Origin of the sequence: Nonomuraea antimicrobica (genome assembly GCF_039536965.1) — a bacterium.
In the GTDB taxonomy this organism is placed as follows: Bacteria; Actinomycetota; Actinomycetes; order Streptosporangiales; family Streptosporangiaceae; genus Nonomuraea; species Nonomuraea antimicrobica.
In genome coordinates this window covers 208,964-254,983 of the sequence record NZ_BAAAZP010000238.1, presented here as the reverse complement: position 1 = coordinate 254,983, position 46,020 = coordinate 208,964, and the positions used below count along the sequence as shown (strand labels likewise).

General features: G+C 71.4%; 41 protein-coding genes. 21 read left to right on the top strand and 20 right to left on the bottom strand.

Annotated elements, in window-relative coordinates; genetic code table 11:
• Both ABD844_RS51135 and eccB read left to right on the top strand, forming a co-directional pair.
• Positions 1 to 4,363, top strand: a 4,363-nt coding sequence (locus ABD844_RS51135) for an FtsK/SpoIIIE domain-containing protein (RefSeq protein WP_344896909.1), incomplete at its 5' end; no start/stop codon positions are given.
• Positions 4,364 to 4,435: 72 nt separating this feature from the next.
• Positions 4,436 to 5,848, top strand: a complete 1,413-nt coding sequence (gene eccB / locus ABD844_RS51130) for a type VII secretion protein EccB (RefSeq protein ID WP_344896906.1) — start codon at positions 4,436 to 4,438, stop codon at positions 5,846 to 5,848.
• A 61-nt stretch (positions 5,849 to 5,909) separates the two neighbouring features.
• Here eccB and ABD844_RS51125 read toward each other — a convergent pair whose 3' ends face one another.
• Both ABD844_RS51125 and ABD844_RS51120 read right to left on the bottom strand, forming a co-directional pair.
• Positions 5,910 to 6,698: a hypothetical protein gene (locus ABD844_RS51125; RefSeq protein ID WP_344896903.1), complete on the bottom strand. Its 789-nt coding sequence runs from the start codon at positions 6,696 to 6,698 to the stop codon at positions 5,910 to 5,912.
• An 18-nt stretch (positions 6,699 to 6,716) separates the two neighbouring features.
• Entirely contained in the window at positions 6,717 to 7,736 is a 1,020-nt protein-coding gene (locus ABD844_RS51120) for a hypothetical protein (protein ID WP_344896900.1), read from the bottom strand.
• A gap of 189 nt (positions 7,737 to 7,925) precedes the next feature.
• Between ABD844_RS51120 and ABD844_RS51115 the strand changes: the two genes are divergently transcribed.
• A complete protein-coding gene (locus ABD844_RS51115) occupies positions 7,926 to 8,864 on the top strand; it encodes a M23 family metallopeptidase (RefSeq protein ID WP_344896896.1) in 939 nt (312 codons plus the stop codon).
• Positions 8,865 to 8,866: 2 nt separating this feature from the next.
• Here ABD844_RS51115 and ABD844_RS51110 read toward each other — a convergent pair whose 3' ends face one another.
• The 9 genes from ABD844_RS51110 to ABD844_RS51070 all read right to left on the bottom strand — a co-directional run bounded on the left by ABD844_RS51110 (position 8,867) and on the right by ABD844_RS51070 (position 15,277).
• A complete protein-coding gene (locus ABD844_RS51110) occupies positions 8,867 to 10,159 on the bottom strand; it encodes a hypothetical protein (RefSeq protein WP_344896892.1) in 1,293 nt (430 codons plus the stop codon).
• Positions 10,160 to 10,172: 13 nt separating this feature from the next.
• Complete coding sequence (locus ABD844_RS51105) at positions 10,173 to 10,640, bottom strand: hypothetical protein (protein ID WP_344896889.1); 468 nt, start codon at positions 10,638 to 10,640, stop codon at positions 10,173 to 10,175.
• 9 nt (positions 10,641 to 10,649) lie between these two features.
• Complete coding sequence (locus ABD844_RS51100) at positions 10,650 to 12,041, bottom strand: MSCRAMM family adhesin (RefSeq protein ID WP_344896886.1); 1,392 nt, start codon at positions 12,039 to 12,041, stop codon at positions 10,650 to 10,652.
• 6 nt (positions 12,042 to 12,047) lie between these two features.
• Positions 12,048 to 12,467 carry a hypothetical protein gene (locus ABD844_RS51095; RefSeq protein WP_344896883.1) on the bottom strand — a complete coding sequence of 140 codons (420 nt, stop codon included), beginning with the start codon at positions 12,465 to 12,467 and terminating at the stop codon, positions 12,048 to 12,050.
• Positions 12,468 to 12,537: 70 nt separating this feature from the next.
• Positions 12,538 to 12,852, bottom strand: coding sequence for a WXG100 family type VII secretion target (locus tag ABD844_RS51090; RefSeq protein WP_344896880.1), 315 nt, complete (start codon positions 12,850 to 12,852; stop codon positions 12,538 to 12,540).
• Between the two features lie 12 nt (positions 12,853 to 12,864).
• Complete coding sequence (locus ABD844_RS51085) at positions 12,865 to 13,182, bottom strand: WXG100 family type VII secretion target (RefSeq protein ID WP_344896933.1); 318 nt, start codon at positions 13,180 to 13,182, stop codon at positions 12,865 to 12,867.
• Between the two features lie 140 nt (positions 13,183 to 13,322).
• The gene (locus ABD844_RS51080) at positions 13,323 to 13,766 is read right to left on the bottom strand and encodes a YbaB/EbfC family nucleoid-associated protein (RefSeq protein WP_344896877.1); all 444 of its coding nucleotides are present in this window, start codon (positions 13,764 to 13,766) and stop codon (positions 13,323 to 13,325) included.
• 114 nt (positions 13,767 to 13,880) lie between these two features.
• The gene (locus ABD844_RS51075) at positions 13,881 to 15,026 is read right to left on the bottom strand and encodes a LysM peptidoglycan-binding domain-containing protein (protein ID WP_344896873.1); all 1,146 of its coding nucleotides are present in this window, start codon (positions 15,024 to 15,026) and stop codon (positions 13,881 to 13,883) included.
• The gene (locus tag ABD844_RS51070; RefSeq protein ID WP_344896869.1) at positions 15,023 to 15,277 is read right to left on the bottom strand and encodes a hypothetical protein; all 255 of its coding nucleotides are present in this window, start codon (positions 15,275 to 15,277) and stop codon (positions 15,023 to 15,025) included. Before ABD844_RS51070 ends, ABD844_RS51075 begins: the two co-directional genes overlap by 4 nt.
• A gap of 185 nt (positions 15,278 to 15,462) precedes the next feature.
• Between ABD844_RS51070 and ABD844_RS51065 the strand changes: the two genes are divergently transcribed.
• Positions 15,463 to 15,891 (top strand): YbaB/EbfC family nucleoid-associated protein, encoded by a 429-nt coding sequence (locus ABD844_RS51065; RefSeq protein WP_344896866.1) that lies wholly within the window; start codon positions 15,463 to 15,465, stop codon positions 15,889 to 15,891.
• A gap of 27 nt (positions 15,892 to 15,918) precedes the next feature.
• On the opposite strand, the gene eccD is transcribed toward ABD844_RS51065, so the two are convergent.
• On the bottom strand, positions 15,919 to 17,412 hold the full coding sequence (eccD, locus tag ABD844_RS51060) for a type VII secretion integral membrane protein EccD (protein ID WP_344896863.1): 1,494 nt from the start codon (positions 17,410 to 17,412) through the stop codon (positions 15,919 to 15,921).
• A gap of 45 nt (positions 17,413 to 17,457) precedes the next feature.
• Between eccD and eccCa the strand changes: the two genes are divergently transcribed.
• The 3 genes from eccCa to ABD844_RS51045 are packed head-to-tail and all read left to right on the top strand — an operon-like array spanning position 17,458 to position 22,855.
• Positions 17,458 to 21,441, top strand: a complete 3,984-nt coding sequence (eccCa, locus tag ABD844_RS51055; RefSeq protein ID WP_344896860.1) for a type VII secretion protein EccCa — start codon at positions 17,458 to 17,460, stop codon at positions 21,439 to 21,441.
• A gap of 53 nt (positions 21,442 to 21,494) precedes the next feature.
• Positions 21,495 to 21,779: a hypothetical protein gene (locus ABD844_RS51050; protein WP_344896857.1), complete on the top strand. Its 285-nt coding sequence runs from the start codon at positions 21,495 to 21,497 to the stop codon at positions 21,777 to 21,779.
• The gene (locus ABD844_RS51045; protein ID WP_344896854.1) at positions 21,776 to 22,855 is read left to right on the top strand and encodes a transglycosylase SLT domain-containing protein; all 1,080 of its coding nucleotides are present in this window, start codon (positions 21,776 to 21,778) and stop codon (positions 22,853 to 22,855) included. The genes ABD844_RS51050 and ABD844_RS51045 overlap by 4 nt, the downstream gene beginning before the upstream one ends.
• A gap of 81 nt (positions 22,856 to 22,936) precedes the next feature.
• Here ABD844_RS51045 and ABD844_RS51040 read toward each other — a convergent pair whose 3' ends face one another.
• The 3 genes from ABD844_RS51040 to ABD844_RS51030 all read right to left on the bottom strand — a co-directional run bounded on the left by ABD844_RS51040 (position 22,937) and on the right by ABD844_RS51030 (position 27,101).
• Positions 22,937 to 25,420, bottom strand: coding sequence for a protein kinase domain-containing protein (locus ABD844_RS51040; protein WP_344896851.1), 2,484 nt, complete (start codon positions 25,418 to 25,420; stop codon positions 22,937 to 22,939).
• A gap of 98 nt (positions 25,421 to 25,518) precedes the next feature.
• Entirely contained in the window at positions 25,519 to 26,664 is a 1,146-nt protein-coding gene (locus ABD844_RS51035; protein ID WP_344896848.1) for a S8 family serine peptidase, read from the bottom strand.
• A 164-nt stretch (positions 26,665 to 26,828) separates the two neighbouring features.
• Positions 26,829 to 27,101, bottom strand: a complete 273-nt coding sequence (locus tag ABD844_RS51030; RefSeq protein WP_344896845.1) for a WXG100 family type VII secretion target — start codon at positions 27,099 to 27,101, stop codon at positions 26,829 to 26,831.
• 120 nt (positions 27,102 to 27,221) lie between these two features.
• On the opposite strand from ABD844_RS51030, the gene ABD844_RS51025 reads away from it, so the two are divergent.
• The 7 genes from ABD844_RS51025 to ABD844_RS50995 all read left to right on the top strand — a co-directional run bounded on the left by ABD844_RS51025 (position 27,222) and on the right by ABD844_RS50995 (position 33,862).
• Positions 27,222 to 27,956 (top strand): SDR family NAD(P)-dependent oxidoreductase, encoded by a 735-nt coding sequence (locus tag ABD844_RS51025; RefSeq protein WP_344896842.1) that lies wholly within the window; start codon positions 27,222 to 27,224, stop codon positions 27,954 to 27,956.
• A 25-nt stretch (positions 27,957 to 27,981) separates the two neighbouring features.
• Positions 27,982 to 29,736, top strand: a complete 1,755-nt coding sequence (locus ABD844_RS51020; protein ID WP_344896840.1) for an acetyl/propionyl/methylcrotonyl-CoA carboxylase subunit alpha — start codon at positions 27,982 to 27,984, stop codon at positions 29,734 to 29,736.
• Positions 29,737 to 29,965: 229 nt separating this feature from the next.
• Entirely contained in the window at positions 29,966 to 31,336 is a 1,371-nt protein-coding gene (locus ABD844_RS51015; RefSeq protein ID WP_344896838.1) for a hypothetical protein, read from the top strand.
• A gap of 207 nt (positions 31,337 to 31,543) precedes the next feature.
• Positions 31,544 to 32,149: a histidine phosphatase family protein gene (locus tag ABD844_RS51010; RefSeq protein ID WP_344896836.1), complete on the top strand. Its 606-nt coding sequence runs from the start codon at positions 31,544 to 31,546 to the stop codon at positions 32,147 to 32,149.
• The gene (locus ABD844_RS51005) at positions 32,146 to 32,691 is read left to right on the top strand and encodes a GNAT family N-acetyltransferase (RefSeq protein WP_344896834.1); all 546 of its coding nucleotides are present in this window, start codon (positions 32,146 to 32,148) and stop codon (positions 32,689 to 32,691) included. Before ABD844_RS51010 ends, ABD844_RS51005 begins: the two co-directional genes overlap by 4 nt.
• Entirely contained in the window at positions 32,688 to 33,230 is a 543-nt protein-coding gene (locus ABD844_RS51000) for an NUDIX hydrolase (protein WP_344896831.1), read from the top strand. Before ABD844_RS51005 ends, ABD844_RS51000 begins: the two co-directional genes overlap by 4 nt.
• 50 nt (positions 33,231 to 33,280) lie before the next feature.
• Positions 33,281 to 33,862 (top strand): putative glycolipid-binding domain-containing protein, encoded by a 582-nt coding sequence (locus ABD844_RS50995; protein ID WP_344896828.1) that lies wholly within the window; start codon positions 33,281 to 33,283, stop codon positions 33,860 to 33,862.
• 62 nt (positions 33,863 to 33,924) lie between these two features.
• On the opposite strand, the gene ABD844_RS50990 is transcribed toward ABD844_RS50995, so the two are convergent.
• Entirely contained in the window at positions 33,925 to 34,719 is a 795-nt protein-coding gene (locus ABD844_RS50990) for a GvpL/GvpF family gas vesicle protein (protein WP_344896825.1), read from the bottom strand.
• Positions 34,720 to 34,871: 152 nt separating this feature from the next.
• Between ABD844_RS50990 and ABD844_RS50985 the strand changes: the two genes are divergently transcribed.
• A complete protein-coding gene (locus ABD844_RS50985) occupies positions 34,872 to 36,407 on the top strand; it encodes a hypothetical protein (protein ID WP_344896822.1) in 1,536 nt (511 codons plus the stop codon).
• A gap of 19 nt (positions 36,408 to 36,426) precedes the next feature.
• Here the strand turns inward: ABD844_RS50985 and ABD844_RS50980 are convergent, their stop codons facing one another.
• Entirely contained in the window at positions 36,427 to 36,894 is a 468-nt protein-coding gene (locus ABD844_RS50980) for a MarR family winged helix-turn-helix transcriptional regulator (protein ID WP_344896819.1), read from the bottom strand.
• Positions 36,895 to 37,002: 108 nt separating this feature from the next.
• Between ABD844_RS50980 and ABD844_RS50975 the strand changes: the two genes are divergently transcribed.
• On the top strand, positions 37,003 to 37,182 hold the full coding sequence (locus ABD844_RS50975; protein WP_344896816.1) for a hypothetical protein: 180 nt from the start codon (positions 37,003 to 37,005) through the stop codon (positions 37,180 to 37,182).
• An 87-nt stretch (positions 37,183 to 37,269) separates the two neighbouring features.
• Here the strand turns inward: ABD844_RS50975 and ABD844_RS50970 are convergent, their stop codons facing one another.
• Positions 37,270 to 37,758 carry a DoxX family protein gene (locus ABD844_RS50970; RefSeq protein WP_344896813.1) on the bottom strand — a complete coding sequence of 163 codons (489 nt, stop codon included), beginning with the start codon at positions 37,756 to 37,758 and terminating at the stop codon, positions 37,270 to 37,272.
• Between the two features lie 173 nt (positions 37,759 to 37,931).
• Positions 37,932 to 39,320 (bottom strand): NAD(P)H-quinone dehydrogenase, encoded by a 1,389-nt coding sequence (locus ABD844_RS50965; RefSeq protein WP_344896810.1) that lies wholly within the window; start codon positions 39,318 to 39,320, stop codon positions 37,932 to 37,934.
• Between the two features lie 70 nt (positions 39,321 to 39,390).
• Between ABD844_RS50965 and ABD844_RS50960 the strand changes: the two genes are divergently transcribed.
• Entirely contained in the window at positions 39,391 to 39,840 is a 450-nt protein-coding gene (locus tag ABD844_RS50960; RefSeq protein ID WP_344896807.1) for a gamma-glutamylcyclotransferase family protein, read from the top strand.
• A gap of 20 nt (positions 39,841 to 39,860) precedes the next feature.
• On the opposite strand, the gene ABD844_RS50955 is transcribed toward ABD844_RS50960, so the two are convergent.
• Positions 39,861 to 41,165, bottom strand: a complete 1,305-nt coding sequence (locus tag ABD844_RS50955) for an MFS transporter (protein ID WP_344896804.1) — start codon at positions 41,163 to 41,165, stop codon at positions 39,861 to 39,863.
• Between the two features lie 110 nt (positions 41,166 to 41,275).
• Between ABD844_RS50955 and ABD844_RS50950 the strand changes: the two genes are divergently transcribed.
• The 4 genes from ABD844_RS50950 to ABD844_RS50935 are packed head-to-tail and all read left to right on the top strand — an operon-like array spanning position 41,276 to position 46,013.
• Complete coding sequence (locus ABD844_RS50950) at positions 41,276 to 42,244, top strand: Lrp/AsnC family transcriptional regulator (RefSeq protein WP_344896801.1); 969 nt, start codon at positions 41,276 to 41,278, stop codon at positions 42,242 to 42,244.
• Complete coding sequence (locus ABD844_RS50945) at positions 42,241 to 43,569, top strand: M20/M25/M40 family metallo-hydrolase (protein WP_344896798.1); 1,329 nt, start codon at positions 42,241 to 42,243, stop codon at positions 43,567 to 43,569. The genes ABD844_RS50950 and ABD844_RS50945 overlap by 4 nt, the downstream gene beginning before the upstream one ends.
• Before the next feature lie 3 nt (positions 43,570 to 43,572).
• On the top strand, positions 43,573 to 44,388 hold the full coding sequence (locus ABD844_RS50940; protein ID WP_344896795.1) for a purine-nucleoside phosphorylase: 816 nt from the start codon (positions 43,573 to 43,575) through the stop codon (positions 44,386 to 44,388).
• The gene (locus tag ABD844_RS50935; protein ID WP_344896792.1) at positions 44,385 to 46,013 is read left to right on the top strand and encodes a phospho-sugar mutase; all 1,629 of its coding nucleotides are present in this window, start codon (positions 44,385 to 44,387) and stop codon (positions 46,011 to 46,013) included. The genes ABD844_RS50940 and ABD844_RS50935 overlap by 4 nt, the downstream gene beginning before the upstream one ends.
• Positions 46,014 to 46,020 lie beyond the last annotated feature (7 nt).

The following is a 46,020-nucleotide window of genomic DNA, read 5'->3' as shown; positions in this document are numbered from 1 at the left end:
GCGCGACGGCGACAAGGTCACGCTCGACCCCCACCTGGCCGGGGCCACCGTCGTCACCGAGCCCGGCGGGGTCGCCGAGGTACGCGTGGTGGGCGGGCCCGCCGCCGGGGCCGTGCACCGGCTGGGGCTGGGCGTGCACGTCATCGGCTCCGACCCGATGTGCGCGATGGCGGTCGACGACCCGGCGCTCGCGCCCGAGGCGGTGACCGTACGCGTGACGCCCGAGGCCATCACCGTGGAGCGGGCCTGGCAGCCGCGCGACCAGGCGCCCAGGCCCAAGCTCAAGGGCCGCTGGGCCGAGGAGGTGGCCGAGATGACGGCGCGTACGGCCGAGCGCGAGGCGGCCGAGATCGCCGCCGGCTACGGCGAGATCCCTCCTGAGCTCGACGGCCGCCCGGTCGCCGAGCCGGTGGACTGGCCCGATCAGGCCGTGCTGACCTGCGGCTCCTCGGTGTTCGTGCTGACCTCGATCGAGCCGCAGGACGCCCACCTGGCGCCGCGCCCCGAGGGCGGGGTGGCCTACAACCGCCCGCCCAGGCTGCGCAGGCCCGAGCCCCAGCGCACGTTCGTCCGGCCCAAGGAGCCCACGCGGAGCGAGGGGCTGCGGCTGCAACTGCTGGCCGCGTTCCTGCCGGCCGTGCTCGGCCTGACCCTGGCGATCGCGCTCCAGCAGTGGTACTACCTGCTCGTCGCCCTCATGACGCCGGTCATCATGATCGGCCAGTGGTGGAGCGACCGCCGCCACGGCAAGAAGCAGCACAAGAAGGCCGTCAAGGAGCACGAGGAGCAGGTCAGGGCGTACGACGAGGCGGTGGAGCGGGCCCGCGTGGCCGACGAGGCGGCCCGCAGGTCCGACGCGCCCGACCCGGCGCAGGTGCTGCTGACGGCCACGGGGCCGCGCAGGCGGCTCTGGGAGCGCAGGATCCACGACAACGACTCGCTCAGGCTGCGCGTCGGGCTCGCCGACCTGCCCGCCGACCTGGAGCTGTCGGAGGAGCAGGGCGGCCGGATCGACCCGCCGATCTGCCGTTCCGTGCCGGTGGCGCTGCCCATGCGGCGGCTGGGGGTGGCCGGTGTGACCGGCCCGCGTACGGCCGCGACCAGCCTGGCGAGCTGGCTCATCGCGCAGGCCGCGACCCTGCACAGCCCGCGCGACCTGGCCATCGTGGTGGTCTCCGCGCACCCCGACGCCGAACGGCGCTGGGGCTGGCTGCGCTGGCTGCCGCACTGCGCGCCCCGGGCCGGCGAGGAGTGCGTCGCCCTCGTGGGCACCGACCCCGAGTCGGCCGCCCGCCGGGTCGCCGAGCTGGCCGCGCTCATCGACGAACGCCAGAACACCGCCATCCCCGAGCTGGGCAAGATCCCGACCGGCTGGGACGATCTCGGCGGCCCCGAGAAGCCCACGTTCTCCTCCTACGACGTACGCCCCTACGACGTGCTGGTGATCCTCGACGGCGCCCAGGTGCTGCGCGGCCTGCCGAACATGCCGCAGGTGCTGCGCCAGGGCCCGCGTTCCGGGGTGTTCACGCTGGCCCTCGACGACGACCAGCGCCTGCTGCCCGAGGAGTGCCAGACCGTGGCCGCGTGCGGCGACGACGGCCTCGTACGCCTGCGCGGCGGCGGCCTCGACGTCATCGGCCCCGTTCTGGGCGACCTGGTCTCGGTCACCTGGTGCGAGCGGCTGGCCAGGGCGCTGGCCCCGATCCGCGACGTGAGCAGGGACGACCCCGGCGGCAACCTGCCCGACGCGGCCCGCCTGCTCGACCTGATGGGCCTGCCCGCCCCCTCCGGCCACGAGCTGGCCGCCCGTTGGGACGAGCGGGGCAGCACCGAGGCGCTGATCGGCGCCGGCCCCGACGGGCCGTTCTCGGTGGACCTCAGGCTCGACGGCCCGCACGGGCTGATCGCCGGCACGACGGGCGCGGGCAAGTCGGAGCTGCTGCAGACGCTGATCTGCTCGCTGGCCGTGGCCAACCGTCCCGACCAGCTCACGTTCGTGCTGATCGACTACAAGGGCGGGGCCGCGTTCAAGGAGTGCGTACGCCTGCCGCACACCGTCGGCATGGTCAGCGACCTGGACGGACACCTGACCCAGCGGGCCCTCGACTCCCTGGCGGCCGAGATCCGGCGGCGCGAACGGCTGCTGCTGTCCGCCGGGGCCAAGGACATCGACGACTACACGGGCCCCGGGCTGCCGCGCCTGGTCCTGATCATCGACGAGTTCGCCGCGCTGGTGGCCGAGCTGCCCGACTTCGTGACGGGGCTGGTGGACATCGCCCGCAGAGGACGGTCGCTGGGCATCCACCTGATCCTGGCCACGCAGCGGCCGGCCGGTGTGGTGACGGCCGACATCCAGGCCAACACGTCGTTGCGGATCGCGCTGCGGGTGACCGAGCCCGCCGAGTCGGCCGACGTCATCGACCTGCCGGACGCGGCGCACATCTCCAAGTCCACGCCAGGACGGTGTTATGTGCGTTCGGGGGTGGGCGCGGCGGTGGCCGTGCAGACGGCCAGGGTCGGGGGCCGTACCCCGGCCGCCGGTCCCGCCGACGCGGGGGCCACGCGCGTACGGGTGCTCGACGTGGAGTGGCGGGCCCTGGGCAAGGCGCTGCCGCCGCCCCCGCAGCCGGCCGAGGAAGAGTCCACCACCACGGACCTGTCCCTGGTCGCCGACGCGCTCATCGAGGCGGCCCGGCTGGCCGGGGTCCCCGCCCAGCCGAGCCCGTGGCTCGACCCGCTGCCCACGCACCTCGTTCTCGACCCGCCCCACCGCAGGCCCGGCGAGGGGAGCGAGGTGGCGCCGCTGTCGTTCGGGATCACGGACCGGCCGTGGGCGCAGGACCGGCATCCACTCGCGCTCGACGTGGCACACGGCGGCCACCTGCTCATCGCGGGGGCGGCGCGCAGCGGCAGGTCGACCGCGCTGCGGACGATCGCGGGCGCCATCGCGGCCCGGACCTCCCCCGAGGACGTGCACGTGCACGCCGTCGACTGCGGGTCGGGCGCGCTGCTGCCGCTGGTGGCCATGCCGCACTGCGGCGCCGTGGTGACCCGCGACCAGCTCGACCGGATGGAACGGCTGCTGACGCGGCTGCGGGCCGAGGTCGGACGCCGCCAGCAGTTGCTGGCCGAGGCCGGGCACGCCTCGCTGGCCGAGTACCGGCAGGCCGGGCACCGGCTGCCCTGGCTGGTGTTCATGCTCGACCGCTGGGAGGGCTTCGTCGCGGCCTTCGAGGGCTACGACTACGGCCGCCTGATCGAGGCGCTGCTCCAGCTCCTGCGTGAGGGCCCGGCCGTCGGGCTCAGGGCGGTGGTCACCAGTGACCGCTCCGGCCTGCTCGGCCAGGTCTCGACGGTCTTCGACGACCGGCTGCTGCTGCGGCTGTCCGACTCCTCCGACTACGGGCTGGCCGGCTTCCCGCTCAAGGGCCTGCCCTCCGTGACGCCGCCCGGCCGGGCCCTGTCGATGGGTGAGCACGGCATCGTGGAGCACCACATCGCCCTGCTGGCCGACGACCCGGCCGGGCCCGCGCAGGTGGCGGCGCTCCAGGCGCTGGCCCGCTCCGCCTCTGGCCCCGGCGGGCCCGACGTCTCCCCGGTGCCGGGTTCGAGGCCGGGACCCGCGCACGCCACGGGGCCGGCGGGCAGGGGCGCGTGGCGCTGGACGGGCGCACCGCCGCTGCGCGTGGACGCGCTCCCCATGCGCATCACGGCCGCCCAGGCGCTGGACCTCGACCCCGGCTTCAACCCGCCGTCACCGCTGTGGGCGCTGGTCGGCGCGGGCGGCGACGCGCTGGCCCCGCTCGGCCTCGACCTGCTGGCGCAGGGGCCGGGCGCGGTGATCGCGGGGCCGTCCCGCTCCGGCCGCTCGTCGGTGCTGATGACGGCCGCCCGGTCGCTCATCGCGCGCGGCACGCCGGTCGTCGCCGTCGCGCCCAGGCGCAGCCCGCTGCGCGATCTGGACGGCGCGGTGGCCGTACTGGACGGCGAGGCCGCGAACCTGCCGGAGCTGGTGGCCGACCTGAGCGACTACGTCGTGCTGGTGGACGACGCCGAGTTGGTCAACCCGGACGGCCCGCTGGGGAGCGCGCTGGAGGAGGTGCTCCGCTCGGGCCGCGACGGCGACCACGGGCTGCTGATCGCCGGTACGACGGGCGACCTGGCCGTGGCCTACCGGGGGTTCGTGGCGGAGGCGCGTAAGGCGCGTACCGGCCTGCTGCTCGCCGTGCAGGGGCAGACCGACGGCGACCTGTTCACGATCCGGCTCCCGCGCGGCGCGACGGGCGGCCCGGCGGGGCGCGGCTTCCTCGTGACGGCCGGCAGCATCACGCCCATTCAGGCCGCCCTTCCGGACGACATCTGATATCAACCGTCTTGACCGGAATTCCCGACACGTGGCGCTCTATGCTGATGCCTGCGACACGTGGGGAGTGAGATGCAGACCCGGAAGGACCTCTACCAGGCGCATCGGCTGATGCAGCAGCGCCTGGGAATGGCATTGCTGCAGGCCGAGCCCGATGTGCCGGAAAGCCCGACGCGGCGGCACAACGTGGCGATGTTCTGCGGGATACTCGTCGGAGTGCTGATCATGGCGGGGTTCGGGATCTGGGGGCTGCTCAGCCCCGGCCAGGCCACGAACCTGGAGGATCCCGGACAAATCCTCGTCGAGAAGGAGACCGGCGCCACCTACGTCTACAGCCAGGAGCAGCGGCGCCTGTTGCCGGTCGCCAACTACGTCTCCGCGCTGCTGCTGCTCGACACGACGGACTTCCAGGTCAAGAGCGTGTCCGCGGCCTCACTGGCCAAGTACGCCCGCGGGCCGCTGGTGGGCATCGCCGGCGCGCCCGACTCGCTGCCCGCCAGGGAGAAGCTGATCAAGAGCCCCTGGTCGGTCTGCGTCACGGAGGCGGCGGACAGCACGGGCACGCCGGTGCCGTACGTCACGCTCGTCGGCGGCAACCAGGTCGGCGGGACACCGGTCGGCGGCGGCGCGCTGGTCGTCACCGACGGCCGGCAGCAGTGGGTGATCTGGAACGACCAGCGCATGAAAACCGGCGACACCGGCGTGCGCGCGCTCAACGCCCGCCCCCGCAGGGTGCCGGCGACGTGGGTGAACGCCATCCCCACCGGCCCCGACTTCGCCGCCCCGGCCATCCCCGACCTGGGCAGGAAGATGCGCGGCCCGGACGGCGGCAGCGCCGCCGTCGGCCGCGTCTACACGGTGAAGGGGGTGGGCGGCGCCGCGGACCGCTGGTACGTGCTGCTGAGCGACGGGCTCGCCACGATCAACCTCACCCAGGCCACGCTGCTGCTGGAGGAGCCCGACCTCAAGAAGGCCTACGGCGGCCAGGGAGCCAGGTCGCTGGAGATCGACGCCGCCACCGCCAACGCCGCCGCCTCCGGCCGCTCGCTCACCGTGGGCGGGCTGCCCACGAGCCTGCCCAAGGCGGTCGCCGCCTCGGCCTCGGCGCCGCTGTGCTCGGTGTACGCCGACACGCAGAACGGCTCGGCCCGCGCGACGGTGACGGTCGGCGCGACCATGGCCATCCCGGCGCCCGCCGTACGGGGCGACCAGGAACACTTCGACCAGGTGCTGATGCCGGCGGGCTCGGCGGCCCTGGTCGGGCTGCTGCCGGGCGACGGGCAGAAGGGCTTCGTACAGACCTACTTCCTGCTCACCGACCAGGGCAGGCGCCATGCGCTGCAGTCGGGCGACCAGATCAACAAGCTGGGCTACGGGGCCGAGGACGTGGCGCCGATGCCGGCCAACCTCGTCCACCTGCTGCCCGAGGGACCGGCCCTCGACTCCGCCGCCGCGCACTCGCCGGTGCAGGTCATGGCGCAGTAGCACACGCCGGACGCCACGACCCACCGGACGCCGTGCGGTGGGCGGCGTCCGGTGGTGTCGCTCAGACCAGGAAGCTGCCCAGGCCCCCGGAGCCGGTGGGCATGCTCGGCATGCCGCCGTTCTCGGCCTGGATGGCGCCGGGTCCGTCCTTCTCGGTGGGCGGGACGTACTCCAGAACCGTGGGCGCGAAGTCCGGCTTGGGGCTGTTCTTGTCGATGAACTGGCGCATCATCGCGAGCGAGAAGCTGATCCCCACCACGATGAGCAGGAGCCCCTTCAGGGACTTCGCCTTCTTGGTCATCATATCCCGGACGACCTGGCCGAGCTTGACCAGGACGGAGTTGATGATGCTGGGTGACGTCGCACGGACGATCGGATTGGCGTGCGAGGCGATGAAGAAGATGGCACAGTCCATCATCACTGCGGACACGAGCACGGACAGCTCCGCGGCGAAGTGGTAAACCGTGGAGATGCCACCCATGCCGTCGCTGACGGACGAGAAGTAGGTCTTCATGGTGTCCATCACATCGAGGAGGTCGTCCACCATCTGGCCGTAGAAATCCGCACTGGTCGCTTTCCAAAAGCCACTCTCGGGATCGAGAAGTTCATTCTTGATGTCCAGGATCGTCTGCTTGACGAAGTCGACGCCGTCCGCACCGGACACCACCTCGGCCCATTCCCGGGCCGCCTCTTGCATTCCCCCTGGATTGGAGACCATGGTGCCGAGCATCAACGCGATGTTCCTGGCCATCGGGTTGTGGTAGAGAACGACGGAGGACGCGGCGGCGACCGAGGCCGCGGTGATGAACTGCCAACGGTCGCTGGAGTATCCGGTGTAGTCGAAGACCATGCGGCAAGCCCGCCTTTCTCACTCGCCGATCACTGGCGGCGCGATGTCGATGTCGTCCATCCAGTCGTCCTCGTCGCCGCGCACGTACTCGGGCTTCTCCCGCTCCTTCTCCTCGGCGCCTGTGCCGCCGCCGGACATGGGCATGAAAGGCATGCCGGACATGCCGTTCATGCCGCCGCGCAGCCCGCTCGCCGCGGCGGCCGGCTGGACGCCCGGGGAACTGCCGCCGCCCGTGGGCATTCCGCCGCCCATACCGGGGCCGACTGAGGTGGTGCCGCCAGGAGGAGTGGTGCCGCTGGGGCCGATGGGGATGTTGCCCAGATTGGACGGGTCGAAGGAGGCCAGGTCCGACTGGTTGGGGTTGAGCGCGTTCGGGTCGACGGCGGGGACCTGTTGGTTGATCTGGTCCTCGATCGAGGGCACTGAGGCGTTCGGGTCGGGAATGTTCGGGTCGGGAAGGTTGGTGTCCGGCATGTCCGGCTGCTCGGGGAGGGTGGCGTCCGGCTGGTCCGGCATGTCCGGCACGTCCGGCTGCTCGGGGAGCTTGGAGTCGGGCAGATCGGAGGAGGGCACGTCGCCCGCACCGGGCAGGTCCCCCGCGCCCGGTACGTCACCCGGATCCGGCACGGAGCCGAAGTCGGCAGGGGTGACGCCGCTTCCGAGATCGCCTCCAAGACCGCCGGCGCCAAGACCACCGTCGCCAAGGCCGCCGCCTCCAAGACCGCCGGCGCCAGGATCAGCGGCGTTGATGATGCCGTCGTTGTCGTGGTCGGCCTTCTGGTAGCTGGCCTCCAGTTTCCGCATGGCGGTCCGGTAGCTGGCGAGCGAGTCCCGTGCTTGCTTGAGTGTGTTGTGCGCGTCGTCCTTGACCTTGTCGTGCGCATAGTTGAGGCCGATGCCGATGATGCCGAAAGCGGGGGACTCCACCCGGATGCCCCCGGTGTTCTGGGCCATCGTGTTCATCGCCGGCGCCTGCTCCCCCATGTCGTCGCCGGCGTTTTTGATCTTGCCATCCTTGAACTGGATCTCGGTGCCCACACCCGCGGCGCCCAGGCCCTGCGGCAGGCCAGCCGCTCCGGTCGTCTCACCAGCGCCCATGCGCGCCCTCCAGTCCGTAAATGGCGTTATGTCCCGACCTGGCTAAGATATCGACAAAAATCAACTCATAGCGTGAACAATTGGGTAATGATCTAGACGCCCGAATGATCGGGATGGCAGCCTTTCCCCATGCGGATCAAGACACTCATCGCAGGCGCGTGCGGCCTTGCCGTACTGCCTCTCACCGCCCCTGGCCTGGCGGAGGCCACAACAGCCGCCACCAAGCTGCAGCTCCCGTTCCCATGTGGCGAGACCTGGGTGGGCAACAGCGGCGCCAGCTCCAAGCACTCGGGCAACGAGATCGACTTCAACGGTAGCGCCAACGACGGCAACGCCGACCTGGGCAGAACGGTCGTCGCGGCCGGTGCCGGCAAAGTGATCATGTCGGAGTACCGGACCGCGGACGGCTTCGGCAACGTCGTCAAGATTCGCCACTCGGACGGCACCGTCACCCTCTACGCCCACCTGAACGCCCGCTCCGTCGCCAATGGCGCGACCGTGCGGCAGGGTCAGAAGATCGGCACCGTGGGCAAGTCGTCGGCCAAGTACAACCTCATCTCCCACCTGCACTACGAGCAGCGCTCGTCGTCCGGCGCGATCGTGCCCGCCAAGTTCAACGGCTCGACCTACGCCTACCCGAACGCGAAGGTCACCTCGCGCAACTGCGGCGGGGGCGGCACGACGACGCAGTCCAACGGCAACACCGGCAACAGCGGCAACACCGGCGGCGGCAACAGCGGGAGCAACCCGTACTCGGCCACGCAGGTCTGCGGCTCGGGCTTCGCCCAGGTCGACTCGGCCGACCTGGGCTCGCAGGGCAAGGTCGTCCTGCTCTACTCGGCCTCCACCGGCCAGAACTGCGTCACGACCCTGCGTAACAGCTCGTCGGGCAAGGTCGCGATGACGGCGTACCTGGAGGTCAAGGGCAAGGACCGCAACACCGACTCGGGCAGCTTCCAGTACTACGCGGGCCCAGTCCGTGCCACGGCCAAGAAGACCTGCGTCAAGTGGGGCGGCTCGATCGGCTCGGCCAAGTACGACGCCCCCGAGTTCGAGCACTGCGACTGAACTCACGTCAGCGTGGACGGGGTGGTGCCGGGTTCCGGCCCACCCCACACGTCGTCGTCCGCGAAAACGTGAGACGTGCTCTCTGACGTGGTCTCCTCCTCCTTGCCTTGTGCGCTCATGGGCACGCCCATCGCGGGGATCCCCATACCGCCGGCTCCCGTCCGAGAGGCGGCGGACGCTGCCGACGACGTTCCCGACGCGCTCCCTGCGGCACTGGCGTAGACCCCGGTCCCGGCCCCCATCCCGGGGCCGGTGCCGTTTCCGGTGGAGGTGGAGTTGGCGGCGTTCGCGGCGCCGGGCGCCGTGCCCGTCGAGGGGTCGTAGCCCGCCAGGGTCGTCGAGCCGTAGTCGCCGGACGGAGAACCCGTGGAAGACCCCGACGGGACTCCTCCGGGCGTGTCACCCCCGAGCGTGGAGTCGGTGAGGCCGGACGCATCGGACCCGCCGAACGCGTCGCTGCCGCCCTGCCCGGTGCTGGTGCCGCCGCTGCCCGGCCCTCCGTTCTCCATGGCACCGGGGTATTGGCCGGGCGAAGAAGGGCTGCCGCCGCCGGCGCCGCCCGGGGTGCTGCCGGGCACTTCGCCGGGCTTGAGCGAGCCGCCGTCATAGCCGCCCGCGCCGGCCCCGCCCCCCGTGTACGAAGCCGGCACTCCGCTGCCCGCGCCGATGCCTCCCGCGCCGATGCCCCCGAAGTCCGACATGTCGATGTCGTTCGGGTCGGGCAACGCGTACTGCACCTCGGTCGGAAGCTGCTGATACTGCTCGACGATGCGCTGGTTGACCTGCTTCAAGTACTCGACCGCCCGTTGGTTGCCCCGGTTGACGCTGTTGAACGGATTCAGTGTGGCGGCCCAGTCGATGTCCCGGTCGGAGCGGGAGTCCCGATACGTCGTCTCCACGACGTTCTGCTGGGCCCACACCAGGGTGTCCGCGTACCCCGTCAGCGACCTGCCCACGTCGGCGAGCTTCGTGGCCAGCTCGCGTGCGCTGGCGGCCAGGCTGCGCAACTGCAACTGCATCTCGTACGCCGCCGGGCCCTTGTGGGCCTCGGCCAGCTCGCCCGCCTTCGTCTTCAGATCCGAGGCGAAGCCGACGAGCAGCGGCTCGGCCGCCGTGTAGTAGAGCCCGGCCAGGCGTACGGCACCCGGGTTGGTGTTGTCGATCCAGCTCTTGATCCTGTCGATGTAGTTCTGGTCGACGGTCGTGCTCTGCCACCACGTGGGGTCGTGCACCGTCGTGTCCAGGGATTTGCCGGTGTTGACGACCGGTGTGCTCAGCTTCTCGGGCTCGGCCATGGTGGTGTCCGTCTCAGGTCTCGTACCCGGGGATGCCTGCCTGCGCCGCCTCGTCGGCGGTCTGTGAGGCGTCGGCTATGTCCAGCAGTGCATCAAAGGTCTTCTGGGCGCTTTCCGCCAGCATCGCGTACGTGCCGGACATGGTCCCGGGGTCGCCGAGCAACGCCGAATAGGCGGAGGTGATGGAGAACGAGTACTCCATGGCGGTGTTCCACTCGCCCAGCTCCCGCTGGCTGAGCGCGCCGTGCCGCTGCAGGTCGGGCAGCGAACCGGCGCCCGACGGGAGTATGGGTGCGGGGACCGGATCGCCGGGGGCGGTCACGAACTCGTCCACCGGGACCCCCGAGTAGGTGGTGAGTTTGTCGCGCAGTCCGTGCATCGCCTGGGCGATCTCCCGGATCCGCGGACGGTCCTCATACCGGTCGGCGGTCTCGTCCTCGTCTGCGAGGCCGGGCCAGTCCGGGTCCAATTCGAGTGCCATGCCACCTCCTTAGCTGCCGCCGATCGTCGGCGACGTGGCGCCCTCGCCCGACGGCCAGTCGTCGCGGCTTCCCGCGAGGTACACCGTGCGCTGGTATTCCTGCTCCTCCTCAGCCGTCCCGCCGCCCATCGGCGGGAACAGTCCCATGCCTCCCATGCCGCCCCTGGCGGCTGCCGCTGCGGCGGCCCCTGGGGTGCCCGTCTGGCTGTACGCGCCGGTTCCGCCGATCACCGCGGGCGTGCCGCCTGCAGACGCGGGGTAGCCGGTCGTCGGCGTCGTGACGGGAGGCTGGGTGGTGGGTTGCTGCATCACGGTCGGCTGGGTGCCCGCCGTCTCCGTGGCGCGCGGGTCCGTGGTCTCGGCCCCGGTCTGTGTGGTCTGCCCGGGGTCGGTGGTGCTGTTGTCGATCACGGGTGGCGTGGTGGACTCCGCGCCGTCGCCCTGCTCGGAGGGAGTGTCCTGGTCGGGCGGGGCTTGCTGGTCGGCAGGCGGGTCGGAGGCGCCAGGGGTGTCGGAGGAGTCCTCCGGGTCAGGCCGGTCGTCCGAGTCCGGGCCGGACGAGCCGTCGGAACCGGACGAGCCCGACGAACCGTCGGAGCCGGAGGACCCGGCCGATCCGGTGGAGCCGCCCTGCCCCGAGGACCCGGCCGATCCGCTGGAACCGGCGCCCGTCCCACCCGAGGAGCCGCCGCTCCCGTCACCACCCTGCTGGTACGGCGTCTGCGTGCCCAGCGGCATCTCGCGCTCCGGCGCGGGGCCGGAGGCAGGGGTGACGTCCGGCAGGTTCACGGTGACGCTGTCCGGGATCGTGAAGTCGTACAGGTCGACGATGTACCGGTTGAGCTTCTCCAGGGCCCGCCTGGCCGCCTCGTCGTCCACCTCGGACGCCTGAGGGCTCGCTCCGGCCGTGGGCTCGCCCCACCCGTGGGTGGTCTGCGGTCTGAGCACCGGAGGCGTGGTGGGCTCCGGGCTCTCCGACGCCGTCGGCGCGGGACCCGGCGACGGCTCGGGCGTCGCCTCCGAGCCTTCGCCGGGCGCGGACCGTACGGCCTCGATGGCCTCGGGCAGGTAGTCGCGCCCGTAGAGCGTGAGCGCCCGGGACATCTTGTCCATCGCGTCGGCCAGTTGGAGGCCGCTGGCGTTGAGCATCTGCAAGGCCCGCTGAGCCTGGGCGGAGTTGGCCGACCTCCACGCCCCGCTGAGTGTCGTGCCGACGTCGGGGAGGGCTTCCGCCACCGACCTGACCGCGCTCGCGACGCGCTCGTAGGTCATGCCACGGTCGTGCACCTCGATCGGGGACGTGGCGTCGAGCCACGCCATGATCTGCTCACGCGACTCGGTGACCGGCTCGGCCTTCGGTGCGTGAGCGTTGTCGCGGATGTCAACGGTCCGCTCTGCCACGGCCTCTCACCTTCCGGAGTCGTCCGACGCCGGGTTCGTCCGCTCGTAGGTGTCGGCGCTGTCCCTGATCACCTGGATGACGGCCTGGCAGCACTCGACGTACTCCCGGTAGAGCGCCGCGAGCCGCTGCCCCCGCGCCAGGAAGAACGGCCCGTACGTCCCCGGTTCGACGGCCGTGGTGCCGACACTGTGGGCGAACGCCCACGCGGCCGGCCACTTCCCGATGTGCTCCGTGTCGAGGGAGAAGTACCTGGTTAGGGCCTCCACCGCGCCCGTGCCGCCCTCGCGGGTGCCACCCGGCCCCTGCGTGGGGACCAGGGCGATCTCGAGGTCGTCGGCGACGGCGCGCATCTTGCCCACGTTGTAGTAGAGATCGTCGTCGGTGTCGTCGACTCCCGGCCAGGGCTGCGGATCGAGCTCCGCCATGCTTCCCCCCTTCACGTGGTCCGGCCACCGCGAACGGTGGCCGATCAGGAACAGCGGCGAGGGTGACGGCTCAGCCGTCGTACCACATCGACTTGTTACGGGCCTCCGCGGCGCGGTAGTTCTCGTTGGCGATCTCCACCGCGCGCCTGAGCTCCTCGAGGTTGAACCGCATCTTGGCCGCCGCCGCGTCCCACTTGCGCTCGTGCTCCTGGAAGAACTCCTTGGCGCCGCCCGGGCCCACCCAGTGGTCGGCGAGCTCCTGCTCCAGCTTGACCAGCAGTTCGTCCGTGGCCCTCTCGAAGGAGGCGAGGATGGCGAGGTAGTCGTCGGCGGCGAGCTGCATCTGGCCGAAGTTGACCTTCGTGAAGTCAAGCTCTGCGGACATCACGTTCTCCCTTTACTTGACGTCAACGTTGATGAGGTTCTCAACGCGGCCCACACCGGCCTGGACATCGGCGTCGGCGGCGCTGTAGGTGATCGCGTTGACGCCCATCCTGTCGGCGATGCTCTCGAGGTCCGTACGCACCGCCCGCATCTGGGTGTCCCAGTTCAGCATGGCCTGACGGAACTTGCTGGCCGCAGGACCGAGCCAGCCGGTGTTGAGCAGACCGTTGGAGGTGGTCTCCACGCTCACCCGCAGACCCTCGATGTACTGGGCGGTGTCGACGACATGCCCCGACGCCTTCGTGATCTGGGCCGGGCTCGCACCAAACATTTCGGACACTTGTCACCTCCGTGACATGCTCTACTTTTATCGCTTGTCCATATATAAGCACCTTTGGCATCAGAAATAACAGGTGTCCCGATGGCCAGGATGCAACGACTTCTCAACCGTGCAGCAAACCCGCTGGTCAATCACAGGTCCAGGTCGCGACGGATCCGGTCGAGATCGGCCATGACGCTCTCGAAGGCGCGGTCGTAGCTGGCCTCAGCCCGTTTGACCGGGCGCAGCAGCGCCTCCGGGTTCTGCATCATGCGCGCCGGGGCGCTGTCCACGCCCAGCGTCTCGACCATGAACTCCTGTGTACGCCGCTGCAGGTCCTCGATCGCGGCCTGCACCGTGGCCTTGATCCGTTCGGACAGCTCCGCGGCGCTCAGGCGCATGGCCTTCGAACGGATGTCCAGCGTGCGCAGGCCCTCGCCGGCGTACTCGACGACGACCAGACCGTCCGGGTCCTCCCCACGGCCGACGAGGAGTTCCATGCCCTTCTGCAGTTCCTCGGACTTGGCGATCTGCCGGTCGACCGACTCCAGCAGCCGATCCATGTCGATGTTGCCAAAGTCCCCAAAGTCCGTCACAGGTTCAATCTTGCCCCATAAGTCACATCTTTGTGGAGTACATCGTGACTCCGGGGAAGCTCCGAGCCGACGCCCCCCACGAGTGCATCCACGCCTGGCCGGCAGGGTGGCCGGTCAGTTGTTGGGTTCGGGAATCCTCAACTGCTGCCCGGGGACGATCGCGTTGGGATCGTCGCCGATGAGGTCACGGTTGGCCTCGTAGATGTCCCGATACCGGCCGCTGTCGCCGTACACCTGCTGGGCGATGTCGGACAGGGTCCCGTTCCGCCCGACCGTGACCTGCGAGGGAGGTTGCGTAGTAGGCGTAGTGGTCCCCGTTCCCTGCGGGGTGGACGGCGCATCCGGCGTGGCGGTCCCGGTGCCCGACGTGCCGGTCCCTGTGCCCGACGTGCCGGTCTGCGTGCCGGCCTGCGCCCCCGGCGCGGTGGACTGCATGTTCGGTGCCACCCAGTCGAAGTCCTCGAGGCCGTCGGGCACCCGTCCCTGCGCGGGCGGCTCGCTGAAGGTGGGGAAACGATCCTGGTCGAGGTGGGCTCGGTTGAAGTCGATCGCGGCGTTCCCCGTCGGAAAGATGAAACCGAACTGCAGGGCCTTCTTGAGCAGCGAGTTCATGACGTCGTGGGCCATGACGAGCAGATAGACCACCCCTCCTGCGAACGCGACGGAGGCCGTGGTCGCCACCGCTCCGAGGAACTTCTCCAGAGCCATCGCGACGAGCCTGGTCTGCAGCGACGGGACGTACTTCAGCACGAAAATGCGGAGCAGGTTCGCCATTGTCGCCACGGCCGCGCTCCACTGGCTGAGCCAGAAGGCGCGGAACGCGGCGGCGATCTCGTCGAGGACGTGGCCCAGGCCGTTCAGGTCCGCGCGCAGCACGCCGGTGTCCTGGCTCAGAACCGCCGTCTTGCGCAGGAACTCGTACTTGTCGAGGGCCTGCCACAGGTCGGTGATGGTCCGGAGGTTGGCCACATGGGCCTTGGCACCGTCGTCCAGTCGCTGGCCGATGCTCTCCCACACGGTCGCGGCTCGCGCTATCTCCCCTTCGTCGGCCCCCGTGACGTCCGCGATCAGGGTGAGGGCGACCAGTGCTGGGGAGAGGGCGCCCAGGCGACGCAGGAGGGTCATCACCTGCGGGCCGCGGCTTCCGACCAGGCTCGGCGTGCGGCCGTAACCGGAGAGCGGCTTGAGTGCCGACAGATACGGGTCTCTGGCCCGCTGGCCCACGGGCTGGAGGGCCGCCAGAAGGCGACGGTCGCTCATCCGCGATACCGGACCATGCTGAGGTTCTCAGCGGTCACCCAGTTGCGCTCGCAGTTGGTCAGGCCCTCGACCCAACTGTCCGCCGCGCCCCGCACGTCGTGGAGGTAGCCCACACCCCTGCCCTGGGCTCTGCCGTAGTCACTGGCGATGATCAGATTGCCGATCCTGCCGAAGCCCCCGCCACCGATGTTGGTGTCCGGAATCATGTTCAGGACGTAACCGACCAGGTCCTCCCTGATCTCCGTTTTCACTGCATCGCGAGTTTTGGCGATGCACCCCGAAGTGATGTGGATTTCCCGACTATTGGCCACAGTTGGACGATTATTGCGGAAGTATGTCCTGATATCCGGATAGGTGGTGTAATTTTAGTGATCACTTCAGCGACTGGTCATCCGTCGCTCCCCGTTCGTTAACCCAGGAACGATGACGTGCTGCCATGGATCCCTCGGCCTTCCAACCCGACGACCTTGACCGCCTCCTGCGTGAGAGCGAGCGCTCCATCCGCGAGCTGACCAGCGCCATCGACGAGCTCGGCACCGTGACGGGCCAGGGAGAGAGCCGCAGCGGCACGGTCAAGGCCACGGTTGACGCCCGGGGCCGGCTCGACGTGCTCAAGCTGGGCAACAGGGCCAGCCGCATGGACCTCGACGAGCTGACCGAGGAGATCGTCGAGGCGATCCGCGCCGCCCAGGACGACCAGGAACGCCGTGCCACGGAGCTGATTCCCGAGTCCCTGTCGATGGGGATCTCCGTGGAGGCGATGCAGCGGCAGTTCGAGGACCTGCAGGACTCGTTCACCCGGGACATGCACGAGCGCATGGCGAATCTGGACGAGATCCGCCGCCGCGCCGCCTCCGACGACTGATCCGGCGGCCCTGCCCGACCGCCCGCTCTATCCGGCCAGCCCGCGTACCCAGGCGTAGACGTCCAGCACACCGAGCGCCAGCGGCACCAGTGCCGCGATGAGCAGCCAGTCCACGATGTCGGCGGCCCGCCCCCAGAAGGGCGACAGCCGCCCGTCGGGGAGCCAGACGCCCAGGCCGACGACCACCATCGCGGTCCACAGCAGCCCGAGCAGGACGGCCACCGCGGCCAGCCCGCCCACCACGCCCCCCAGCTCGACGGCGACCGTGGCCAGCCCGGCGAACCCGGTGAGCATCAGCCACAACCGCTGCCCGACGCCCTGGAACAGCCGCGCCCGCATGAGCTGCGTCAGCGAGAGCACCACGGACATCGTCACGGCGATCCACGTGCCCTCCGTCACGAGCAGCATGTGCGTGCCGAGGCCGACCAGGCAGATCCCGACGATCATGCCGGTCGCGTAGAGCTGGGCCGCGCCGGTGCGTTGCAGCACGGAGGCGGCGTCGAGTCGCTGGTTGTCGTTGCGCAGTTCGTCGGCGTTGGTGGGCATGTTCGGCAGCGGGACCTTGGCCAGCCGGAACGACAGCACGGGAATCAGCGGGCTGAGCGCCATGACCACGGCCACGGCCACGGCGGCGACCCCTCCCCCGGACGTCCCTGTCACCATCACCACGGCCGCGCCCACGGCGCCCACCATGGCGGCGATGGCCGTACCGAGGAAGCCGGGCACACCGTCGGCGATGGCCGTGCCGCCGAGCGTGGCCACGAGCGCGGTGCAGGCCAGCGCCCCGAGCAGTTGTGGCGAGGCCACCGCCGCCAGCACGCCCCCGCCGGCCGGGGCGGACAGCCCGGCCAGGAACGCGTACGGCAGCGCGCTGCAGCCGATCACCGCGCCCGCCACGGAGTTGCCCACCGCCCTGGACAGGGCCACGCCCACCCCGACGAGCAGCAGCGCGATCGCGCCCGCCACGATCGCGGTGACGAGCGGCGTCAACCCGCCGAGCGCCAGCGCCGCGGCCCCGGCGACGAGCAGCCCGCAGGCCGCCCCGCTGCCCATGGCGCGCGTGTGCCTGGCCTGCCACTTGCCCTTGCCCTCGCGGATGCCGGTGGCGACCACGTCCGCCACGTCGTCGTACCGGGCGGGCGGCAGGGCCACCTCGCGCGGCCGCAGGTAGAGGATCTCGCCGTCGAGCACGCCGAGCTGGCCCAGGCTCTGCCCCAGGTCGAACGGCGGCCCGCCGAGCCGCTGCAGCGTCCAGCCGGGCGCGGCGGCGTTCTCGTCACCCAGCTCCCCCATGGCCCGCAGCAGGCCGGGCAGCACGTGCGGCAGCGGGATGTCGGCGGGTAGCGCCAGGTCGGCCTTCCTGTGCGGCCCCACCACAGTGACATGGCAGAGCGGCGGGAGCGGCGCGGGTATCTGGTACGGGGCGCCCTGTGGCGAAGGCGGAATCTCGGCCAGCGAAGTCACAGGGCCAACATAGCGAGGAGAAGTTAACTCATACCTCAACTCGGACGTATGGCACATCTGGTATGAAGGGTCTTCCGAGCACCAGAAGGGGCCTGTCCAAGGGTGAGCATCGTCGTCGTACGGCGCCCCGAGCGCCGTCCCAGCCCGAAACCTCCGCGCGGCGAGATCCTCCTCGAATCGCCTCCGGAGATCCCGGAAGTGCAGTCACAGGGCATGATGTCGGTGCTCACCTGGCTGCCGATGGTCGCCGGCGCGGCGGCGATGGGCCTGATGTTCACCGCCGGTGGCACCAACACCAGCCCCATCATGTACGTCTCCAGCGGCCTGTTCGCCTTCTCCATGGTCGGCATGACGATCGGCCAGCTCGGCCGCCAAGCCGGCGAGCGCAAGAACCGGCTGAACGGCAACCGCCGCGACTACTTCCGCTACCTGGCCCAGATCCGCAAACGGGTCCGCAAGGCCGCGATCCAGCAGCGCGAGGCGCTCGAATGGAGCGGCCCCGCGCCCGACACGCTGTGGTGGACCGCGATGGGCCCGCGCCTGTGGGAGCGCCGCGCCCGCGACGAGGACTTCGGCACCGTACGCCTGGGCACCGGCATCCAGAAGCTGGCCATCCAGCTCATCCCGCCGGACGCCAAGCCCGTCGAGGACCTGGACGCGCTGTCGGCCGGCGCGCTGCGCCGCTTCATCCGCACGCACTCGACGGTCTCCCAGCTCCCGGTGGCGGTGGCGCTGCACTCGTTCGCCCGGATCAAGCTGGACGGTGACCCGGCCATGGTCCGCGACCTGGTGCGGGCGATGGTGGCGCAGATGGTGACGTTCCACTCGCCGGACGACCTGCGGATCATGGTCTGCGCCGGCAAGGAGCGGATGACCCACTGGGAATGGATCAAGTGGCTGCCCCACGCCCTGCACCCCGACGAGAACGACGGCGCCGGCCAGGTCAGGCTCATGGCCGAGAACCTGGGCGAGCTCGACCGGCTGGTGGGCGCCGAGCTGAAGGAACGGGGGCGCTTCAAGCCGGGCGCCTCGACGGACGCGCTGCCGTACCACGTGCTCATCCTGGAGGGCGGCCACGTGCCGCACGACTCGCAGCTCGGCGCGGACGCCATCGACGGCGTCACCGTGATCGACCTGTCGGACTCAGCGGGAGTGGTCGAGGAGCGCAGCACGCTGCGCCTGCGCATCAACGACAGCGGCTTCCACATGGTCAAGATCGACCACGCGGGCAAGGAGAGCACGAACCGGCTCGGCGACCCCGACGCGCTCGACTACATCAGGGCCGAGGGGCTGGCCCGCCAGCTCGCGCCGCTGCGCGCCTCCACGGCCAGGGGCGGCGAGTCGCAGGACGTGCTGGCCACCAACACCACGCTCACCGACCTGCTCGGCGTCGGCGACCCCACCAGGCTGGACACCGCCCAGACCTGGCGGCCCCGCGCGGGCCGCAACCGGCTGCGCGTCCCGATCGGCCTGGGCTCCGACGGGCGGCTCGTCGAGCTGGACATCAAGGAGTCGGCCCAGGGCGGCATGGGCCCGCACGGCCTGGTCATCGGAGCCACCGGCTCCGGCAAGTCGGAGCTGCTGCGCACGCTCGTGCTTGGCCTGGCCGTCACGCACTCCTCGGAGATACTCAACTTCGTGCTCGTCGACTTCAAGGGCGGCGCCACCTTCCTCGGCCTCGACGGCCTCTCGCACGTCTCCGCGGTCATCACCAACCTGGAGGACGAGCTGCCGCTGGTCGACCGCATGCACGACGCCCTGCACGGCGAGATGGTACGCCGCCAGGAGCTGCTGCGGGCCAGCGGCAACTACGCCTCCCTGCGCGACTACGAGCGCGCCCGCGAGCAGGGCGTGGACCTGCACCCGCTGCCGACGCTGTTCGTCATCCTCGACGAGTTCAGCGAGCTGCTGACGGCCAAGCCGGAGTTCATCGACCTGTTCGTGATGATCGGGCGGCTGGGCCGGTCGCTGGGCGTGCACCTGCTGCTGGCCTCCCAGCGGCTGGAGGAGGGCCGGCTGCGGGGGCTCGACACGCACCTGTCGTACCGGATCGGCCTGCGGACGTTCTCCGCCATGGAGAGCCGTGTGGTGCTGGGCGTGGCCGACGCGTACGAGCTGCCGTCCGCGCCGGGCAACGGTTACCTCAAGTTCGACACGAGCGGGATGACCCGGTTCAAGGCCGCGTACGTGTCGGGGCCCTTCCTGGCCGACCCCCGGCAGGTGGTCACGTCCGACGGCACGGCGCCGATCAGAGAGGTCGTCGAGTACGGCCCCGAGTTCGTCCCCGTGCCGCTCATCGAGGAGCCGGTGGAGCCGGTCGCGCAGGAGGAGACCAACAGGGCGCAGCAGAGCCTGCTGGACGTCGTCGTGGGCCGTCTGGAGGGTCAGGGGCCGCCCGCGCACCGCATCTGGCTGCCGCCGCTGGGCGAGCCGTCCACGCTGGCGCACCTCCTGCCGCCGCTGTCGATCACGCCCGAGCTGGGGCTGACGACGCCGGGCTGGCCGGGGCGCGGACGGCTGCAGGCCGTCATCGGCATCATCGACCGGCCGTTCGAGCAGCGGCGGGATCCGTACTGGCTGGACCTGTCGGGCGCGGCCGGGCACATGAGCGTGGCCGGCGGGCCGCAGACCGGCAAGAGCACGATCCTGCGCACGCTGGTCAGCAGCATGGCGCTCACGCACACCCCGCGCGAGGTGCAGTTCTACTGCCTCGACTTCGGCGGTGGCGCGCTGGCGACGCTGGAGGGGCTGCCGCACGTCGGCGGCGTGGCCAGCAGGCTGGACGCCGAGCGCGTACGCCGTACGGTGGCCGAGATCGCCACGGTGCTCCAGCAGCGCGAGCGGCTGTTCACCGAGCACGGCGTGGACTCCATGGCCACCTACCGGCGGCGGATCGCCGACGGCTCGCTCAAGGGCGACGGCTGGGGCGACATCTTCCTCGTCGTGGACGGCTGGCTGACGATCAAGCAGGAGTTCGAGGCCCTGGAGCCGGTCATCACCGACCTGGCCGCGCGCGGTCTGGGCTACGGCATCCACGTGGTTGCGGCGACGAACAAGTGGTCGGAGTTCCGGCCGGGCATCAGGGACCTGTTCGGCACCAGGATCGAGCTCAAGCTCGGCGACTCGTACGAGTCGGAGGTCAACAGGAAGAAGTCCCTGGCCGTGCCGGAGGGCGTGCCTGGACGCGGCCTGACCAGGGACGGCCTGCACTTCCTCGGCGCGCTGCCGCGCATCGACGGCGTGCAGGACGCCGAGGACCTCGCGACCGGCGTGCAGGCGCTGGTGTCGGCCGTACGGGAGTCCTGGCAGGGCCCGCCCGCCAAGGCCGTGCGGCTGCTGCCCTCCGTACTGCCCGCCGCCTCGCTGCCCGGGGCGGAGGAGACCGGCAAGAGCCGGATCGCGATCGGCGTGGACGAGGCCACCCTGTCGCCCGTGTTCATCGACTTCGAGGCCGACCCGCACTTCGTCGTCGTGGGCGACACCGAGAGCGGCAAGTCCAACATGCTCAAGATCATCGCGGAGAGCATCGCGGCCCGCTACGAGCCGAGCGAGGCCATGATGATCATGATCGACTACCGGCGCTCGCTGCTGGACACGGCCGTCGGGGACAACCGCATCGGCTACGCCGCCTCCGGCGCGGCCGCACTCGAACTGGTCAAGGACGCCCGCAACGCGCTGCTCAAGCGGCTGCCGCCGGCCAACCTCACGCCCGAACAACTGCGCGCCCGCGACTGGTGGAAGGGCTCCGACCTGTACTTCGTGGTCGACGACTACGATCTGGTCGCCACCTCGAACAACCCGCTGCTGCCGCTGGTCGAGCTGCTGCCGCAGGCCCGCGACATCGGCCTGCACCTGGTGCTGTCGCGGGCCATGGGCGGCCTGGGGCGGGCCATGTTCGAGCCGGTGATCCAGCGGATCAAGGACATGGCCTCCCCTGCGGTGATCCTGTCCGGCAACAGAGACGAGGGCTTCCTGTTCGGCAACGTCCGCGCCATGCCGCAGCCGCCCGGCCGCGGGTTCGTCGTGGACAGGAAGTACGGCTCACGGCTGGCCCAGACCGCGTTCTGGCCGCCTCCCGAGGGCTGACGAGCCCTCGCAGCAGACCCGACCGGACCTGACAAGCACGGACGAGGACTTACATGGCCGGATTCGACATCCATTTCGACGCCCTCGACGACTGCCGCACGTCGACCAAGACGCTCGTGGGCAAGTTCGGCGACCTCGCGGAGAGCTACCCCGCCCAGCGGCCCGACTCCACGATCTTCGGCCGGCTGGAGGGCTCCTCGGGGCTGGCGGACGCCGTCCTCGACGTGGAGACCACGTGCGACAGCGAGTTCGGCAAGGCCAAGAGCCTGCTCGACAGCGTCGAACGGGCCCTGTCCCTGGTCGAGGAGACCGTACGGAGGGCGAACGACCCCAGATGAGCGCTCCCGACGGCATCCGCGCCCTGCCCAACGGCAACGCCCTGGCGGACCTGGCCGACCAGGTCACCGGCAGCCCGGCGACGATCCGCGGCATCGCCGCCCGCTGGCGCGACGCGGCGGGCCTGACGAGCGCGCACACCGGCACGCTCGGCAGCGCCGTCACGACCGTGGACCTGGCCTGGGAGGGCGACTCGGCCGACGCGTTCGTCCGCTACATGGACGGCTACGGCAAGGCCGGGCAGGACCTGCACGACGCGCTGCGCGCCTGCGCCACGGCGCTCGACGACGCGGCCGGAGCCCTGGAGTCGGCCCAGGGCAGGGTGGACGGCATCTGCGACCGGCTGCTCACGCGGGTGAGCACGTACCGGGAGAGCAATCCGGACGCCGAGCAGGAGGTGCTCGACCGCGAGATCGGCCTCATGGTGAACCAGGAGATCGCCAACGCCCGTACGCCGGTCCGCGAGGCCAAGGAGGCCGTCAGCGCCGCCAAGGACGCGCTCGTCAGGGCCATGAACGAGCGGAACACCACGTTCGCGCAGATCAAGGTGGCAGGAGACCAGGAGTTCACGCCGGGAGGAGAGCACCGGCTGGACTGGCGGCCCACGGTGAGCTACACCGCGCAGACCGCCGCCGGCGGGCCCGGCGGCAGCCCGGTCATCAGCGTCGGCGGGTACGGCTCGAGCGGCCCACCCCCCGCGGGCGGCGGCCCCGCGCCCTCCGGGCAGGTCAAGGAGTGGATCGAGGAGGCCACCGCCATCCTGCTGGAGGCGGGCTATCCGGCAGACAAGATGAACCCGAACGACCTCTGGATGATCATCCAGCACGAGTCGGGCGGCAACCCGAACGCGATCAACCTGTGGGACAGCAACGCCGAGGCCGGGCACCCCTCCAAGGGGCTGATGCAGACCATCGACCCGACCTTCGACGCCTACTCGCTCAGTGAGTACCGGGACATCTACAACCCCGTGCACAACATCATCGCGGGCGTGCGCTACGCCATCGACGTCTACGGCTCCGTGTCTTCGGTGCCGGGCGTCGTCGGCATGAAGACCGGCGCCGGCTACAGCGGCTACTGATCCCGGCCCCTCACGAACGCCGCCCGGCCGGGGAGGACACCGGTCGGGCGGCGACGGGAGCGCGGGTGGCGCGGCCCGGGATCAGCCGCAGTTGCCCCAGGGGACGCCGCTCGTGTTGCCCGAGCCCGCACTGCCGGAGTACCGCACGCACTTGCCCTTGGCCGACAGCTTGACCGGACCCGCGTAGTACTCGAAGCTCCCCGAGTCGGTCTGCGTGCCGCCGTTCTGGACCTCCAGCGTGGCGCTCACCGGCGTGGACTTGCCGACGTCCGCCCCCGACTTCAGGGTGACCACGCAGTTCTGCCCGGTGCTGTTGTTCCAGAGCAGGTACGTCATCCCGCCGCTGAACGAGCTCGACCGCTGCACCACGAACCCGCTCCCGCACACCTGGGTGGCGGTGTAGGGGTTCTTCTTGGGCGGAGGCGTGGTCGACTTGGTCGGCGTCGGCGTCGGCTTCGGCTTCGCGGTGGTCTTGCTGGGCTCCGGCTCCGGCTCCGGCTCGGGCTCCGGCTCCTCGGTCGACTTCGTCGGGGTCGGGCTGGGCTTCCTGGTGGGCTCCACCGTCTTCGTGACCGTGGCGGCGGGCTTGGGCTGGGTCGTCTTGGACGGCTTGGCCGTGGGCTGCGACTGCTGGGTCCTGGTGGGCTGCACGGTGGCGGTCACGACCGGCACCGGCGGCACCGGCTGCGTGGCCAGCGGGGTCGGCACGGTCGTGAGGACCGGGACGCCCGACGACTTGGTGGGCGCGTCCGAGGGCAGCTCCATGGGGCCGACGCCGCCGTCGTCCGGGGTGGGCGTGCCGGCCCACGGCGCGGTCACCTCGGCCTGCGGCTGCGAGGCGGGGCCCGTGCCTGTGCCCGTCCCCTGACCGGAGGAGACGGTCCCCTGGCTCGGGGTGCTGCCGGCCGCGGCGGCCTCGGTGAAGGTGACCTGCCCCGAGTAATGGCTCGCGCCCCACAGGCCGAGGCCCGACAGGAGCACGACGGCCGTCACGCCGGCGACCAGGCCGACGGGGAACGGCTTGCGCTCCTGGCCGTCGTTCTGCTTGGGGACGTAGTGCGCCGGGCGGCCCGGGACCTGCGGCGGCGGCTGGGCGGCGCCGGGCGGCGGGCCCCAGATCTGGGTCGGGGGCTCCTGGTGGATCGGGGCGGGCGGTTCGAGGCGCATCTGGGCGGGCACGTGCGGCGGCCCGCCCATCGGCCCCGCGGGGAAGGCGTCCGGCCCCATCGGGCCCTGTCCCATGGGGTGCTGCTCGATCGGGCCCTGTTGCAGGGGGCCCTGCTCGATCGGGCCCTGTCCCATGGGGCCCTGTTGCATGGGGCCCTGCCCCATCGGGCCCTGTTCCAGCGGGGGCTGGTCGATCGGGCCAGGTCCCATCGGGCCAGGTCCCATCGGGCCAGGTCCCATCGGGCCAGGTCCCATCGGTCCTGCCGCCATGGCGTCCGGCCCCATCGGGCCGGGGCCCATCGGCGGCGGGCCCATCTGTGCCGGGCCGATCGGCGGCGGGCCCATCGGCACGGGTCCCATCGGCACAGGGCCCATCGGGCCGACGGGTGCGGGTCCCATCTGGCCGGGGGGCATGGGTCCCGGAGCGCCCATCGGGCCGGGCGGCATCGGGCCGTTCTCCCCCGAGGGGACGGGGCCGCCGGGAAGGGCTGCGCCGCCGGGCATCTGCGGGATCTGGGCGCCCTCGATGGAGAGCTGGATCGGCAGGATCAGCGGCGCGCCGGAGTCACCGGGGGCCGGTACGGGGCCGCCGGGCGGCGGCACCGGGACGCCCTGGAGCGGCGGCGCGGGGATGGGCGCGTTGTCGTCGCCCAGCAGCCGCAGCAGCGCCATGTACGTCGTCGGCCGCCCGTTCGCCTCCTTGGTGAGCGCGGCCAGCACGATCTGCCGCAACGGCTCGGGAAGCTCTCCGACCTCGGGCTCGGCGTTCAGCACCGCCTCGGCCTCGTGCGCGAACGGCGCCGCGCCCGTGGCGGCGAAGACCACGGTGGCGGCCCAGGAGAAGACGTCCGCGTACGGCCCGTACTGGAGGCCGCTGAGCTGCTCCGGCGCGCGGTAGCCGATCTCGCCCACCGGGTCGCCCAGCTCGATGTCGGTGACGCGGAGCCCGTCCGCGGTGAGGATCACGTTCGACGGGGTGAGCCCCCGGTGCGCGAACCCGGCCACGTGGACGGCGGTCAGCGCGGTCAGCATGCCGACCGCGACCCGCTCCAGCGCGTCACCGGTCAGCGGGCCGTCCGCCTCGACGGCCTCGGCCAGCGAGCGGCCCTCGACGTGCTCCCTGATCACGTACGCCGCGCCGTCCTCGACGCCGGCGCCGAGCGTGCGCGCCACGTACGAGCTGGACACCCGCGTGACGTTCTCGAGCCGGTCTGCGAAGCCGGGGTCGGCGTCCGGGTCGACGGTCAGCGTCTTGACGACGACCTGGGGCGCGTCCTCGGACTCCCGGCCCAGATGGACGGTGCCACGCGGCCCCTCACCCACACGGCCGACGATCTCGTGCCCACCGATCTCGTCGCGGCCGATCGGTTCGGGCTGCGGGGCGTCATTCTCCGCCATGACCGTCCTTCCGGGTAACGTCATGATCGAGAGATATTTAACCAAATACGCCACATGCGCATCAGTGGTTTCGGACGACCACCTCTGACAGTTAACCGTCAATTCGTGGCGGAGCCTCCCGAAGATCCTGGACGCCAGCCGCGCCGCCGTCCCATCGGCACCAGCACCCACACGGCGATCACCAGTCCGGCCAGCGACAACCCGCCCGCCGCCAGCGTCGTGGCCACGTCGATCGCGTGCTGGTCGGGCGGTACGGCCTTGCGCACTGCCGAGGCCGGGAGCGGCGGCGGCACCGGCGGCGCCACCGCCACCTGCTCCGACGGCAGGACCATGGTGACCGCCAGGAGAGGGTTGACCATGCCCGCACCCGTGCCCTGGCCGTTGGCGCCGTCGGCGGTGAGCGCGATGCGGCGGCGGACCCGGAGCTGGTCGAGATCGGGGTGGCGGGCGCGGACGAGCGCGGCCACGCCCGCCACGTACGGCGCCGCGTAGCTCGTGCCCTCCAGCTTGCTCTGGTAGCCCTTGCCCGTCCACGTGGAGCTGAGGTCCTGGCCAGGGCCGAGCACGGCGACGGCGTTGGGGTTGGAGAAGGTCGAGCGCCCGCCGTCCGGCGTCGCGGAGCCCACGGCGAGCACGCCGTCGTAGGCGGCCGGGTAGGCGGGGCTGGAGGTGCCGTCGTCGTTGGTGACGTTGCCGGCGGCGGCCACGATCACGATGTCCCTGCCGATGGCGTAGTCGACGGCGGCCTTCAGCTCGGGCCGGTCGGACGCCTGGATGGAGACGTTGATCACGTCGGCGTTCTCGTCGGCGGCCGTCTTGATGGCCTTGGCCAGCAGGGACACGTCGCCCAGCGAGCCACTGGTCTGCTTGATCGACAGCAGCCTGACGGCAGGCGCGACACCGTAGAAGGGGAGGTCGGAGCGGGGTTGCGCGGCGATGATGCCGGCCACCGCCGTGCCGTGGCCGACGCAGTCGCGAAAGCTGGTGTTGGTCAGGTCGGCCTTGCCGGCCAGGCGGATCTGGGGGTGGGTCTCGTCGACGCCGCTGTCGATGACGGCGACGGTGACGCCCTGGCCCATCGTCAGGGGCCACACGCTCTTGACGTTCAGCCGGCGCTGGGCCCAGGTCTCGGCGATCGCGGGGTTGGACTTCTTGGGCTCGCACCGTTCGGGCTCGGCGGCCTGTGCCGGTGCAACCGCGAACTGCAGGGCGAGCAGGCTTGCCAGGAGGGCGCGACCCATCATGGCGAAACAGCGTATCCCGCCCATCTGGGACAGCGGACGGCAACAGTCGAATCAACGGCGGGCCGGGCGGCCAATCGGTCGGCGGGTCGGCGGGTCGGGCGGTCGGCGGTCGGCGGGTCAACGGAAAGAAGCCCCAGCTTCCTCGCCAGGGCCCCTCTCGTTGATCATTTCGTGGCGGACTCGATGTTCTGCCGGTAGGTCCCGATGACCCGCGAAGCCTCCTGCAGCTCCTCGGTCATGCGCTGGAACGCCGTGCGGTAGTTCTGCCACGCCTGCTGGAAGCGCTGCGCGCCCGGCCCGGTCCACGCCGTGCCGACCTTGGCGGCCTCGCGGTCGAGTGCGGTCATCGTGGTACGGACCGCCTCCGACTGCTGCGTGAACTGGCTGGACATCTGCTGCATTTCCTGCGGGTCGCCACCGAGCATGCTCTGGCTCATGCACACCTCCTGGAACCTGTGAAAGCGCACTCACCCTAAGGAAGGGCCACCGGCCGTCGCCCGTGTTATGCCGAGCGGCTATGGTCTACCCGAGGATTGTTCGGATTGCGTGGGGGCTTCATGCGCGAGGTCGTGGTGACCGGCGGCGGCACCGGGATCGGCTACGCGACCGCCGCCGCGTTCGCCTCGCTCGGCGACCGCGTCACCATCACCGGCCGCCGCGAGCAGGTGCTCAGGGAGGCGGCGGAGCGGCTGGGCGCGGCGCACGTGCCGTTCGACGCCGCCAGCCCCGCCGCCGTGCACGAGGCGCTCGACAGCCTGCCCGCGCGGGTCGACGTGCTGGTCAACAACGCCGGCGGCAACACCGACCTCGACCGCGGGCGGTCCGCCGAGCTGATGGACGCCGAGCTGATGGACGTGGCCGAGGCGTGGTTGGCCAACCTCAACGCCAACCTCATGTCCGCGGTGCTCGTGACGACCGCGCTGGCGCCCCGCATGGGCGAGGGCGGGCGGATCGTCACGATCGGCTCGATCGCCGCCAGGGGCACGGGCTCCGGCTCGTACGGCGCCGCCAAGGCCGCCGTCGAGTCCTGGACCGCCGACCTGGCCGCCGACCTGGGCCCACGGGGCATCACCGCGAACGTCGTGTCGCCGGGGCTGATCCTCGACACCGAGTTCTTCCGCGGCCGGCTGACCGAAGAGGGCGTCAGGGCCCGGGTGCAGAACACCCGAAACGGCCGCCCCGGCACCCCCTCCGACGTGGCCGACGCCGTCGTGTTCCTGGCCTCCGCGGGAGCCGGGCACGTCACGGGGCAGGTGCTCCATGTCAACGGCGGCGCCTACCTGGGCCGCTGAACTCTGGGAGGAGGGACGATAGCCGGTGCGGAAGGTTCTGATCGCCAACCGCGGCGAGATCGCCGTACGTGTGGCCCGCGCCTGCCAGGACGCCGGGATCGGCAGCGTGGCCGTCTACGCCGACCAGGACCTCGACGCCCTGCACGTCAAGCTCGCCGACGAGGCGTACGCGCTGCGCGGTGAGTCCCCCGCCGACACCTACCTCGACGTCGGCAAGCTCCTCGACGTCGCCCGCCGCTCCGGCGCCGACGCCGTGCACCCCGGCTACGGCTTCCTGGCCGAGAACGCCGCCTTCGCCCAGGCCGTCATCGACGCCGGCCTGATCTGGATCGGGCCGCCGCCGGCCGCCATCGCCGCGCTCGGCGACAAGGTGCGGGCCAGGCACATCGCCCAGAAGGTCGGCGCGCCGCTGGTCGCGGGCACCAAAGACCCGGTGAGCGGCGTCGCGGAGGTCGTGGCGTTCGCGGAGGAGCACGGGCTGCCGATCGCGATCAAGGCCGCGTACGGCGGGGGCGGGCGCGGCATCAAGGTCGCCCGCCGCCTGGAGGAGGTCCCCGAGCTGTACGAGTCGGCCGTGCGCGAGGCGGTCGCCGCCTTCGGCCGCGGCGAGTGCTTCGTCGAGCGCTACCTCGACCGGCCCCGCCACGTGGAGACCCAGTGCCTGGCCGACCGGGCGGGCGACGTGGTCGTGGTGAGCACCCGCGACTGCTCGCTCCAGCGCCGTCACCAGAAGCTGGTGGAGGAGGCCCCTGCCCCGTTCCTGACCGACGAGCAGGTCGAGATCCTCTACACCGCCTCCAAGGCCATACTCAAGGAGGCCGGCTACGTCGGGGCGGGCACCTGCGAGTTCCTCGTCGGGCAGGACGGCACGATCTCCTTCCTCGAGGTCAACACCCGGCTGCAGGTCGAGCACCCGGTCAGCGAGGAGGTCTCGGGCATCGACCTCGTACGCGAGATGTTCCGCATCGCCGACGGCGAGCCGCTCGGCTACGGCGACCCCGTGCTGCGCGGCCACTCGATCGAGTTCCGGATCAACGCCGAGGACGCCGGGCGCGGCTTCCTGCCCGCCCCCGGCACGCTGGCCGCCATGCGCCCGCCCGCGGGGCCCGGCGTGCGGCTCGACTCCGGGTACGAAGCGGGCATGACGGTCTCTGGCACGTTCGACTCGCTGGTGGCGAAGCTGATCGTGACCGGGCGGACGCGCCAGGAGGCGCTGGAGCGGTCGCGGCGGGCGCTGGCGGAGTTCGAGATCTCGGGCATGCCGACGGTGCTGCCGTTCCATCGGGCCGTGGTGTCGGATCCGGCGTTCACGTCGTCGCCGTTCACCGTGCACACGCGGTGGATCGAGACGGAGTGGGACAACACGGTGGCCCCGTACGACGGGGACCTGGCCGCCGGTGCGGCCGCCGCCAGGGAGACGGTGACGGTCGAGGTCGGGGGCAAGCGGCTGGAGGTCGTCCTGCCCGCGGGCCTGGGCACGTCCGACGCCTCCGCCGCGCCTTCCGCGCCGGGCAGGGCGTCCAGGCGTACGGCGGGCGGGGCCAGGAAGGCCGCGGCCGGCGGCGACGCGCTCATCACGCCCATGCAGGGCACGATCGTCAAGGTCGTGGCCTCCGACGGTGACGTGGTGAACGAGGGCGACACGGTGGTGGTGCTGGAGGCCATGAAGATGGAGCAGCCGCTGACGGCCCACAAGTCCGGCACGGTCACGGGGCTGACGGCGGCGGTCGGGCAGACGGTCACCTCGGGCGCCACGATCTGCGAGATCAAGGACACCTGACGCGATACCGTCCCGGGACGCGTACGGCGGGGGCGGCGGGGGCGCGCGGGCGGCGGGCAAAGGTCTCTTGACCGGGAATCGACCGTACCCACGCACAACCAGTGCCGGTTTCTTGGGCGACTTCTTGGGCGACGAAGTGCGTCCAGGCGTGCCAGGACAGGTAGCGTGCGCAGTAAGGAACTTTGCCGATCGCCCGTTCGTCCTCAAGGGCGAAGGAGGCTTGCTGCCAATGACCCATTCGCTGCGCCGAGCAGGGGCCGCGATCGCGGCTCTGATCGCCGGTCTGATCGTCGTTCTTGCGCTGTCCCCTGCCGCCAACGCGGCGGCTCCCCCGGACGTCAACACGGTGGTGTCCAACTGGAAGAATGATCCGCTCTATGTGGTGTCCGGCTCGTCCCTGACGTCTGATCAGCAGAGTGAGATCCGTGACGCGCTCAAGGGGGCCGACAGCAAGATCTTCACTGTCGCGCTGCCCGACGGCACCGTGACCGACTCCAACGTTGCGTCCTTCATGACCAGCCTCGACTCCGCGATGAAGGCCGCGAGCGCACCGTCGGCCACCTTCGCGGTGCTCGACGGCACGACCCTTTACTCGGCCTCCAACTCGCTGCGCCAGCAGGGCCTCGCGGGCGACCTGGCCAGGCTGGCCACCACCAACAACTCCGGTGACGTGGTCGCGGGCATGAAGGATTTCGTCAACCGCGTGGACATGGCCGCCAAGGGTGACCGTTCGGCCCTCTCCTCCGGCAGCCAAGCCAACCCGGGCGCCGGCGGCACCACCGCGCTGATCGCACTGGGCGCGCTGGTCGTGGTCGGCGGTGGCGGCTACTTCCTCTACTCCAGCAACAAGAAGAAGAAGCGGGCCATCCAGGACGCCAAGGACCTCGCGGCCGTCAAGCAGACCGTCGACGAAGACGTCACCAAGCTGGGCGAGGAGATCACCGTTCTCGACTCCGACGTCTCGCTGGCCGGTCAGGGCGGCACGCACATCGAGGAGTGGCAGACGGCGCTCGACTCGTACGAGAAGGCCAAGACGCAGCTCGCCACCGTCCAGCGGGCCGACCAGGTGCGCGACGTCACCCAGACCCTCGAGGACGGCCGTTACGCGCTGGCCGTGGTGAAGGCCAAGGTCAACAACGAGCCGGTGCCCGAGCGGCGGGCCCCCTGCTTCTTCAACCCGCAGCACGGCCCGTCGGCGCGTGACGTCCGCTGGGCCCCGCCCGGTGGCGCGGTGCGCGACGTGCCCGCCTGCAAGATGGACGCCGAGGCCGTGGAGCGCGGCTTCGACCCGCAGATGCGCGAGGTCATGGTCGACGGCCAGCGCCGGCCCTACTACGACGCAGGCCCCGCCTACCAGCCGTACGCCTACGGCTACTACGGCGGCTTCGGCGACATCATGACCGGCATGTTCATCGGCACCATGATGGGCAGCATGCTCGGCGGCGGCTTCGGCTTCGGCGGCTACGGCGCCGGCTACGCCGAGGGCTACGCGGACGGCGGCGGCGGCGACCTCGGCGGCGGCGGCGACGCGGGCGGCTGGGGCGACTTCGGTGGCGGCGGCGACTTCGGCGGGGGCGACTTCGGCGGAGGCGACTGGTAACCCGTAGGGCCCGAGCCCAAGACCGGTCAAGCCCCAGATCGTGCTCACGATCTGGGGCTTTTCGCTACCCCGAACCCCCGTCACCGGAGGCCGGGCACCGGGTGCGCGGCGGCTGGCCGTTCGCCGTGCCGTATCCGGCCTCCCGGCCGTTGCCCCCGGCGCCCGGATCGGGCCCGGGGCGTGGGGAGTCGTCGTAGGGTGCGGGTCATGAGCGTTCGCCTGTTGTGCCTGCGCCACGCCGAGTCCGAGAACGTCGTCGCCGGGGCCGCGGGCGCGCTGCCCGGCGCGGAGCTGACCCCGCGCGGGCGGGCGCAGGCGGCACGGGCCGCACACCTGCTGCGGGCCGAGGGGATCGCCAAGGTGTACGCCGGCGACGCGGTGCGGGCACGCCGGACCGCCGAGATCATCGCCGGGACGCTCGACGCCGACGTGGCGGTGCTGCCCGCACTGGCCGAGATGGGTCTCGGCGGGGCAGAGGGCACGAAGGACCGGGCGGTACGGGCGCGTACGGCCGAGGTCCTGCGCTCGTGGGTGGTGGACGGCGACCTGCGCGCGGCGGTCGGCGACGGGGAGGACGGGCAGGCCGTCACCGCACGCGTCATCGCCGCCCTCACCTCGATCGCGGCGGCGCACCCGGGCGGGACGGTCGCCGTGGTCGGTCATGTCGCGAGCCTGACCGCCGGGCTCAGCGTGTTGTGCGGGCTGGGCGGGCGGGTGTGGGGGTCGCCGCTGCCGTTCGCGACGCCGTTCCTCGTCGAGCACGACGGCGGCTCGTGGCACTGCCGTACCTGGCCGCCAGAATGTTGGGTGTGATCTATCTTGCCCACGGGCCGCGCGTGGCGATCCGCTACATCAGCTTGCAGGACTTCGAGGAGCTGGCGGTCCTGCACGAGGAGAGCGCGGAGCTGCTCGCCCGCTGGATGCCCGGCGCGCCCATCACCACGTACGACGACTTCGAGAGATACCTGGCCAGGTTCGACGGGCCGCTGCACGAGGGGTTCCTCATCTGCCTGCGTGACACCGGCGCGATCGTCGGCCGGGTCAACATCAACAACATCATCCGGGGCACCCACCAGTGCGCGACCATCGGCTACTCGGCCTTCGCGTCCACGGCCAGGCGCGGCTATCTGACGGAGGGGCTGGGGCTGCTGGTGGCGTACGCGTTCGGTGAGATGGCGCTGCACCGGCTGGAGGCCAACATCCAGCCTTCGAACACCGCCTCACTCAACCTGATCAAGCGCGTCGGCTTCCAGCGCGAGGGCTACTCCCCGAACTTCCAGTTCGTCGACGGCGCCTGGCGCGACCACGAGCGCTGGGCCATCACCGTCGAGATGACCGAACCGGAGGCCGGATGAACGAGGCGATCTCCCGGGAGACGGCCCGCGTGGTGCTGGTCGACCCCGCCGATCGGGTGCTGCTCTACCGGGGACGGCTGCTGCAGGTGGAGAGCCGACCGTACGCGTGGTTCACCCCCGGGGGCGGCGTCGATCCGGGAGAGAGCGCGCGGCAGGCCGCGGCCCGAGAGCTGCGGGAGGAGATCGGCCACGTCGTGGCGCCCGAGGCGCTCGGGCCGGTGGTGGCGACCAGCGCGGGCGGGTGGAGCCTGGACGGGCAGCGGTTCCACTCCCACGACTCGTTCTTCGTGCTGCGGGTGGACGGCCTGGAGGTGGACACGTCCGGCATGGACGCGGAGGAGCGCGCGTCCACCGACCGCTTCCGCTGGTGGAGCGTGCCTGAGCTGACCGCCGGGCTCGGGGGCGAGCAGGTCGTGCCCACCGGGCTCGGCCTGGTGGTGGCGCGGGCGGTCGCCGGGGACGTCCCCGCCGCGCCGGTCGTCCTGCCGTGGCACCTCACGGACGCCGGCCAACAGGTCGGTACGATCCAGGCCCCCTGATCCGGCGGAGATCACCTGCGTTCCCCGGGTGGGCGTGCAAGAATCCGGGCGTGGGATTCGTGTCGTTGCCTGAGGGCGCCGCGTGGCGGCATCTCGACGCACGTGTCGGGTTCGAGGTCACGTACTTCCTCGCCCAGGAGGACGGCTACCGCGTCGAGGGCTGCACGACCGCGGTCGAGGACAGGCTGAGCTGGATCGTGGAGTACGCGATCGACGTGGACGCCGCCTGGCGCACCCGTCGTGCGCGCGTCACCAGCCGTTCGGCGTCCGGAAGGCGGCGCACGCTGATCGAGGCCGACGGCGACGGCCACTGGTGGATCGACGGTGCGCACGCTCCCGACCTCGACGGCTGCCTTGACGTCGATCTGGAGTCGTCGGCGATGACCAACACGTTCCCGGTCCACCGGCTGGGCCTGGCCGTGGGGGCGGACGCCGACGCCCCGGCCGCCTTCGTCCGCGCGCTCGACCTCGGTGTCGAGCGGATCGACCAGCACTACACCCGTGTCCCCGGAGAGTCCGGCCGCCTGGAATACGACTACTCGTCCCCGGTCTTCGACTTCCACTGCCGGCTCGTGTTCGACGAGTCGGGGCTGGTCATGGACTACCCGGGGCTGGCGGCCCGCGAGCGCTGAACCGCCTTGACCTCGACTGGGGCCGAGGCTGCGCGGCGGCGAGGCCGCCAGGCACGCCGCGCCTACACGGTGACGAAGTCGTAGGGGGCCATCGGGCCGAGGAGGCGCAGCTCGACGCGGCCCTCCCAGCGCTCGCCGAACTCCGTCAACGCCCGCTCCAGCCCTTCGCGGTCGTCGGCCTCGGCCAGCAGGGCCACGTGCACGGCGTCGCGTTCGTCCGACGGGTCCAGGAGCGCGGCCCGGGTGTAGTGCCCGGACAGGCCGTCGAGCAGGAGCAGGGTGTCCAGGTCGCGCTTGGCCTCGATCGAGGCGGTGACGATCTCGTCGAGCCGGGCGCGTTCTGGCCCGGTCGCGTCCTCGGACGTGCCATGGACGGCCGCACGCAGGCGTACGGCCTCGGGGCTCTCCGCGAGGATCTCGGCGAGCACGGCCCGCTCGTCGTAGCGGCCCTCGACGACGTACTCGGCGCTGCCCCGCAGGTCGCCCAGCTTGGCGAGGTAGGCGTCGTGGTGTGGCGCGAGCAGCTCCGTCACGACGGACCCCGGGTTGGCCAGCACCGCGCCGAACCGGAACGGCAGCACCGGCCCCTTGGCCGCCATCTCGTCGAGCAGCTCCTCGTGCGTCCTGAGGTCGTCCGCCCGGTCCAACGGCCGGTGCACGTCGACGTCGCTGACGAGGGCCGCGATCCGGCCGTGTTCGACCAGTTTGACCTCTCCGGCCGGGTCGCCCAGACCGCGTCGGCCGGGGGCCACCTTGGTCTCCGCGAGCACGATGCCGTAGACGTACGAGCCCAGGTTCTTGCCGCCAGGGGCCTGCTCGGGCGCGGAGGCGCTGGAAGCCTTCGTCGAACGTCCCATCGTGCTTGCCTGCCCAGACAACCCGACAAAGAACCACATACGACCAAAAACCCGGCAGGCTTGACATACGGCGAGCTTGCATTCGACCACCTTCCGTGACATTTGCGGAAACTCGTTCGAAGACGTCCATAGGTGGATGGAACGATGTGCGCGTGGCACACCCCAGCTACCGCAGCACGCCCCCGGCCGCCGGGCAGGACCGACCGGCCGGGCATCTGCTCGTGGAGTCCATCCATCGGCTGGCCGAAGAGACCGGGCGCGGCCGGCGCCATGCCGCCGACAATCTCGCCGCCGCCCTCACCCTCGCCGTCACCGACGCCGTCCTCGCCGACCAGGCCACGGACGTGCTGGCGGCGGCGAACCCCGCGATCTGGCTCGATCTGGACATCGCGCTACGCCGACGGGACGACAGGAACCGGACGGTCGATCGCTCACCCCTGCCGCTCGCCCTCGTGCTGACGGCCTGCGCCAGGAGGGGGCGGAAGCGGGAGTGGGCCGTCCGGCATCCGGTCATGCGGGACGACCTCCGGCCGCTGCCCGTCCTGCTGGTCAGGAGCACCGACTGGGCCGAGGCGGTGCGGGCCCCGGCGTTGAAGGTCCTGCGTGAGGTGCTCACGGACGGGAACGTACCGGCCACGGCGCTCGCGTCCGCCGCGTCGGTGGCCGTGCGGCTGGCGGACCGCGTACGCGGCGGCCCCGCCCTCGACCTGGTCTGCGACGCCCTCGTCCGAGCCGGTGACGACACGCTGGACGGCGTGCGCGCGTGCGCCGACCCGCGCGGGCGGCGGTACGCGTTCGACGTGGTGCTGCGCGCGGGCCGTATGGACCACGGCCGCCTGGTCGCCGCGGCGAGGCATGAGCCCGACTCCGTCATCCGTACGCGCTGCGCCACCGAACTGGCCGAACAGGCGGTCGCCCAGGACCGGCCCGAACTGGCCGAGGAGATCCTGGACGGCACCTCGGCCGCCGGGCGCGTCCAGGCCCTGACCGCCCTCGTACGGCTCGGCCACACCCGGCACGCCTCCCGGTTCCTGGACGACGTCACAGGCATGGTCCGGCTCACCGCGCAGTGGGGCTTGCGGCGGGCGGGCGGCGACCCGGCCGAGCTCTACCGGCGGCGCGTCGAGAACGGCGGGGCCACGCGCGGGCTGCTGGCCGGGCTGGGCGACTGCGGCGCGCGGGCGGACGGCGCTCTGGTCGAGCCGTACCTGCGGGACCCGAGACCGCGGGTGCGGGCGGAGGCGGTGCGTACGCTGCGCCGCCTGGGCGCGCGGGCCGACGTCGCCGCCCTGCTGGGGGACCCGGCGCCGGTGGTGGTCAGGAACGTCGTGACCACGCTGCTGGCCGACGGCCCCGGCGTGCCGGTCGAGCGGCTGTGGGCGTTGTGCGCCGCCGGGCGGCCCCGCCATGTCCGGGTGGCCGCGTACCGGCTGCTCGCCCGGCGGGACGCGTGGAGCCGGATCCACGCGGGCCTGCGTCTCGTCAGCGACCCGGACGAGACGCTGCGCGGGCTGGCCCACGCCGACCTGACCCTGTGGTGCAGGGCGGACGTCGCGACCGCGTATCGGCGGCCCTGCCCCGCGGCGCTGCGCGAGAAGCTGGTCGACCTCACCCGCACGGCGGCAGAGGCTCTCGGCGCCGAGAGCACGCGCCTGCTGCTCTGGTCGCTGCGCGACGGGACCGGCTGACGGCCCCCAGGGGGAGCGGTCAGTCGTCCTGGCGGCCGGGGGTCGTGTGGGTGGCCTCGATCACGCGTGTCAGCACCCGGTGCAGGTCCTGCAGCTCTTCGAGGCCCATGCCGAGACGCGCCACGATGGCGGGCGGGATCTTCTCGGCCTCCGACCTGAGCCGCCGCCCCTCGGGGGTGAGGGTCACCACGAGGGCGCGCTCGTCGTGGGCGTTGCGCTCGCGGTGGATGTAGCCCAGCGCCTGGAGCCGCTTGAGCAGGGGCGACAGGGTGCCGGGGTCGAGCTGGAGCAGCTCGCCCAGCTCTTTGACCGACAGCGGCTCGTACTGCCAGAGGGCCAGCATGGCGAGGTACTGCGGGTGGGTCAGACCCATGGGCTGCAGCAGCGGCCGGTAGAGGCCGATGACGCTGCGGGACGCGACGCTCAGGGCGAAGCACACCTGCCGGTCGAGGGCCAGCAGATCTGTTGCGTCTGTCACAGGCTCCATCCGTATGCACCTCCGGCTGGCTCTGGTAAATTACTTTGTGTACCAAGTATTAGGGCACAAACAGCTCCTACGCAAATCTTCGCAGGCCGACCTTGAAGGGACGTCGCCGTGTTTCACCGCAAGCCGCTGGAGGAACGCATCGCCGAGCGTCAGGCCAAGCTGCGCCCACTGAAGGAGGGCAAGCACTTCGAGCACGGCCCGGCCAAGTTCGTGTTCGTGTCGCTGATCGCCCTGGTGGTACTGGTGCACTTCGGCGGGCTCGCCCTCGTCATGCACTTCTACTCCTGACGAATACTCCCGACGAACCACACCCAGACCCTCGCGCGTGTGCTCACCCAGGAAGGCGAGCACACGCGTCGGCGTTCGGGCCACGGCTCAGGAGGCGCTGCGGGCCGGGATCCGGGCGGCGCGTACGCGGCTCCCGGCCGCCGCCCAGAGCGCGATCCCGACGAAGAGCGCCTGCTCGGGAACGCGCTGCCACAGCGGCGAGGCGAGGCTGGTCCCGGCCACGGCCGCGTACACGTTGGCGGGCAGCAGGGCCAGGAACAGCAGCGCCAGGCAGATCCCGGCGGGCCGGCGAAACCGTTCGAGCACCAGCCCCACGGCCCCGGCCAGCTCCAGCACGCCGGTCAGATACACCATGAAACCGGGGAACGGCACGAAGGGCGGCACCATGGCCACCATGTCCTCGTAGTTCGGCATGAAGGTCACCCCACCCGGGACGAAGTGGGCACTCGCGGTCATGACAAGCATGACGGCCAGGCCATGGGCCACGCTGACCCGCCACGTACGGAACCGGCCCACACCCAGCGCACCCAGCAGCCGGAACGCCGACGTGGCGACCAGCAGAACGATCACGGTCATCAAACACCCCTTTGGATAGCGAAACTATCTATCAAATAGATAGCATCACTATCCAACAAAGGCAAGTCCTTTACCCGGCGACCTCAGCCCGTCGGCACCGCCGCACGGCACGAAAAAGGGCGCGTGGTGCCTCGCACCACGCGCCCTCCGGCGGAAACCTAGATGGCGGAAATCTAGATGGACACCCCGGGCTGCATGAGCCGCCGGGCGGCCTCGGTGATCGACCCCGACAACGACGGGTAGACCGCGAACGTGTGCGCGAGCTGGTCGACGGTCAGCCGCTGCTGCACCGCCACCGACACGGCCAGGATCAGCTCGGACGCGCGCGGCGCCACGACCACGCCGCCCAGCACGATGCCGGTGTGCGGACGGCAGAACAGCTTGACGAACCCGTCGTTGAAGCCCTGCATCTTGGCCCGCGCGTTCGTCGCCAGCGGCAGCTTGACCACGTTCGCCTCGATCTCGCCGGACTCGATGGACTGCTGGGAGACGCCCACCGCGGCGATCTCCGGGTCGGTGAAGATGTTGGAGGCCACCGTGGCCAGCCGCAGCGGCTGTACGGCCTCGCCCAGCGCGTGCCACACCGCGATGCGGCCCTGCATGGCCGCGACCGAGGCCAGCATGAGCACGCCCGTGCAGTCGCCGGCGGCGTAGACCCCGGCGGCGGACGTGCGCGAGACCTTGTCGACCTTGACGAACCCGCCCCGGTCGAGCTGCACCCCGGCCTCCTCCAGCCCGATGCCGGAGGTGTTGGGGACCATGCCGACCGTCATCAGCGCGTGCGAGCCCTCGGCGGTGCGGCCGTCTTCGAGCGTCACCACCACGCCGTCGGGCGTGCGCTTGACGGACGCGGCCCGGGAGCGGGCCATGACGTTCATGCCGCGCCGCCGGTAGACCTCTTCGAGCACCTCGGCGCCGTCGGCGTCTTCGTTGGGCATCATCCGGTCGCGGCTGGAGACCAGCGTGACCTCGGCCCCCAGCGACCGGTAGGCACCCGCGAACTCCGCCCCCGTCACGCCGGAGCCGACCACGATCAGGTGCTCGGGCAGCTCTTCCAGGTCGTAGAGCTGACGCCAGTTGAGGATGCGCTCGCCGTCGGGCTCGGCCCCCGGCAACACGCGCGGGGTCGCGCCGGTGGCGAGAAGGACCACGTCGGCCCTGATCGTACGGTCGCCGGCCTTGACCACCTGCGGGTCGACCAGCCGGCCGCGCGCCCTGATGATCTCGACGCCCTCGGCCTCGACCCGCGTCGCGATGTCGGCCGACTGGGCCTGGGCCAGCTCTTTGACCCGCTTGTTGACCAGCGGCAGATCGACCCCGACCACCCCCGCGTCGCCGTCGGGCCCGCCGGAGTAGGCCACGCCCAGGGACGAGGCGTCGTGCAGGGCCTGCTTGCGCACGGAGGTCGCGATCAGCGTCTTGGACGGCACGCAGTCGGTCAGCACGCACGCGCCACCCGGGCCGTCCTGCTCGACCATCGTGACTTGCGCGCCCAACTGAGCGGCCACCAACGCCGCCTCGTAGCCGCCTGGCCCGCCACCGATGATCACGATCCTCGTCACGCGTACCATTCTCCCGCATGCCCCGAGTCGCCGACGAACGGGGCATGGTCTCAACCGCTACTCTTCTGCTGTGCCTGTCTACGCCGCCTACGGCAGCAACATGGACCCTGAGCAGATGGCCATGCGAGCCCCGCATTCCCCGATCAGGGGAGTGGGCTGGCTGCCGGGCTGGCGCCTGACCTTCGGAGGCATGGACCTCTCGTGGGAGGGCGCGGTCGCCACGATCGTCGAAGACCCTGACGAGCACGTGTTCGTGGTCCTGTACGACGTGCCCGACTGGGAGGAGACCTCGCTCGACCAGTGGGAGGGCGCGGTGCGCGGGGCCTACCACAAGGTGCGGCTGCGGGTGCAGACGCTGGAGGGCGAGGTCGTGGCCTGGTTCTACGTGCTCGACGGCTACGAGGGCGGCCTGCCGTCGGCCCGCTATCTGGGCATCCTGGCCGAGGCGGCCGAGCGGGCGGGCGCCCCCGACGACTACGTCAAGGAGCTGCGGGAGCGCCCCTGCACCTCGTTCGGCTGACGAGGCTGCCGACAAAGCGGCTAACGCAGCGGCTCGTCCTTGGTCTCCTTGAGGACGAAGAGGTAGACCAGCGTGGAGATCAGCGCCAGCGCCGACATGTACCACGGGAAGAACCCGGGGTTCCCCGCGTCCCGCAGCGCGGTGCCGATCAGCGGGGCGGTGCCGCCGAAGAGCGCCACGGTCAGCGAGTACGGGAACCCGGCCCCCGCCGCCCGCACCCGCGTCGGGAAGAGCTCCGAGTTGACCGCCGCCGAGATCGAGGTGAAGCAGCCCAGGAAGACCATGCCGACGAGCTGCACCACCAGCAGGCTCCAGTAGGCGTCGGTGAGCAGCCCGAGCAGCGGCACGGGCAGCACGAGGAACCCGACCCCGAACGCGATCAGCAGCGGCCTACGCCCGACCCGGTCCGACAGCATGCCGAGCAGCGGCTGCAGCAGCATGAAGAAGACCAGCGAGATCGTGCCGATCTGCAGCGACTCCGCCTCGTCGAAGTTCACGGTGATCTGCGCGTACGTGGGCAGGAAGCTGGTCCACGTGTAGTACGCCACGGTGCCGGCGATCGTGATGCCCACGATCGTGGCCGCCGCCCTCGGGTAGTGCCTGAGGAAGTCGAACAGCTTGGGCCGTTCGGCCTCGCCGCGCTGGATCTCCTCCGCCACGGCCGAGGTCTCGTCGGCGCCCTTGCGGATCCACAGGCCCACGAGGCTGAGCACGGCGCCCACGATGAACGGGATGCGCCAGCCGTAGGAGTTCATGTCGGCCTCGACCAGGGCCGTGGCCAGCACCGCCGCCAGGCCCGAGGCCAGGAGCTGGCCGATGGTGGTGCTGACGTACTGGAAGCTGGAGAAGAGGCCGCGGCGGCCGGCGGGGGCCGACTCCACCAGGAACGTGGTCGCGGCGGCGAACTCACCGCCCACCGACAGGCCCTGGATGAGCCGGGCGAGGGTGAGGATGATCGGCGCGAGCACGCCCACCGCGGCGTAGGTGGGGGTCAGCCCGACGAGCAGCGAACCTGCGCCCATCAGCACGATCGTGAACGTCATGGCGGCCTTGCGGCCGTAGCGGTCGGCGAAGGCGCCGACGAGCAGGCCGCCGAGCGGCCGCATGAAGAAGCCCACCGCGAACACGGCGAACGAGCTCAGCAGGGGGACCAGGCTGTTGCCCGCACTCTCGGGGAAGACCTGCTTGGAGAAGTAGGTGGCCAAAAAGGTGTAGGCGTACCAGTCGTACCACTCCACGACGTTGCCGATGCTGGCCGCCATGAGCTGGCGTACGCGGCTCTTGGGGATGCCGAGTGGGGATTGCGCCACTGGGGAGGTCGCCACGTGGGCTCCTTTGCTGACAAGTGCGGTGATGGCCTACTGTGCAATCGGGCGACCGAAACAGTCAAATATTCCGGCAAACATTTACAATCCCGACATCGAAACGGGCTTAGGTGGACGTTCTCGACCGGCGACTCATCGCCGCGCTGCAAGTGAGCCCACGGGCCTCGTGGGGCGACATCGGCCGGGCCGTGGGCGAGCACGAGCGCACGGTCGCGCGGCGGTTGCAGCGGCTGATCGCCGACGGGGTCGTGCGGGTCACGGCCATCTACGACGACCTGCGCACCGGCCACGGCCGCCCGGTGCACCTGCACGTCCAGGTGCGCCCCGGCACGGCGGCGCAGGTCGCCAAGGCGCTGGCCGACCGGCCCGACACACGCTCGGTCTACTCGCTGACCGGGGCCGCCGACCTCGGTTGCGAGCTGGTCTCGCCCTCCAGGGAAGACCTGCACCGCATCCTCACCGCGCAGATCTCCGACATCGACGGCGTGCTGAAGACGCAGACCCAGGTCGTGCTGCACACGTTCAGGACCGTGGCCGAGTGGCACGCGCCCTTCCTCACCGAGCAGGAGGTCGCCGAGCTGCGACCGCCCCCGCCTCCCGAGTGCCTGCCCGACGAGGACGGGCTGTCGCCCCTGGAGGAGGAGATCGCCAGCCTGCTCGCCGCCGACGGCCGGATCGCCTTCACCGCGGTGGCCGAGCGGCTGGAGCTCTCGGTGCCGACCGCGCGCCGGCGGGTCACCTCGCTGATCGAGCGGCGCCTGCTGCTGCCGCGCGCCGAGGTCGAGCCCGCGCTGCTCGGCCTGGAGGTCGAGGCCATGTTGTGGCTGAAGGTACGCCCCCACGGCCTCGACTCGGTCGGCCGGCGGCTGGCGGCGCACCCCGACGTCCGTTACTGTGCCGCCACCACGGGCACCCACTCCCTCATCGTCCAGGTCGTGGCGGCGCACGAGGCGGCCCTCTACCGTTTCATGACCGGCGTCGTCGGCCGGTACGACGAGATCACCGACGTCGACCTCACCCTGATCACCCGCGCCCACAAGCGCGGCCACCTCCACAAGTCCGGACTGCTCACGCCTTGACCCACCATGAGGAGACATCCATGACCCCAGCCGAGAACGAAGTAGCCGACCTCTGCGTAGAGCTGATCCGCGTCGACAGCAGCAACTACGGCGACGGCAGCGGCCCGGGCGAGCGGGCCGCCGCCGAGGTCGTCATGGCCAGGCTGGCCGAGGTGGGCATCGAGTCCACCTACATCGAGAGCGAGCCGGGCCGCGGCAACGTGATCACCCGGGTCGAGGGCACCGACCCGTCCCTGCCCGCGCTGCTCGTCCACGGCCACCTGGACGTCGTGCCGGCCAACGCCGCCGACTGGACGGTCGACCCGTTCGCGGGCGAGGTGCGCGACGGCTACATCTGGGGCCGCGGCGCCGTGGACATGAAGGACATGGACGCGATGATGCTGGCCGTGCTGCGCCAGCTCAAGCAGGAGGGCCGCAGGCCGCGGCGCGACCTGGTCTTCGCCTGGCTGGCCGACGAGGAGGCCGGCGGCGTCTACGGCGCCAAATACCTCACCGCCCACCACCCCGAGCTGTTCGAGGGGGTCACCGAGTCGATCAGCGAGGTCGGCGGCTACTCGCTGGAGGTGGACCCCTCGCTGCGGCTCTACCTGATCGAGACGGCCCAGAAGGGCCTGGCCTGGATGAAGCTGGTGGCCGACGGCACGGCCGGGCACGGCTCGATGCTCAACTCCGACAACGCGGTCACCGAGATCGCCCAGGCGGTGGCCCGGATCGGCGCGCACGACTGGCCGCTGACCTACACGCCCACGGTCCGCAGGTTCCTCACCGAGGTCGCCGCCGCGTTCGGCATCCCGTTCGACGAGGACGACCCGCAGCCCGTGCTCGACAAGATCGGGCCGCTGGTCAGGTTCGTGGGCGCGACGCTGCGGCATACGGCCAACCCGACCCAGCTCGACGCCGGCTACAAGTCGAACGTCATCCCCGGCCAGGCCACGGCCGTGGTGGACGGGCGGTTCCTGCCGGGGTTCGAGGAGGAGTTCTTCAAGACCGTCGACGGGCTGCTCGGGCCGAAGGTGCGGCGTGAGTTCGTGCACCATGACATCGCGCTGGAGACCTCGTTCGACGGGGCGCTGGTGGAGTCGATGATCGCGGCGCTGAAGGCGGAGGACCCGGCGGCGCGGGCGATCCCGTACTGCATGTCGGGCGGCACCGACAACAAGACGTTCTTCGCGGACCTGGGGGTGCGCGGGTTCGGGTTCGTGCCGCTGCGGCTGCCGGCGGACATGGACTTCGCCTCGATGTTCCACGGCGTGGACGAGCGGGTGCCGGTGGACGCGCTGCAGTTCGGGGTGCGGGTGCTCGACAGGCTCCTCCTAAACTACTGAGGTGTGACCAAAGACGCATACACCCTGGCCGGCGAGGCCGCCGCGGAGCTGCGTGGCGCCGCCGGCCTCGGCAACTCCGACGCCCCCTTCGACGTGGCACTCGTCATGGGGTCGGGGTGGGTGCCCGCCGCCGACGCGATCGGCGAGACGGTGAGCGAGATCCCGTTCACCGGCCTGCCGGGCTTCAGCGCGCCCGCGGTGGCGGGGCACGGGGGCAAGATCCGGGTCGTACGCACCCCGGGCGGGCGGCACGCGCTGGTCCTCCTGGGGCGTACGCACCTGTACGAAGGGCTCGGGGTCGACGCGGTCGTGCACGGCGTGCGTACGGCGGCCGCGGCCGGGGTGCGCACGCTGGTGCTCACCAACGCCGCCGGCGGCCTGCGGCCCGAGACGCAGAACGTCGGCGACCCCGTGCTGATCAGCGACCACATCAACCTGACCGGGGCCAACCCGATCACCGGCACCACGTTCATCGACCTCACCGAGGTCTACTCGCGCCGCCTGCGCGCGCTGGTGCGCGAGGTCGACCCGAGCCTCTCCGAGGGCGTCTACGTGGCCTTCCGCGGCCCCACGTACGAGACGCCGGCCGAGATCCGCATGCTGCGCACGCTGGGCGGCGACCTGGTGGGCATGTCCACCGTCCTGGAGGCCATCGCCGCCCGCGAGGCGGGCCTGGAGGTGCTCGGCGTCTCGCTGGTCACCAACCCGGGGGCGGGCCTGTCAGGCGAGCCGCTGAACCACGAGGAGGTGCTGGAGGTCGGCCGGGCCACCGCCGCCCGGATGGGCGTACTGCTGGCCAAGGTGGTGGACCGGCTGTGAGCCTGCTGGAGGAGGCCCGCCGGTGGCTCGCGCAGGACCCCGACCCCGACACGCGCGCCGAGCTGTCCGGCCTGATCGAGCGCGCGGACCTGGCCGCCCTGGCCGAACGCTTCGAGGCCAAGCTGGAGTTCGGCACGGCGGGCCTGCGCGGCGAGCTGGGCGCGGGCCCCAACCGGATGAACCGCGTCACCGTGATGCGCGCCGCCGCCGGCCTGGCGAAGGTGCTCGGACCGGGCGGACACGTCGTCATCGGCTACGACGCCCGGCACAAGTCGGACGTGTTCGCCCGCGACACCGCGGCCGTGCTGACGGGCGCGGGCCTGCGCGCCTCGCTCCTGCCCGGTCCGCTGCCCACGCCCGTGCTGGCCTTCGCCGTACGCCGCCTGGGCGCGGACGCCGGGGTGATGGTCACCGCCAGCCACAACCCGCCCCGCGACAACGGCTACAAGGTCTACTGGGGCGACGGCTCCCAGATCGTGCCGCCGATCGACGCCGAGATCTCGGCCGCCATCGACGCCGTCGGCCGGGTGGACGAGCTGCCCATGAACGGCCCCGGCACGCTCGCCGAGCTGGGCGAGGACCTCGTGGACGCCTACGTCGGCGCGATCACGTCCCTGCCGCTGGGCGAGGCCCGCGACCTGCGCGTGGCGTACACGCCGCTGCACGGCGTCGGGGCCGCCACGCTGACGGACGCCTTCCTGGCCGCCGGTTTCGAGAGCCCGGCGGCGGTCGCGGAGCAGCGCGACCCCGACCCCGACTTCCCCACGGTCTCCTTCCCCAACCCGGAGGAGCCGGGCGCGATGGACCTGGCCGTGGCCCTGGCCGCCAAGCTGGAGGCCGATCTGGTGCTGGCCAACGACCCCGACGCCGACAGGTGCGCGGTGGGGGTGCCGCTGGCGGGCGGGGGCGTACGCATGCTGACCGGCGACGAGGTCGGCGGCCTGCTGGCCGAGCACGTGATCACGCACACCACCGGCGACCGCATGGTGGCCACCACCATCGTCTCCTCCACGCTGCTCGGCAAGATCGCCCAGGCGCACGGCGTCCGGTACGGCGAGACGCTGACCGGGTTCAAGTGGATCATCAAGGCGGGACCTGGGCTGGTGTTCGGCTACGAGGAGGCCATCGGCTACAGCGTGGGCTCCGACGCCGGCCTGCCGGTCCGTGACAAGGACGGCATCGGGGCCGCCCTGACCGTGGCGGGCATCGCGGCGGCGGCCAAGCGCGACGGCCGTACGCTGCTGGACCTGCTGGACGACCAGGCCCGCCGCTACGGGCTGCACGCGACGGCGCAGCTCTCGTTCCGGGTCGCCGACCTGGCGCTGATCGCCGGCGCGATGTCCCGGCTGCGTGCCGAGCCGCCCGCCACGCTGGGCGGGCTGCCGGTGGCCGGGACCGACGACCTGGCGCGCGGCGACGGGGGCCTACCGCCGACCGACGGCCTGCGCTATCGGCTCTCGGGCGGCGCCCGCGTGGTGGTGCGGCCGTCCGGCACGGAGCCCAAGCTGAAGTGCTACCTGGAGGTCGTGGTCCCGGTGACGGACACCCCGGCGCGGGCGCGGGCGCTCGCCGGAGAACGCCTCGACGCGCTCAAGGCCGATCTGACCGCCCGGCTCGGGTTGTAGCCGGTGG

What these genes read in the sequence shown, in the direction of transcription:
- eccB (WP_344896906.1), top strand. Translation starts at nt 4,436, where the DNA reads ATGCAGACCCGGAAGGACCTCTACCAGGCGCATCGGCTGATGCAGCAG.
- ABD844_RS51125 (WP_344896903.1), bottom strand. Translation starts at nt 6,698, where the DNA reads ATGGTCTTCGACTACACCGGATACTCCAGCGACCGTTGGCAGTTCATC.
- ABD844_RS51115 (WP_344896896.1), top strand. Translation starts at nt 7,926, where the DNA reads ATGCGGATCAAGACACTCATCGCAGGCGCGTGCGGCCTTGCCGTACTG.
- ABD844_RS51110 (WP_344896892.1), bottom strand. Translation starts at nt 10,159, where the DNA reads ATGGCCGAGCCCGAGAAGCTGAGCACACCGGTCGTCAACACCGGCAAA.
- ABD844_RS51105 (WP_344896889.1), bottom strand. Translation starts at nt 10,640, where the DNA reads ATGGCACTCGAATTGGACCCGGACTGGCCCGGCCTCGCAGACGAGGAC.
- ABD844_RS51095 (WP_344896883.1), bottom strand. Translation starts at nt 12,467, where the DNA reads ATGGCGGAGCTCGATCCGCAGCCCTGGCCGGGAGTCGACGACACCGAC.
- ABD844_RS51090 (WP_344896880.1), bottom strand. Translation starts at nt 12,852, where the DNA reads ATGTCCGCAGAGCTTGACTTCACGAAGGTCAACTTCGGCCAGATGCAG.
- ABD844_RS51085 (WP_344896933.1), bottom strand. Translation starts at nt 13,182, where the DNA reads ATGTTTGGTGCGAGCCCGGCCCAGATCACGAAGGCGTCGGGGCATGTC.
- ABD844_RS51075 (WP_344896873.1), bottom strand. Translation starts at nt 15,026, where the DNA reads ATGAGCGACCGTCGCCTTCTGGCGGCCCTCCAGCCCGTGGGCCAGCGG.
- ABD844_RS51065 (WP_344896866.1), top strand. Translation starts at nt 15,463, where the DNA reads ATGGATCCCTCGGCCTTCCAACCCGACGACCTTGACCGCCTCCTGCGT.
- eccD (WP_344896863.1), bottom strand. Translation starts at nt 17,412, where the DNA reads ATGTGCCATACGTCCGAGTTGAGGTATGAGTTAACTTCTCCTCGCTAT.
- ABD844_RS51050 (WP_344896857.1), top strand. Translation starts at nt 21,495, where the DNA reads ATGGCCGGATTCGACATCCATTTCGACGCCCTCGACGACTGCCGCACG.
- ABD844_RS51045 (WP_344896854.1), top strand. Translation starts at nt 21,776, where the DNA reads ATGAGCGCTCCCGACGGCATCCGCGCCCTGCCCAACGGCAACGCCCTG.
- ABD844_RS51040 (WP_344896851.1), bottom strand. Translation starts at nt 25,420, where the DNA reads ATGGCGGAGAATGACGCCCCGCAGCCCGAACCGATCGGCCGCGACGAG.
- ABD844_RS51035 (WP_344896848.1), bottom strand. Translation starts at nt 26,664, where the DNA reads ATGATGGGTCGCGCCCTCCTGGCAAGCCTGCTCGCCCTGCAGTTCGCG.
- ABD844_RS51030 (WP_344896845.1), bottom strand. Translation starts at nt 27,101, where the DNA reads ATGAGCCAGAGCATGCTCGGTGGCGACCCGCAGGAAATGCAGCAGATG.
- ABD844_RS51025 (WP_344896842.1), top strand. Translation starts at nt 27,222, where the DNA reads ATGCGCGAGGTCGTGGTGACCGGCGGCGGCACCGGGATCGGCTACGCG.
- ABD844_RS51015 (WP_344896838.1), top strand. Translation starts at nt 29,966, where the DNA reads ATGACCCATTCGCTGCGCCGAGCAGGGGCCGCGATCGCGGCTCTGATC.
- ABD844_RS51010 (WP_344896836.1), top strand. Translation starts at nt 31,544, where the DNA reads ATGAGCGTTCGCCTGTTGTGCCTGCGCCACGCCGAGTCCGAGAACGTC.
- ABD844_RS51000 (WP_344896831.1), top strand. Translation starts at nt 32,688, where the DNA reads ATGAACGAGGCGATCTCCCGGGAGACGGCCCGCGTGGTGCTGGTCGAC.
- ABD844_RS50990 (WP_344896825.1), bottom strand. Translation starts at nt 34,719, where the DNA reads ATGGGACGTTCGACGAAGGCTTCCAGCGCCTCCGCGCCCGAGCAGGCC.
- ABD844_RS50980 (WP_344896819.1), bottom strand. Translation starts at nt 36,894, where the DNA reads ATGGAGCCTGTGACAGACGCAACAGATCTGCTGGCCCTCGACCGGCAG.
- ABD844_RS50970 (WP_344896813.1), bottom strand. Translation starts at nt 37,758, where the DNA reads ATGACCGTGATCGTTCTGCTGGTCGCCACGTCGGCGTTCCGGCTGCTG.